This window comes from Sphingomonas sp. EU05-FHT14C10, assembly GCF_058790595.1.
In genome coordinates this window covers 1-55,192 of sequence record NZ_JBYTEN010000005.1, presented here as the reverse complement: position 1 = coordinate 55,192, position 55,192 = coordinate 1, and the positions used below count along the sequence as shown (strand labels likewise).

The window sequence follows — 55,192 nt, the reverse complement described above, 5'->3', positions numbered from 1 at the left end:
GCCGACCGGCAGCGGATAGAGCGTGCCGTCGGCCAGCGGTACGCGCAACGCCTCTGCCTGTGCTCCGCCGGCTGCGCCGCCATTGCCGAAGAAGCCGCCGTGCATGCACGCCGTCTGCAGGCCTTCGTCGCAGAACAGGCAGGAGCCGTCCGAGTAGGCGAAGGGCATGATGACGACTTGCCCAGGCTTGATGCGATGGACATCGCCGCCCACGGCCTCGACCACGCCAATCGCCTCGTGACCCATCTGCTGGCGTTCGACATTCGGGCCGCCATTGAACGGCCAGAGATCGCTGCCGCAGATGCAGGCGCGGGTGATGCGGATGACCGCGTCGGTGGGGTGAAGGATGGCGGCGTCGGGAACCGTTTCGATCCTGACGTCATGGGCCTTGTGCATGACGGTTGCGCGCATGGGACTGTCTTCCTGTTCGGCTGGATCAGGCGTTCTGGTCGACGGGCGGGGCTTCGCGGCCGACCATCGCCATTTGCGCCGGGGCATAGCGATCGCCCTCGGCCTGGATGCCGGCGGCGGCGCTGTTGATTTCGGCCAGATCGGCCTCGGTCAGCACCACATCGGCGGCGCCCAGATTCTCCTCGAGGCGGTGGAGCTTGGTGGTGCCGGGGATCGGCACGACATAGGGGCGCTGGGCGAGTAGCCAGGCAAGCGCGACCTGCGCTGGCGTGGCGCCCTTGGCAGCCGCGACGCGCTTCAGCAGTGCGACGAAGGCCTGGTTCTTCTCCAGCGAGGCGGGGGCGAAGCGCGGGACGCTGGCACGGAAATCGCCTGCGTCGATCTTGGTCGAGCCGGACATCGTGCCGGTCAGGAAGCCCTTGCCGAGCGGGCTGTAAGGGACGAAGCCGATGCCGAGTTCGTCGCAGGCATCGAGGATGCCATTGGTCTCGGGCGCGCGCCACCACAGCGAATATTCGTTCTGGAGCGCGGTGACGGGCTGGATGGCGTGGGCGCGGCGCAGCGTCTGCACGCCGGGCTCGGACATGCCGAAATGGCGGGCCTTGCCCTCGGCGATCAGATCGCGGACCGTGCCGGCGACATCCTCGATCGGCACCTGCGGATCGACGCGGTGCTGGTAGAGCAGGTCGATCGTCTCGATGCCCAGACGCTGCAGCGAACCTTCGACCGCCTTGCGGATATTTTCGGGCCGGCTGCTTATGCCGCGCGTCTCGCGCTTTTCATGATCGATGTCGAAGCCGAACTTGGTCGCGATCACCACCTGGTCGCGGAAGGGGCGAAGCGCCTCGCCCACGATCTCCTCGTTGAGGAAGGGGCCGTAGACTTCGGCGGTGTCGAAGAAGGTCACGCCGCGTTCGACGGCGGCGCGGATCAGCGCGATGCCTTCTTCCTTCGTCAGCTTCGCCGCATAGCCGAAATTGATGCCCATGCAGCCGAGGCCGATGGCCGAAACCTTGAGGCCGCTGCGGCCGAGTTCGCGCATTTGCATGTTCGTTCCTTTCACTTGTCCTGATCAGGTCCGGCGTCGGCGAAGACCTTTCGCGCGATGCCGATGGCGGTGGCGGCGGTCGGCCACCCCGAATAGAAAGCGAGATGGGTGATGACCTCGACGATCTCGTCGCGGGTCACGCCGTTTTCGAGCGCCTTGCCGATGTGGAAGGGCAGTTCGTTGGCGCGGTAGAGCGCGGTGAGCGCGGCGACGGTGACGAGACTGCGATCGCGGGGGCCGAGTTCCGGGCGCTGCCAGATATCGTCGAACAGCACTTCGTCCGAAATAGCGGCGAGCTTGGGTGCGATATCGCCCCAGGGCGCGCGCATCGGGGTTTGTCCATCGGCCATCGGCTGCTCTCCTGCTGGATGCGTGCGGCCTATCTAGGGTAGCGACCACATCGCGATTAGAACGTGCAATCGGCATGAGTTTATGAAAATAACTCAGTAATGCCACGCCAGATCATCAACGACCTGCATGCCTTCCGCACGGTGGCGCGCGAGCGCAGCTTCACGCGTGCCGCCGCCCAGATCGGCGTTTCTCCTTCCGCGCTCAGCCATGCCGTGCGCACGCTGGAGGAGCGCATCGGCATCCGCCTGCTGACACGGACGACGCGCAGCGTCGCACCCACGCAGGCCGGCGAGCGGCTGCTGGCGGCGATCATACCGCATCTCGACGGGATCGAGGAGGAGCTTGCCGCGATCGGCGAGCTGCGCGACAAGCCGGCGGGGACGATCCGCATCACCACCGGCATCCATGCGGCGCAGACGGTGCTGTGGCCGGCGCTGGCGCCGTTCCTCGCCAGCTATCCCGATATCGAGGTCGAGCTGAGCGTCCATTCGGGCTTTGTCGACATCGTCGCCGAGCGCTTCGACGCGGGCGTGCGGCTGGGCGAGACGATCGAGCAGGACATGATCGCGGTGCGGATCGCGCCCGACATGCGCATGGCAGCGGTCGCGTCGCCCGCCTATCTGGCCGATCGCGCGCCGCCGCTGACGCCGCATGACCTGTCGGCGCACAAATGCATCAACCTGCGTTTCCCGACCTATGGCGGGCTTTATGTCTGGGAATTCGAGCAGGAGGGCCGTGCGCTCAACGTGCGCGTCGAGGGGCAGGTGATCGTCAACGACATCGTGCTGGCGCGGGCGGCGGCGATCGACGGCGCGGGGATCGCCTATCTGCCCGAGGATTATGTGATCGGCGATGTCGAGGCGGGGCGGCTCGTCCGCGTACTCGGCAACTGGTGCCCGCCCTTTCCGGGCTATCACCTCTATTATGCCAGCCGGCGCCAGATGTCGCCGGCGCTGGGGTTGCTGATCGAGGCGTTGCGTTACCGGGCCTGAGGCTCAGCGCTCGTTGAGGCGGGGCATCAGCTCGACGAAGTTGCAGGGCAGGAAGCGGCTGTCGAGCTGGGTGGCGAGGATGCCGTCCCAGCCGTCCTTCACCGCGCCGGTCGAGCCGGGCAGCGCGAAGACATAGGTGCCGTTGGTCACGCAGGCGCAGGCGCGCGACTGGATCGTCGAACTGCCGATCTTGGCGTAGCTCAGCCAGCGGAACAGCTCGCCGAAGCCGGGGATGTCCTTGCCGCCCAGCCGCGCCAGCGCCTCGGGCGTGACATCGCGGCCGGTGACGCCGGTGCCGCCCGTGGTGATGATGCAGTCTATCTCGGGATCGTCGACCCAGCCCTGCAGGCGCGCGGCGAGGCGATCGACATCGTCGGGCTCGATCGCGCGGGCGGCGAGGATGTGGCCGGCAGCGGTCAGCCGCTGGACGAGCGCGTCGCCCGAGCGGTCGGTCTCGGGCCCGCGCGTGTCGGAGACGGTGAGGACGGCGATCCGGACGGGGACGGGCACCGGCCCATCGCCGGGCTTGTCGCTGGCCATGGCGGGTTACTGGGCGCTGGCGGCGCGCATCGCCGTCGCGGCGGCGACGGCGGGGCCGGTCGGCCTTTCCATGCGCACGGCGGTCGCGCCCGGAAGGCCGGGGAAGCGCGGCCACAGACCCTGCGCCAGCGCCTTGCGGCTGGGCGAGTCATCGCCGGCATTTTGCTGGTACATCCAGTAGTTGCGCATGACGATCGTCACATAGCCGCGCGTTTCCCAATAGGGAATGCTCTCGATGTAAAGCAGGGGATCGCCCTTGTCGAAGCCGCGGGCGTTCCATTCGCCCACCGGCTGCGGGCCGCAATTATAGGCGGCGATGACCTTGGGCAGCAGCCCGCCGGTCGCGCCATAATCGCGAAGCTGTTCCAGATAGGCCTGGCCGAATTCGATATTGGTCTGCGGATTGGCGAGCGCGGCGCGGTCCACCGTCTCGCCGCGCCGGCGCGCGATGAGCTGCGCCGTGGTCGGCAGCACCTGCATCACGCCATAGGCGCCGGCGGGGCTCACGACATCGGGGCGGAAGCGCGATTCCTGCAGCGCGTGCGCGAAGACCAGCGACTTGTCGACGCGCCAGCCGCCCGCAGGCGTCCAGTCCGGCGCGGGATAGCGCGCGCTGGCCTGAAGCCGGGTGCCAGCGGGGCCGTTATGCGCGAGCCAGATCTGCAGATCGGGCATGTTCATGCGGCCGACGAGGCGGACGAGCATCTCATGCTCGCGTGCGTCGCCGATCCTGGCCTGATGGCGGATCGCGTCGGCCGAAAGGTTGCGCTCGCCGATCTCCGACAGCGCGACGGCGGCGCGCACGCTGGGATGCGTCGACAGCTTTTCCCAGTCGGCGGCGAGAATATCGGGCTGGAGCGCGGGGGCGGCGGTGATGCCGAGCGTCTGCTGGGCCAGCTGGCCGTAGAAGGTCTCGGGATTGCGCGCGGCGGCGCGCAGGCGGTTCTCGATCCGCTCGGGATGCCCGCCCGCCATGTCGGCGCGCGCGGCCCAGTAATTGCCGGCGGCCTGCATCTCCTCATCCTCGCCGCGGCGCGAGACCGCTTCGAAGGCGCCGAGCGCGGCGACGAAATCCTGCTGGCGCCAGGCGGCGAGGCCCGAGATCCAGTCGGCATGGACGGCCCATTCGCCGATGCCGGCACGTGCCTTGTCGGCAAGGCGGCGGGCGTCGGCATCGTTGCCGGTGATGTAGTAGGACCAGGCGACGCGCTGCTGCCATTCGGTCAGCGCCTCGGGCGACAGCGCGGGGGCGGCGTCGTCGATCAGCTTCTCGGCATCGGCGGGGGCGTCGGCCTTGATCAGCGGCAGGATCCTGGCGGACAGCGCGACGCCGACCGGATCGACCTTGATCGTCGCGGCGCGGCCACGCAGCGGCTGGCTGCCCAGCCATTGCAGGCGCTGCTCGGTCGGGATGACGGGAAGATCGGCCGCGCCGCGCCGCGTGGCGAGCGCCGCGATCTGCTGCGCCTCGGGCAGTTCGGGCGACTTGGCGAGCCAGGCAAGGAGCGGATCGAGCGCGACCCTGGGCGAACCCTTGGACGTGTAAAGCTCGCCGAGTGCGGTCTGGTGCAGCACGCCTTCGGGCATGGCGGCGAGGAGCGATTGCGCCTCGGCCCAGCGGCCGGCGCGGATCGCCGTGAAAATGGCGCGGTAGGAAGCGCGATCGGCGTCGTTCAGGACGACGGGCGCTTTCTTGTGCGCGGGCGTGAAGGCATCGGGCACGCTTTGCACCGCGCCCGTGCTGGCGGCGAATGCGGGCATGGCGCAGCCGGCCAGCGCAAGCGCTACAAGCAGCCTCATTTCGCCAAATCCCCCACGAACAGTCTCAAATCCTTCCAGGCTTCCGCCTTTGCTGCCGGCTGCTGAAGCAACAGGCGTGGCGCATAGGTCGCCACCGCCTCGACCTTGCCGACAGGGGTGTTAATCTGCCGTATCGCGCCGCGCGCGTCGCGCAGGTCCATCCCGCACAGCGCACGGCTCGCCGCATTCCCCATCAAAAGGAGGCGCTTGGGCGCCGCGAGGCCGATGTGATGGCGCATGATTTCGGCAAGTCGCGCGCCGCTTTCGGGATCGACGAGTCCGCCGGGCGCGCGCACCGCAGCGAGCGAGGCGAGGTAGATGGATGCGCGGTCGCGCCCGATCGCGGCGAGCATGCGATCGAACAGGCGGCCGACATCGCCGGAGAAGAGCTGATCGGCATCGCCCGGTTCGGGCTGGTCGACGACGATCATCAATCCCGATGCCGGATCACCCGCCGGCGCGATGCGGCGCGGTCCCCAGCGCGTATCGGGCAGGTCCACGCCCGCAGCGAGCCAGGCCTGGAAGGCGTCGAGCGTGGCAGGGAGCGCCGCCGGGGAGGGTGCTGCAGGCGTCGCCGCACGGGCGACGGCAGGCGCCTCACGCGCCAGCCAGTCGAACGGTTCGTCGCCGACCAGCGAATCGACTCCAGCCTCGCGCCACCAGGCGACGAGGCTTTCCGCCTCGATTTTCGTTATTTCTTCGACCCGCATGGTGCGCCATAGGCACAGTAGTTGACGTGAAGGTCAATCTGTTGGCACGGGTCGCAGGGACGGGGCGTTGTCCCGATGCGACAAGAAGGACCGGGGACGGATCATGAGTGAACGCGAATCGATGCCCTACGACGTGGTGATCGTCGGCGGCGGCCCGGCCGGGCTGGCTGCGGCGATCAGGCTGAAGCAGATCGCGGCGGAGAAGGGCGGCGAAATCTCGGTCTGCATCCTCGAGAAGGGATCGGAGATCGGCGCGCACATCCTGTCGGGCGCGGTCGTCGACCCGAAGGCGCTCGACGAGCTGCTTCCCGACTGGCGCGAAAGCTGCCCGCTGGCCGAGACGCCGGTGACCGAGAATCACCACTGGGTGCTGAGCGCAGGCAAGAAGTTCGAGTTCCCGCACATCTTCATGCCCTCCTTCATGAACAACAAGGGCACCTACACCGGGTCGCTCGGCAATCTCTGCCGCTGGCTGGCCGAGCAGGCCGAGGGGCTGGGCGTCGAGATCTTCCCGGGCTTCGCAGCGGCGGAGATCCTGTTCAACGACGATGGATCGGTGAAAGGCGTCGCGACCGGCGACATGGGCGTGGCGCGCGACGGCACGCACAAGCCCGACTATCAGCCGGGGCTGGAACTCCACGCCAAATATACGTTCTTCGCCGAAGGCGCGCGCGGCCACCTGACCAAGGAACTGAAGCGCATCTTCGAGCTGGAAGCGGATAGCGAGCCGCAAGTCTATGGTATCGGCCTGAAAGAATTGTGGGACATCGATCCGGCCAAGCATGTGCCGGGGCGCGTGATCCATACGCAGGGTTGGCCGCTGGACGATGCGTGGGGCGGCGGCTTCCTCTATCATCAGGCGAACGGGCAGGTCGCGCTCGGCTTCGTCGTCGCGCTCAACTACAAGAATCCGCACCTTTCGCCCTTCATGGAATTCCAGCGCTGGAAGACGCATCCGGAAATCCGCGCGATCCTGGAAGGCGGCCGCCGCGTTTCCTATGGCGCGCGCGCGATCAACGAGGGCGGCTGGCAGTCGGTGCCCAAGCTGACCTTCCCCGGCGGCGCGCTGATCGGCTGTTCGGCGGGCTTCGTGAACGTGCCGCGCATCAAGGGCAGCCATACCGCGATGAAGAGCGGGATGCTGGCGGCCGAGGCGGCATGGGACGCGATCGCCGCCGAACGCGCGGGCGACGAACTGACCGCCTATCCCGAGACGCTCGACCAGAGCTGGATCGCGACCGAGCTGAAGAAGGTCCGCAACGTCGAGCCCGCCGTCGCCAAGTTCGGCGGCACGCTGGGTACGCTGGTGGCCGGCGTTGACATGTGGATGCGCCAGCTGGGTATCGGGCTGCCCTTCACCTTCAAGCACAAGGCCGATCACACCAAGCTGTGGCGCGCCGACCAGTGCAAGAAGATCGACTATCCCAAGCCCGACGGCGTCATCAGCTTCGATCGCCTCTCGTCGGTGTTCCTGTCGAACACCAACCATGAGGAGGATCAGCCCTGTCACCTGACGCTAAAGGATGCCGACGTTCCGATCAGCTACAACCTGCCGCTCTACGACGAACCCGCCCAGCGTTACTGCCCGGCGGGGGTTTATGAGATTGTGGGGCTTGAAGAGGGTGATCCGCGCTTCCAGATCAACGCCCAGAATTGCGTGCACTGCAAGACTTGTGACATCAAGGATCCGACCCAGAACATCAACTGGGTCGTGCCCGAGGGCGGTGGAGGACCGAATTATCCGAACATGTAACGCCCTGCTGACGGCTCTCGCGGCCGTCGCCGCACCGCTTGCCGCCGCTGCTCCGGCGCAGGCGATGCGGCCTTCGGACCGCGAGATGATGGGGCAATATGTAACCGCGCGGCTGGCCGATTCGATCGGCGCAGACGCCGTCGCCAGCCGCAACTATTCGGCCTTGCTCGGCGCCCTGCCCGACGAAGTCGGCGTGGCGACGCGCGCTTACCGGCGGGCGATGATCTCGGGCGATTTCGAGCTTGCGGTCAAATCGGCGGTGGTGCTCGACAAGGCCGGGATCCTGCCTGCCGACGGTCGCCTGCTCTTCTTCGTGAAGGCCGTGCAGGATCGCGACTGGGGCGGGGCCGACCGCGCCGTCGACCGCGTGATGAGCGACGGCAATTTCGATTTCCTCGGGCCGATCCTTCGCGCCTGGGTCGCGCTGGGCGCGAATGGCGGGGGCGCCAAATCGAACGATCCGGTGGCGCTGCTCGATGCCGCGCCTTCCAGCGCGCTGGCATCGGCCTTCCGGCCCGAGCAGCGCGCCTTGCTGTTGCTGGCGGTGGGGCGGCTCGACGAAGGACTGGCCGCATCGCAGGCGGTGGCCACTGCCGGCGGGGCGCGGACCTTCGCCTTCCGGCTGAGCGCGGCGTCGACGCTGCTCGCCAAGGGGCGCAAGGATGCGGCCGAAACGCTGCTGGCGGGCGATGAGCCGCCACTGGTCGCGGCGCGCGCGATGATCGCATCGGGCAATCCACCGGCGACGCCGGTGCTGGGCCCCGCCGAGGGCGTGGCGCGGCTGTTCGGACGGCTGGCGATCGATCTTGGCGCGCAGAAGCCATCGCCCCTGTCGCTGTCCTTCGGCTGGCTGTCGCTGGCGCTCGATCCCAGGGACGACGCGGTGCGGCTGGCGACGGGACGCGCGCTTGCCGCCGCCAATGACGGCGCGGACGAGGCGCTGGCCGTGATCGATCCGGTCAACGGCGCGGGGCCGTTCGCGCCGCTGAAGGACGAATTCAGCGTCGCATTGCTCGCGCGCGACGGCCAGCGGGACAAAGCGCTGGAAGTGGCGCGCGCGCTGGCCGACAAGCCCGATGCCAGCCTGCCGGACGTCGTGCGGCTGGGCGACACCTATGCCTCGCTCGATCGCTATGCCGAGGCCGCCGACAGCTATGGCCGCGCGATCCGGCAGGCCGAGCGCGATCCGGACTCGAAAGGCGCGCTGGGATCGCTCTACATGCTGCGCGGCGGCGCGCTCGAACGCTCGGGCGCGTGGAAGAAGGCGCTGCCGGCGCTATCCAAGGCCGTGGCGCTTTCACCCGACGATCCCACCGCGCTCAACTATCTCGGCTATGCCCAGCTCGAGCGCGGGCAGAATATCGCCAAGGCTGCGGCGCTGGTGACGCGCGCGGCCGAGCTGAAGCCCGACGATCCCGCCATCGCCGACTCGCTCGGCTATGCGCTGCTACTGCGCGGCGATGTGGCAGGCGCGATCGTGGCGCTCGAGCGTGCGGTGGCGGGGCAGCCCGACGATCCGACGATCAACGAGCATCTCGGCGACGCCTATTGGGCGGCGGGACGGCGTTTCGAGGCGCGCTATGCCTGGCGCGCGGCGGCGGTGCTCGCCGACGAGAAGAGCGCGCCGCGAATTGCGGAGAAGCTGGAGCGCGGGCTCGACCAGGTCGGCCGCATCCGCTGATGGAAGCCGCACCTGCGAAGATCAATCTCGCGCTCCACGTGCGCGCGCGCGAGCCCGACGGCTATCACCGCATCGAGACGCTTTTCGCCTTCGCCGAGGATGGCGACGGCGTGACGGCGGAGGCGGGCGAAGGCGTGTCGCTGACGATCGGCGGGCCGTTCGGCGCGGGGCTGGACGCCGGGCCGGACAATCTCGTCCACCGCGCGGCGACGGCGCTGCGCGACGCGCTGGGCGTGCGCGAAGGCGTGGCGCTGCACCTCGACAAGCGGCTGCCCGTCGCATCGGGGATCGGTGGGGGATCGGCGGATGCGGCGGCGACGCTGCGCCTGCTCGCGCGGCGCTGGGGCGTGGCGGCGGGGGATCCGCGCCTCCACGACATCGCGAAGCGGCTGGGGGCGGACGTGCCCGCCTGCCTCGTCAGCCGCACGGTGCGCGGCGACGCGCGCGGCGACGAACTGCGCCCCGTTGCGGCAGAGGCGCTGAGCGGATTGCCGTTGCTGCTCGTCAATCCGGGCGTCGCGGTCTCGACGGCGGCGGTGTTCAAGGCGTGGGACGGCGTCGATCGCGGGGCGCTGGGCGAGGCGATCGACCTGCAAAGCATCGGCGCGGCGCGCAACGACCTGGAGCCGCCGGCGATCGCGATCGCGCCGACGATCGCGACGCTGATTGGCTGGCTGCGCGAGCAGGCGGGGGTGACGCTGGCGCGCATGTCCGGATCGGGGGCGACCTGCTTCGCGCTGTTCGAAAGCGACGCCGCGCGCGACGCGGCGGCGGAGGCCGCGCGTGCGCGCTTCCCCGATGCCTGGTGTCTTGTTACGAGACTCGCATGACGTTTCTGTCCTCCTCCGGGACGATTTCCGGTGCGGCCGGCGCGATGAAGCGCGCAAATCGGCGGCTGGCCCGATTCGTGCCTGTTGCGGCGCGAACGGATCGGCCCGCAGGGTGGCGGCGCCCGTCCGCTTGTGGTCCGCGTGCCCAGGGGGCGTGTGCATCGCACGGGGCGGCGGGGGGCCTTGGCCTCCCGTCCGCCTGTCCGCGACAGCCATGGGGGCTTGCACGATGAGCAGCGAAGGAAGTGCCTCGCTGACCGGCCTTGTCGCCTCGATGCGCGGCAGCGCCCGCGCGACGGCGATGTTCGAGCTGACGATCGACGAGAGGGTCGCGCGGCTGACGCTGGCGCACGCCGCGACGCGCAACGCGCTGTCGACCGACGACTGGCGCGCGCTGCCTGCGCTGATCGAGCAGGCGGCGCGGCTGAAGGCGCGGGCGATCATCCTGTCCTCGCGCGTCGAGGGCGCCTTTTGCGCCGGGGCCGACCTGCGCGAGCTGGCAACGCTGCACGACGATCCGGGCGCGCGTTTGCCGTTCCGCAACGTGATGCGCGCCGCGCTCGACGCCGTTCGCAACAGCATCGTGCCGGTGATCGCGCATGTCGACGGCGACTGTTTCGGCGCGGGCGTGGCGCTGGCCATCGCCTGCGACCTGCGCGTGGTGGGGCCGGCGGCGCGCTTTGCGGTGACGCCGGCCAAGCTGGGCATCGGCTATCCGCTGGAGGACATGGCGCGGCTCGCGGCGCTGGTCGGCGACGGGCAGGCGGCGCGGATGATGCTGGCGGCCGAGATCGTGGGCGCGGACGAGGCGCTGCGCATCGGGCTGGGCGAAGTGGCAGGCGGCGAGGCCGAGGCGCGGCGGCTGGCACGCGCGATCGCCGCCAATGCGCCGTCGAGCATCGCGATGCTCAAGCGCGGGCTGGCGCTCGCGGCGAGCGGGCGGGGCAGCGACGAAGGCCATGACCGCGCCTTCGACTCGGCCTTTGGCGGCGGTGATTTCGCCGAAGGGATCGCGGCCTTTCGCGCGCGCAGGACGCCCGACTTCGAGGGATGAGCGCGGCGGCCGAGCATATTGCGGGAGCGGGCGACAGCGACATCCTGCTGATCGTCGATCATGCCTCCAACGCCGTGCCGGCGGATATCGCGCTTGGCGTGGGGCAGGACGCGCTCGACGATCATATCGGTTACGACATCGGCGCGGCGGCGCTGGCGCGGGCTCTGGCGGCGCGGCTGGGCAGCGACGCGATCCTGGGGACGGTTTCGCGCCTCGTCATCGATCTGCACCGCGAGCGCGATCATCCGCGCCTCATCCCGGCGACGAGCGACGGACAGGCGGTCCCCGGCAACGAAAACCTGGACGATGCGGCGCGGCAGGCGCGGATCGCGCGTTTCTGGACGCCCTATCACGATGCCATCGCCGATCGCATCGCGGCGCGGCGGCCGGCCTTCCTCGTCGCGGTGCACAGCTTCACCCCGGCGCTGGCGACGACGGGCGAGGCGCGGCCCTGGCCGGTCGGGATTCTCTACAATGAGGATGAGCGCGCCGCGCGGATCGCGATCGACCTGCTGCGCGCGGCGGGTTTCGAGACGGGCGACAACGAGCCTTATTCGGGCAAGCTGCTCAACGCGACGCTCAACCGCCACGGCGAGGCGAACGGCATCGCCTATATCTCGATCGAGGTGCGCAACGACGAGCTGCGCGATGCGGCGGGCATCGCGCGCTGGACGGACATTTTGACGCCGATCATCACGGAAGTGCGTAACAGACTTGCGTAAATGACCCTTGCCGGGACATAGGCGTGCGCGATGACCCAGCGCTTCGACAAATCGCGGCTGCCCAGCCGCCATGTATCGGTCGGCCCCGAACGGGCCCCGCACCGCAGCTATTATTATGCCATGGGGCTGGACGAGGAGGCGATCGCGCGCCCCTTCGTCGGCATCGCCTCTGCCGGCAACGACAGCGCGCCGTGCAACACCACGCTCGACGCGCAGGCCGATTTCGCACGCGCGGGCGTCGAGGCGAATGGCGGCATGCCGCGCCGCTTCAACACGATCACGGTGACCGACGGCATCGCGATGGGGCATCAGGGGATGAAATCCTCGCTGGTCAGCCGTGAGGTGATCGCCGACTCAGTCGAGCTTTCGATGCGCGGCCATTGCTATGACGCGCTCGTCGCCTTTGCGGGGTGTGACAAATCGCTGCCCGGCATGATGATGGCGATGCTGCGCCTCAACGTGCCGTCGATCTTCGTCTACGGCGGATCGATCCTGCCCGGCCGCTTCCACGATCATGACGTGACCGTGGTCGACGTGTTCGAGGCCGTGGGCCAGCACGCGGCGGGCAATTGCCCGCTGCAGGAGCTGATCGAGCTCGAGAAGGTCGCCTGCCCCGGTCACGGCGCGTGCGGCGGCCAGTTCACCGCCAACACCATGGCCTGTGTCGCCGAGGCGATCGGCCTGTCGCTGCCCAACAGCAACATGATGCCCGCGCCCTATCGCGGCCGCGACGAAGTGGCGCGCGCGGCGGGGCATCAGGTGATGAACCTGCTGGAGAAGAATATCCGCCCGCGCGACATCTGCACGCGCGCGGCCTTCGAGAATGCGGCGCGCGTGGTGGCGGCGACCGGCGGATCGACCAACGGCGCGCTCCACCTGCCGGCTATGGCCAGCGAAGCGGGGATCGAATTCTCGCTGTTCGACGTTGCCGAGATATTCAAATCAACGCCTTATATCGCGGACCTCAAGCCTGGCGGTAAATATGTCGCCAAGGATATGTATGAGGCCGGCGGCGTCTACATGCTGATGAAGACGCTGCTCGCGGGCGGCTATCTCGACGGCGAATGCCTGACGGTGACCGGCAAGACGCTGGGCGAGAATATCGACGAGATCACGTGGAACCCCGACCAGAAGGTCATCTACAGCGTCGATACGCCGATCACGCCCACGGGCGGCGTCGTGGGGCTGCGCGGCACGCTCGCCCCCGACGGCGCGATCGTGAAGGTGGCAGGAATGAAGCGTCATCAGTTCGAGGGGCCGGCGCGCGTCTTCGATTGCGAGGAGGATGCCTTCGCGGCGGTCGAGGCGCGCGACATCGTCGAGGGATCGGTGATCATCATCCGCTACGAAGGCCCCAAGGGCGGGCCGGGGATGCGCGAGATGCTCGCGACCACAGCCGCACTCTACGGCCTCGGCATGGGCGAGAAGGTGGCGCTGATCACCGACGGGCGCTTCTCGGGCGCGACGCGCGGATTCTGCATCGGCCATGTCGGGCCGGAGGCCGCCGAGGGCGGACCGATCGCGCTGGTCGAGAATGGCGACATCATCCGCATCGATGCCGATGCGGGGACGATCGACCTCGACGTGGCGGACGATGTGCTCGCCGAACGGCGTGCGCGCTGGACGCCGCGCGTGAACGACTATCAGTCAGGCGCGCTGTGGCGCTATGCGCGGACGGTCGGACCGGCCTATATGGGTGCCGTCACCCATCCGGGAGCCCGGTCCGAAACGCATGTCTACGCGGATATCTGAACGCAGCGGCGCGATCCTCGCCATCGCCCTGCTGGCGCTCGCCGCGTGCGGGAAGCAGGATGACGAACCCCGCCGCGCGGCGTTCGACGACCGTATCGTCTGCGCGACGGCGGGATCGGACGATTTCACGCGCGCCTGCACGCTGGAGCGCGACCTCAGCGCGCGCGGGCTGGAACTGACGCTGGGCAATCCCGACGGCGGTTTCCACCGGCTGCTCGTCACCAAGGACGGGCGCGGCGTGGTCGCGGCCGACGGCGCCGAGCAGGCGGTGGTGAGTATTGCCGGCGACAGGGAAATACAGGTCGCGCTCGGCGGCGATCGCTATGTGCTGCCCGCAACGATCAAGGCCCAATAACGGGGCATGAGCGACAGCCCGATCCTGACCGCGGCGGCGATGCGCGCGGCCGAACAGGCCGTGATGGACGGCGGCGTGAGCGTCGGCGAGCTGATGGAACGCGCGGGGCGTGCAGTGGCCGATCTGGTCTGGCGCGTGGGCGGGCGGCATCCCGCGCTGATCCTCTGCGGCCCCGGCAATAATGGCGGCGACGGCTATGTCGCGGCGCGGCTGCTGGCGGCACGCGGCGTGCCCGTGCGGGTCGCGGCGACCGGAGAACCGAAGACCGAAGTGGCGCGCGAGGCGCGGGCGCGCTGGGAGGGGCCGGTGGGCACGCTGGCGGGGGCGACGCCTGCGCATATACTGGTCGATGCGCTGTTCGGCACGGGGCTGACGCGGCCGCTGGACGAAGCGGTGCAGGCCGATCTGGCGCGGCTGGTGGCGGGAGCGGCACACCGCATCGCCGTCGACCTGCCGAGCGGGGTCGCGACCGATGACGGCGCGGTGCTGGGGCGTGTGCCTGCCTTCCACCAGACGATCGCACTCGGCGCGCTCAAGCCCGCGCATCTGCTCCAGCCGGCGGCGGCCTGTTGCGGGCATGTCGTGGTTGGCGCGATCGGCGTGGCGGCCGCTTCACCGATCAGGCTGATCGGCAAGCCGCGGCTCGCACGGCCCCTGTCCGTCGATCATAAATATACGCGCGGGTTGGTCGCGGTCGTGGGCGGCGCGATGCCGGGCGCGGCGCGGCTGGCGGCAGGCGCGGCGGCGCATGCCGGCGCGGGCTATGTGATGCTGGTCGGCGAAGGCGGTGGGCGACTGCCCGACGCGGTGGTGGTGCGGGGCGGCGATGCGCTGCCAGGCGTGCTGGGCGATGCGCGGCTGGGCGCGCTGCTGATCGGGCCGGGGCTGGGACGCGAGGGGCGAGGCGTGCTCGACAGCGCGCTTGCGATCGAGGCCCCGCTCGTGCTTGACGGCGACGCGCTGCGGCTGGTGACGCCCGAGGTGCTGGCCGCGCGGCGCGCGTCGACGATCCTGACGCCGCACGAAGGCGAGTTTCAGGCGCTGTTCGGGACGCTTCCGGGCAGCAAGATCGATCGGGCGCTGGCGGCGGCCCGGAACAGCGGAGCGGTAGTGATCTACAAAGGTGCGGATACGGTGATTGCGACGCCGGGCGGCGAGGCGGCGGTTTCGGGTGGGGCGTCGCCCTGGCTGTCGACGGCGGGGACGGGCGACGTACTCGCCGGGATCGTCGCGGCGATGGCGGCGCGCGGGCTCGATCGCTTCGCGGCGGCGCGCGCCGGCGTGTGGCTGCACGGCGAGGCGGCGCGGCGCGCGGGGCCGGCCTTCGTGGCCGACGATCTGGCGCAGCATCTGCCCGCAGCGATCGGATCGGCGCTGTGAGCGATGCCGACCTGATCGTGCGCATCGCCGCGCGGGGCGATGGCGTGACCGCCGATGGCCGGCACGCGGCCTTCGCGGCGCCGGGCGACTGGCTGGCCCCCGATGGCGGCGTGATCGCCGGGCCGCATCATGCGACGCCCGTCTGTCGCCATTTTCCGGGCTGCGGCGGCTGCCAGCTCCAGCATGTCGACGATACGGCCTATGCGCGCTTCGTCGCCGATCGCGTGGCGGGGGCGCTGGCGGCGCAAGGCGTCGAGATTCCGCCTTTTGCGCCGACGCACGTCTCGCCGCCGCGCACGCGCCGCCGCGCCAGCCTGCGCGCGGAGAAGAAGGGGCGGCGGACGCTGATCGGCTTCAACGAGGCGGCGAGCCACCGCATCGTCGATCTGGCCGAATGCCACATCCTCGCGCCCGAAATCTTCGCGCTGATTGATCCGTTGCGCGCGCTGCTCGGGCCGCTGCTCGGCGAACGCAAGGGCGCGGACATCATGATGACCCTGGTCGACCAGGGCGTGGACCTGCAGATCGGCAAGGTCGTGTTCGACGGGCTTGCCGCCGCCGAGGCGCTGACCGATTTCGCGCGGGCGCAGGGGCTGGCGCGGCTGACGATCGACGACGGCTATGGCCCGCAGACGCGCTGGGAGCCCGAGCCGGTGACGATCACGCTGGGCGGCGTTGCCGTCGCTTTCCCGTCGGGTAATTTCCTGCAGGCGACACAGGATGGCGAGACGGCGCTGGTCGCGGCGGTCCGCGAGGCGGTGGCGGGGGCCACGCGCATCGCCGATCTGTTCGCCGGGCTTGGCACCTTTGCGCTGTCCGTGCCGGGCAAGGTCTATGCGGCCGAGGCGGGGCGCGATCCGGTGCTGGCGCTCAAGGCCGCCGCGCCGCGTGCCGGGCGGACGATGCTCGTCGAGCATCGCGACCTTTATCGCCGCCCCGTGACCGCCGCCGATCTCGATCGGTTCGAGGCGGTGATCCTCGATCCGCCGCGCGCGGGCGCGGCCGAGCAGGTGGCGCAGATCGCGCAGTCCGGCGTGCCGCGTATCGCCTATGTCTCGTGCAATCCCAGCAGCTTCGCGCGCGATGCGAAGCTGCTGTGCGAAGCGGGCTACCGGATCGCGCGGATCACGCCCGTCGGCCAGTTTCGCTGGTCGACGCATGTCGAGCTATGTGCGGCCTTCGTGCGCTGAAAGCCGCTTCGTCCGTCATTGCGAGGCCATGGGCCGACGCAATCCAGATCAATATCCGGCATCTTCCTAGAGTGCTTCGTCGGCTTCGACTCCTCGCAATGACGGCAGGGTTCAGAACAACGCAAACAGCGCGTGGACGGTGAGCGCCAGCACGCACAGCGTCGACAGCACGAAGACCGAGAAGCGCAGCATGATGGCGTTCACCGTCGCCTGAACGAAGCTGTGGATCACGCGCAGCGCGACATAGGCCCAGGCGATCCAGGCGTTGAGCCCATCGCCCTGCCCGATAATCGCGAGCAGCAGCGCGATCGCATAGAAGATCGTCGGCTGCTCCATCAGGTGATTGTAATTGTCCGCCTTCCAGCGGACGTGCGGGGGGAGGACGGAGGTCAGCTCGCCCGGCGGCAGGGTGGGGTCGAGCTTGACCTTGGCCTTCTGCATCGCGGGGATGCGCGTCCAGTACATCCACAGCCACATGACCAGCGACCATGCGACGAGGATCGCGACGGGCTTCAAAATCTCGGCGTGCATATGTTCCTCCCTTGCCTGTTATCGGTGTTGTGCGTCTCCCGTGGCCGGCGCGGCGGCCGGCTTCTTCAACGTGGTATCGATCTGTTCGATGATCGCGAGCGCGGAGCGGCTGGCGTCGGACGGATGCGGATCATAGGCGATCGGTTCAAGCAAGGCGCGCGCCTCGGTCGGCTTGTCGTCGTTCAGATATTGGTGGGCGAGCAGCATGCGGACCTCGCCATCCTGCGGCGCGAGTATCTGTGCGCTGGCCAGGCCGGTGACGGCGTTCTTCGTCGGCGCGATCCCTTCGTCGAGAAAGCTGTTGTAGAAGCCGATGAGCGGGCGAGGATCGTCCGGATCGACGCGGTTGGCGGCGATGAAGGCGGAGCGCACAGCCTTCCATGCCGCAGGATCATGCTGTTGGGATCGGGCGCGCTCCTTCAGCACCCTTGCCTTGTAGAGCAGCCCGTCCATCGATTTGGGATCGGCGGCGATGGCGCGCTCGGCAGCGGCGAGCGCTTCGTCGAAATGATCGGTGTCATACTCGGCTTCGGCGAGCACGGTCTGCGCGAAGGGGTCGTTGGGAAAGGCGGCGGCACCCGTGCGGGCGAGCTGGAGAACCTCCTCGGCTTCCTTCTTGTCGACGCCGTTGCGGGAGCGGATGCGCAGCGGCATCAGCGACTGTTCGGCAAGGCCCAGATCGCGAATCTCGACCGGACCCGGATTGATCGCCCTGGCGGCCATATTGACGTAATTCAGCCGCGGCCGTTTGAGATAGGCGGCGACATTGGCGTTGAGCCCGGCGAGATCGCCGAAGGCGGCGCGCGCGGCCTCGATATTCGACTTTCCCTGCCCGATCGCGGCCAGATAGGCGGAAAGCTGACCTTTGCGCGAGGGCTCGAAAGTCAGGTAATGCATCAGCAGCCAGGACCGGCCGTAAAAGGCGTCGACCTGCTCCGACGTCATCTTCTCCGGCGGGTCGAGCAATTGTTCGACCGGGATGGCGGGCATGTTGAGCAGGCCGTAGGCGCGGAAGAGCGGCGCCTTGCCCATGCCGACCGATCCGTCCTTTCCGAAATCGGCGGTGGCGTGGAACTCGGCATAACCCTCGACGAACCAGCGCGGCCATGAGCCGGCATAGGTCGCGAACATGAAGTGATGCGTATATTCGTGGAGAAGCACCGTTTCGGCATCGAGATCGAAGCGGCTGCCGTTGCCCGAGTGACGCGGGACGATGCTGAACGACGTTCCCGCGCCGCTGCGATAATAGCCGGCGACGCTCCGGCTCTTGTCGCCGGCCAGCTTCTGGACCTGATTGATGTTCGAGACGACATAGACGGTGACGCGATTGGCCTTGCCGGGATCGGCCGGCGGCACGTTGCGCAGATAGCGGATCGCGGAATCGAATCGCTCCAATTCGGTTGCAAATTCGCGCAGCCGCGCCGGATTATCCTCCGAATAGATCAGGAAGTGAGTCGAACTCGCCTCGCGCCAGGTGGCGGCGGCAGGCGCCGAAAGCGTCAACATGGCGGCAATGGCCGCCTTCCCGAACAGCGACATAGGCCCCCGAATTTTTATCCCCTCGCCGTAACGATATCCCTCGACGAGGCGGTAGGAAAGAGGGATCAGACGAAGCTGTAGGGATCGACGTCGACGCTGACGCGCACGCTCGATGGCCAGTCGAGCGCGCCCAGCCAGTCGCGGATGACAGTCTGCACATCGAGCGCGCGGCTTGCGTGGACGAGCAGGCGCTGGCGGTGGCGGCCGCGCAGCATCGCGAGGGGGGCGGGGGCCGGGCCATAGACCTGCATGCCATCGACCTTCGGTGCGCTGCGGCCGATGAGGCGCGCGATCTCGGCCGCCGCCTCGGCCTTTTCGGACGAGACGACGATGCCCGCGAAGCGGCCGAAGGGCGGCGCGCCGGCATCGCGCCGCGACGCCGTTTCCGCCGCGTAGAAGCTGTCGGCGTCGCCCGTCACCAGCGCCTGGATGACGGGGGCGAGCGGCTCATGCGTCTGGACGAAGACGCGCCCCGGCTTCTCGCCGCGCCCGGCGCGGCCCGAGACCTGCGCGATCTGCTGGAAGCTGCGTTCGGCGGCGCGCAGATCGCCGCCCTGCAGGCCGAGATCAGCATCGATCACCCCGACCAGAGTCAGGTTGGGGAAATGATAGCCCTTGGTGACGAGCTGGGTGCCGACGACGATGTCGATCTCGTTCGCCTCCATCCGCGCGACGAACTCGGCGGCCTTGGCGGGCGACCAGATGGTGTCGGACGTGACGATCACCGATCGCGCCTCGGGGAAGAGCAGCTTCACTTCGTCGGCGATGCGCTCGACGCCCGGGCCGCAGGCGACGAGGCTGTCCTCCTCGCCACATTCGGGGCAGGCGCGCGGCGGCGGCATCACATGGCCGCAATGGTGGCATTGCAGGCGGCGGATCAGCCGGTGCTCGACCATCCACGCCGTGCAATTGGGGCATTGGAAGCGATGCCCGCAAGCGCGGCACAAGGTGAGCGGGGCATAGCCGCGCCGGTTGAGGAAGAGCAGGCTCTGCTCGCCTTTCTCCAGCGTTTCCTCGATCGCGCGGACGAGCGTGGGGGCAAGCCAGCGGCCGCGTTCCGGCGGGTCGGCGATCAGATCGATCGCCGCGATCTCGGGCATTTCGGCGCCGCCATAGCGCGCGGGGAGCTTCAACTCGCGGTAGCGGCCGATCTCGACCTGGTGGCGCGTCTCGATCGCGGGCGTGGCGGAGGCGAGGATAACGGGGATGCTTTCGAGCATCGCGCGCATCACCGCCACGTCGCGGGCGTGATATTGCACGCCTTCTTCCTGCTTGAAGCTCGTCTCATGCGCTTCGTCGACGACGATCAGGCCGAGATTTGGATAGGGCAGGAACAGGGCCGATCGCGCGCCGACGATCACGCGCGCCTCGCCGCCGGCGATCGCGCGCCAGGCGCGCCGGCGCTGCGACTGGCGCAGGTCCGAATGCCAGGCGACGGGCGCGACGCCGAAGCGCGCCTCGAAACGGCGAAGGAAAGGCTCGGTCAGCGCGATCTCCGGCAGCAGGACGAGCACCTGTCGCCCCGCCTTCACCGCCGCCGCCACCGCCTCGAAATAGACTTCGGTCTTGCCCGATCCGGTGACGCCGTCGAGCAGGAAGGGCTGGAAGGCCTTCGCATCGACCGCGCCGACCAGCGTCGCCGCGACATCGGCCTGCGCGGGCGACAGATCGGGCGGGGCGTGATCGGGATCGGGGACGGCGAAGGGCGTATCGAGACTGACCTCGACAGCCTCGATCGCGCCGGCCTTGATCAGCCCGCGAATGATCGCATCGGTGACGCCGCCGATCAGCGCCAGTTCGCGCACCAGCCCCTGCCGGTCGCCGATCCGCTCAAGCGCCTGCTCGCGCTGCGGCGTGAGGCGGGCGGGGACGAGGCCGGTCGCGCGATATTCGGTGATCGTCCGCCCGCCTTCGAGCGCCGAGGCCGAGGCGAGCGCCATGCGCAGCACGGCGGCGGGCGGCGCCAGATAATAGTCGGCCGTCCATTCGATCAGCCGGCGCAGCGGGGCGGGAAGGGGCGGCACATCGTGCACGCCGATCAGGTTGCGCAGCCGATTGTCGCCGACCTCGCCGGCGGACGGCATATGATCCTCCTCCCACACCACGCCCGAAAGCTGGCGTGGGCCGAGCGGGGCGAGCACGACCGAGCCCGGCTCGACCGCCATGCCGTGCGGCACGCGATAATCGAGCGGGCCGAGCGCCGGATTGAGGAGAAGGACGCGCGCGCGGGTCATCGGCCGCCGAGATAGGGTGGCGGGGCCGCGAAGGAAACCTGTCTCATTCCGGGACGAAGTTGAGAAAGTTGAGAGGCTGGCGCGTCGATCTCAACTTCCCGTCCCGTCCTTCCATGGCGACACCGCCGACCGGGCCGCGCCGCGCATCCGAATCTAGCGTGCCGGAGCGCTGTAGGACAGGCAAAGAAAAGCCCGCCGGATCGGAACCCGGCGGGCTATTTCGGCGATGACTGATCGTCAGGCGATCGCGACGCGCTTTGCGCGGCGGCGCATGGCGAAGCCGGTGAGGCCGAAGCCGGCGACCAGCATGGCCCAGGTCGCGGGTTCGGGCACGCCGGCTGCGTCACCGAAGAACATGATGTGCGACACGTCTGCCGGGTTGCGGTTGTAGGGGATGTCGAACGTATTCCAGCTGCCCGAGCTGGCAGGCGCCGCCAGCTTGTAGAGCACGAAATAGTTCGCCGCCTTCACCGCGATATAGCTGACGTTGAAACCGGCGAGGTTCCACGTGCCCGACGAGCCGCCGGCGCCGGTGAAGGTGCCGAAGCTGGAGAAATTGGCGTCGTCGGTCGAAACCGCGAAGCCGAGGGCATCGAGGAAAATGTCCGGATTGGCCGACGGATGGCTGTTGTTGTATGTGTTGTAGGCCGTCTGTGCGGCGACATAGCCGTTGGGGCTTGCCGCATTCGAGTTGATGTTGCCGCTGAACAGGCAACCGTTGGCCGACGTGACCGACGTGCAGCTGCCATCGACCACGGACGCGGCGCTGGCCGGAGTCGCGACGAAGGCCGCGGCGGCCCCGAGCGCCGACAAGGTTATGAGCTTACGCATGAATCTACCCCTCAATTCCGAATTACGCGCCCGGATTATCGGTGGAGAATAGCAGAGTGCGTCACTCGTTTCACGTGCGTTTACCTTTTTGCATTCGTCCCGAATTGGTACGATGTGAAGCGATTCCGAACGTCGTTGCCGCCCGCTGCGCGGCGCTTTATGCCCTTGGCGCATGAGCACGCCCGTTTCCGTCGACATTCCCCATCAGCTTGGCCGCGAGGCCGCGCGCGCGCGGATCACCGGCGGGGTGGGGCGGCTGGGCGAATGGATCCCCGGCGGGGTCGCCGCGATGAAGAATGAATGGTCGGGAGACCGGATGCTGATCGAGGTCAGCGCGATGGGGCAGACGGTGAGCGGGCATGTCGATGTCGCCGACGATGTCGTGCGGCTGGAACTGCAATTGCCGGGGATGCTGGGGCTGTTCGCCGATACGATCCGCGAGAAGCTGACCAGGGATGGTCCGAAACTGCTGCGATAGTCGGCCGGACGGTCCGTTTCGGAGTCGTCGGGCTTAGGGTGCGCGACCGAAATTGGTTAATGTCGCAGGCAGGAAAGGGGGCTTTCCATCATGCGACACATGCATTTCGCGGCTCTTGCCGCCCTGATCGCGTCACCTGTATCCGCCGAGCCTTCGATCGACGACCAGCAGGCGGCGGTCGATCTCGCCAAGGCCAAGACCGAGCAGCTCGACGCCGAGCTCAAGCTCATCCGAGAGAGCGCCGCCGCCGCGACCAGCGCGAGCACCGCGGAAGGGCTTGAGGGCGCGGCGGAATCCGATGTCATCACGCGTGCGCTCTACGACGCCATGGCAGGCAAGATCGCCGCAAAGGTCGGGAATGCGGCCGCCGGCAACGGCCAGGTCATCATCATCTTCGACAATCAGCCGCCCAGCGTGGCGGCCTGGCTCGCGTTCGACAAGCTCGAGCCGATAATCCGCCAGCGCCTTTCCACCGCGGTCGAGGCATGGGACAGCGCGCAGCCGCCAGCGCAGCTCCCGACGAGGCCGCGCCCGCGCTCCCCGGTCCACATGATGACATTCAGTTCGCGTGCGCCCGCCGCGCTGCAGGCAGACGAACAGGATGATGTCGCGGAGGCGCTCCTGCAGGCCGCGCCTCTCGCCGGCAGCGCATTGGGGCCGGCGGGGGCGGCGGTAGGCGTCGCATTGACCGTTGCCTCGCTTGCGCGCACCGATTTCACGGTGAAGGGAGCGTTATTGAAGCCGACCGACCGGATGCTCGATGCGGCGTTGCGCGTCCGGCTCGGCATCGCATCGGACGTCAGCGGCTTCACCATCGCCGCAGGGATCGACGAGAGCGCCGACACGCCCGGCGGACGTTTGAATGAGCTCGGCGCTATTTATGAGGAGGCGCTGCGCAAATATCGCGTCGACTATCTCTCCTGGCTCGCGACCAAGGCTCCGGAAGGCAAGCCGGCGGGCGCACCGGGGGAGGCGGGGCGGCTGCTCGCCGCGGCGATCGCCGACTATGATCTCTTCATCGCCGGCCTCTACACCCCGATCGACGGCCAATTGCCGCTGACCGCCGTCGAACGGCAGCGCAAGCTGATCGCGGCGCGCGAGGACAAACCGATCCTCTACATCCGCGATCATGGGGCGGCGCTGACCACGATCACGCGCAAGGGATTGCTCCACAGCTTCGGCGGGCCGCCGACCACGCTGACAGTCGCGGCGAGCGCGGATTATATGCTCGTCAAGGGCGATGCATGGCTGGCAGGCGGCGGCGTGACCTGCCTGCTGCCGCAGGTAAAGATCGCGGCGACCGCAGCGACGGTCAAGGCGAGCTTCAAGGGCGGTATCGCGACGGCGCCTGCGGATTGCACCGACCGGCCGGCGCCGCACTGATCCTCCCCGCGCTTTCCCTTCGCGTGCGCATGCGATAGTCGGCCGGGCGACTCCCGCCGATTCCGAAAAGGCCTGCGCACATGAAATTCTTCGCCGATACCGCCGACACCAAGGATATTGCCGATCTCGCCTCGACCGGGTTGCTCGATGGCGTGACGACCAATCCCTCGCTGATTCACAAGGCGGGGCGCGACTTCATCGAGGTGGTGACCGAGATCGCCGGGATCGTCGACGGGCCGGTGTCGGCCGAGGTCGTCGCGCTCGACCATGAAGGCATGATGCGCGAGGCGGAAATTCTGCGGAAGATCGCCGACAATATCGCGATCAAGGTGCCGCTGACGATCGACGGGCTGAAGACCTGCAAGGCGCTGACCAGCGACGGCACGATGGTCAACGTCACGCTCTGCTTCTCGGCCAATCAGGCGCTGCTCGCCGCCAAGGCCGGCGCGACCTTCATCTCGCCCTTCGTCGGCCGGCATGACGACAATGGCTTCGACGGAATGCAACTGATCGCCGACATCCGGCTGATCTACGACAATTACGGCTTCGACACCGAAATCCTCGTCGCCAGCGTGCGCCACCCGATCCATGTACTGGAAGCCGCCAAGATCGGCGCCGACGTCATGACCGCGCCGCCCGCGGTGATCCGCCAGCTCGTCAAGCATGTGCTGACCGACAAGGGAATCGAGGGCTTCCTCGCCGACTGGGCGAAGACGGGCCAGAAGATCGGCTGATTCGCCGGTCCGCGCGTGCGCCGTCATTGCGAACGCAGCGAAGCAATCCAGCCGATGCCCCGGCGTCGGTCTGGATTGCCGCGCCGGCTGCGCCGCCTCGCAATGACGGAGGGCTTGGCCTAGGGTCTCGCGCGTGGAGACGCTGCCTCATCCTCTCGCCGTCCGCTGGGGTGATCATCTGCGGCGCGACCGGCGGCGTTCGGCGCATACGGTGCGCGCCTATGTCGCGACGGCGGAGCGGCTGCTTGCTTTCCTCTCCGGGCATCAGGGCGGGCCGGCCGATCTGAACGCGGTCGGCGCGGCCGATCTGCGCGCTTTCCTCGCGCGGCGCAGGATGGACGGGATCGGCAATGCATCGGCGGCGCGCGAGCTGTCGGCAGTGCGCGGGTTCCTGGCCTTTGCCGGCGTCGAGGCGCCGCGCCTGAAGGGGCCGCGCGTCAAGAAGGGCGTGCCGCGCCCGATCTCGCCCGACGAGGCGATCGCGCTGGCCGAGGCGGTGGAGGAGGACGCTTCCGCCCCGTGGATCGGCGCGCGCGACTGGGCGGTGCTGCTGCTGCTCTATGGCGCGGGGCTGCGCGTCGGCGAGGCGATGGGGCTGACCGGCGCGGCGCTGCCGCTGGGCGAGGCGATGCTCGTCACCGGCAAGCGCGACAAGACGCGGCTGGTGCCGATCCTGCCGCAGGTGCGCGCGGCGATCGAGGCCTATGCCGCCGCCTGCCCCTGGCCGATCGCGAAGGACGGGCCGTTGTTTATCGGCGCGCGGGGCGGGCCGCTGTCGGCGGCGCTCATCCGGCGCGCGGTGCGCAAGGCGCGGGTCGGGCTGGGGCTGTCGGACCGGACGACGCCGCATGCGCTGCGCCACAGTTTCGCGACGCATCTGCTGGGGCGCGGGGCCGATCTGCGCCAGCTTCAGGAACTGCTGGGCCACGCGAGCCTCAGCTCGACGCAAATCTATACGGCGGTGGATGCGGCGCATCTGATGGACGTCTATCGCAACGCGCATCCGCGCGCGTAGGCACCGTCTTTAGGCCGACTTCTATTCGGCGGCGGCCGAGACCCTGGCCTGCGCTAGCGCGGCTTCGACCGCGCGTGTCAGGCGGCCCATGGTGAAGGGCTTGCGCAGCACCGCATGGCCGCCGAACGCCTTGTCCTCGACTTCGCCGGCATAGCCGGTGACGAACAGCACCCCCACGTCGGGATGGGCGTCGTGCAACTGCGCGACCAGTTCGGGGCCGGTCAGCCCAGGCATCACGACGTCGGTGACGATCAGCGCGATATCGGGGTTGGCGGCCATCATCCCGGCCGCCAGTGCGGGATCGGGACAGGGCAGCGGCAGGTAGCCAAGCTCGCTCAGCGCCTCGGTGGTCGAGACGAGGACGCGGGGGTCATCCTCGACGACGAGGATGCGGTGCGCGCCGCTCGGCTCCGTCGGCTGCGCATCGGCGGAGGCCGAGCCGGCGTCGCGGGCCTCGTCCGCATCATGGCGCGGCAGCAGGATGGCGACCGTGGTGCCTTCCCCGGGGGTCGACGCGATCTCGATCTCGCCGCGCGACTGGCGGACGAAGCCGAAAATCTGGCTGAGGCCGAGGCCGGTGCCCTTGCCCACGGGCTTGGTGGTGAAGAAGGGCTCGAACACGCGCTCGAGCACCTCGGGCGTCATGCCGCAGCCGTCGTCGGTGACCGCGATCGTCGCATAGTCGCCCGCATCGGCGCCGTCGATCTCGCCGGGCCTGAGCGTCCGCCGCCCGGTGCGGATGACGAGCGTGCCTTCGCCCTCCATCGCATCGCGCGCGTTGACCGCGAGGTTGAGCAGCGCATTTTCCAACTGGTGGCGATCGACCCAGATGCGCCAGCCTTCCTCCTCGCAGATCGTCTCGACCCTGATCCGCTCGCCCAGCGTCCGGTCCAGCAGGTCGGACATGCCATGGATCAGTTCGCCCGGCGCGACGGCGGCGGGGAGGAGAGGCTCGGAGCGCGCGAAGGCGAGCAGGCGGCGCGTGAGCGCGGCGGCGCGCTTCGCCCCGTCCATCGCGTTGTCGACATGGCGCAGCGCATCGCCCCCGCCATCGACGATGCGGCGGCGGGCCAGCTCCAGCCCGCCGACGACCACGGCCAGCATGTTGTTGAAATCATGCGCGATGCCGCCGGTGAGCTGGCCGACGGCTTCCATCTTCTGGACCTGGCGGAGCTGCGCCTCGGCATGGGCGCGCTCGATCCCTTCGGTGCGGAGCTTCTCATTGGCGTCGACCAGTGCGACCGTCCGGTCGCGCACGGCCTCTTCCAGTTCGGCGGCGCGGCGCGAGGCCTGCGCCATGTCGCGCCGTGCCAGCGCCTGCTGCGCCAGCGCCTGAAGCATCGACCAGCCGAGCACGAGCGCGCCGAGGATCACGACGATGCCGAACACGGCAAGCACGCGCGCCAGCCGGTTCGATCGTTCGACCGACATGGCGGCGACGCTGGTGCGTTCGTTGAGCACCTTGGTTTCGTTGGCGATGATCCGGTCGAGCGTGCTCGCCAGTTGCTCGAGGCTGCGCGACTGGCCGGCCTGATAATATTTGGACAGCGCGTTCCAGCCCTGGCCGTAATTGGTGCGCAGCGCGGTTTCCGAAAGCTGTTCCCCGCGCGTCCTGTAGATCTGGCGTAGCGTGCCGATCAGCGCGGTATGCTCGGCATTGTCGCGCGTCACTTCGTCGAGCCGGTCGATCAGTTGCCCTGCGCGCCGCCATTGCTCGTAATAATAGCGCCCGACCTGCTGGTCGCCGCTGATCACATAGCGGCCGAGCGCCGCTTCCGACCGCGTCATCGTGCTTTCGAGCGTGCGGGCGAGGATCATCACCTCGAAGCTGTGGCGCTGCGCCGCCAGCGCCACGTCGCGCTGCTTGTTGGACAGCGAGACCATCGAGATGAGGATGATCAGCCCCAGCGCGGCAAGGATGCCCAGCCCCAGCACCGCCATGCGCCGCCAGCCGATCGACCCGGTCATGTCCGCTTCGACGCGCGGATCCTGATCGTCCATAATTCGCCACCCCGGCCTTAAGGGCCAAGGCTATTCCTAGCACTCAGGCGGGGATGACGCCAACCGCGCGGCCGGCGGCTGCGAACATGCCGAGAATCTGTTCGACCTGTTCGGCGCTATGTTCGGCGCAAAGCGAGCAGCGCAGCAGATACATGCCCGCCGGCGTCGCGGGCGGACGCGCCATGTTCACATAGAGGCCGAGTTCGAGCAGCGCCTGCCACATGCCGACGGCCTGCTCCTGATCGGGCAGGATGACGGCGATGATCGCCGACTGCGGCGTCTCGGTCCCCAGCGTGAAGCCCAGCTCGCGCAGGCCGCCGTGCAGGCGGCGGCTGTTTTCCCACAGATGCGCGCGCTTGTTGCCCGCATGCATCAGCTTGCGGATCGACGTCGCGGCGGTCGCGACGACCGACGGCGGCAGCGACGCGGTGAAGACATAGGGGCGGCAGACGAGGCGCAGCACCTCGAACTTGGGATGGTTCGAGACGCAGAAGCCGCCGACCGTGCCGACCGACTTGGAGAAGGTGCCGACGACGAAATCGATCTGCCCGTCCAGCCCCTGCTCCTCATAGACGCCGCGGCCATGCTCGCCGAAGAAGCCCATGCCGTGCGCTTCGTCGACCAGCACCATCGCGCCATGCTTCTTGGCGACGGCGACCATCTCGGGCAGCGGCGCGATGTCGCCGAGCATCGAATAGACGCCTTCGAGGACGACCAGCTTGCCGGCTTCGGCCGGAAGGCGGCCGAGGCGCTTGTCGAGATCCTCGACGCTGTTGTGGCGGAAGCGGACGATCTCGGCGCTGCCGAGCGCGCAGCCGTCATAGATGGAGGCGTGGCTGTCGGCGTCGAGGATGATATATTCGCCCTTGCCGGCGAGCGTGGAAATCATGCCGAGATTGGCCTGATATCCGGTCGAGAAGACCATGGCATGCTCGGTGCCGTAAAACTCCTTCAGCGCTTCCTCGCACTCCTTGTGGCCCTGATAGGTGCCGTTGAGCACGCGGCTGCCGGTGGTGCCGGCGCCGAAAGCGTCGAGCGCGTCCTTGCCCGCCTGCACCACATCGGGATCGAAAGTCATCCCCATATAATTGTAGGTGCCGAGCAGGATGGTTTCCTTGCCCTTGATGATGGCGAGGGTCGGCGACTTCACTTCGTCCATCACGATGGCGAAGGGATCGCGCACGCCGGTGGCGAGCAGCGCCTCGCGCTCGGCGATCAGCGGGTCGAACTTGGAAAAAAGGTCGGTCATGGCGCCTGGATCAGCCCTTCAGCTTGGCGACGGCGTCGACGAGCTGGCCGACGGTCTCGATTTCGGCCTGCATGTTCATCGTGATGATGATGTCGAATTCGTCCTCGATCGCGGCGACGAAATCCATGACGGTCAGGCTGTCCCATTCAAGGTCGCCGGCGAAGGTGGTCGCCTCGGTCAGCGCGACGCCCTTCTTGTTGAAGGGCTCGATCTGGGTGGAGACGATTTCGAATATCTGGGCGCGGTCGGTCATGCTTCGTCCTTAACGATGTGGCGCCGGGCTTGCCAAGCGAATGCGGCGGGGTTTGGGCGCTTTGGTGACGGTGCCGTCCCGCTGAAAAAAACGCCGCTCATAACAAACCGGCGGCGCGGTAGGCGACGGCAGTCGCCTTCAATCCCACGTGCGTCTCGATATGCGGCTGCCATATTTCCGTCGGCGGGCGCTTCGTCGCGTCGACCACCCAGTCTTCGTGGCTCATATAGGCCGCGCGATCGAGCGTGAGCTTGGCGCGACCGCGACGGACGAGGCGGTCGATCCGCGCGCCCATGCGCAGCATGCGCGGCGACGTGTGGACGATGGCGGCACGCCTGCCGACGGCCTCGGCGATCGCCTGCGCGAATTCGCGGTATGTCCAGCCGCCTTCGCGCCCGTCGTCGGCCTCGTAAATCTCGGCGAGCGTCTCCTCGGCGGGAATGAGCGAGAGGAGGAGGCGCGAAAGATCGCTGACCTCGATCAGCGAGAGCCGGCCCGGCGGCGGCATGAACATGATCCCGCGCTTCGCCCAGCGAAACAGGTCCAGTATCTCCATGTCGCCGGGGCCGTAGATGGCGGGCGGGCGCACCGCCGTCCAGTCGAGCCCGCTCGCGCCGACGATCTGTTCGGCGCGCGCCTTGGACCAGCCATAGATGGACAGCTCCGGCTCGCGCGCGGCGAGCGACGAGACGTGGACGAAGCGGCGGACGCCGGCGGCCTTCGCGGCCTCGACCATCGCCAGCGTGCCTTCGACATTGCCGGCGACGAAGCCGTTGCGGTCGCGCGCGTTGACCACGCCGGCGACGTGGATGACCGCATCCGCGCCTTCGGCGAGGCGGGCGAGGCTGTCGGCATCGTCGAGCGCTCCGTTCATCCAGCGCACGCCCCTGATGTCGGCCTGCGGCCGGCGGGTGAGCGCACGGACGGGGTGGCCGCGCCGTGCGGCGTGGCGGACGAGAGTCGAACCGACGAAACCGGTTCCGCCGGTGATGGCGAGAGTCGGGCGATTGGGTTTCAGAGCAGCACCATATGATCGCGGTGGACGAGCGCCGGGCGCGGCGCATAGCCGAGCAGCGCGGCGAGGGCGTCGCTGCGCTTGCCGGCGATGAAGCCCGCCTCGTCGGCGGGATATTCGCTGAGGCCGCGGGCGACGGTGACGCCTTCGGGCGAGACGATGTCGATCACGTCGCCGCGATCGAAGCGGCCCTCGACCGAGACGGCGCCGGCGGCGAGCAGGCTTTTGCCCGCACGCAGCGCCGCGACCGCGCCGGCATCGACATGGATGCGCCCGCGCGCGGTCAGCCGGCCCGAAAGCCAGCTCTTGCGGGCGCGCGCCGGGCCGGCGGCGGCGAACAGGGTGCCGCGCCCGTCGGCGGCGAAGGCGGACAGCGGATGATCGCGCTTGCCCGAGGCGATGGCGAGCGCGATCCCCGCGCCCGTCGCGATCCGCGCGGCCTGCAGCTTGGAAGTCATGCCCCCCGAACCCATGCCCGATCCGCTCGTCCCCTCGGCCATGGCGAGGATCGTCTCGTCGATCGTCTCGACGCGTTCGATCAACCGTGCGGCAGGATTGCCGTTGGGGTTCGAATCGAACAGCCCGTCGACGTCGGAGAGCAGCACGACGCCCTGCGCGCCCGCCGCCTGCGCGACGCGCGCGGCCAGCCGGTCATTATCGCCGAAACGGATCTCGGCGGTGGCGACACTGTCATTCTCGTTGATGATCGGCACGACGCCGAGGCTGGCGAGCCGGTCGAGCGTCGCGCTGGCGTTGAGATAGCGGCGGCGATCCTCGAGGTCGTCGAGCGTGACCAGCATCTGCGCGGCGTTGAGCCCGCGTTCGCGCAGCAGTTCCGCCCACACCTGCGACAGCGCGATCTGCCCGACGGCGGCGGCGGCCTGTGCATCGTCGAGGCTCGCGCGGCCGCCCTTGGTCAGCGCCAGCCTGCGTGCGCCGAGCGCGATCGCGCCCGACGACACGACAATCGGGCGCTGGCCCGCGGCATGGCGATCGGCGAGATCGGCGACGAGCGAGGCCAGCCAGTCGCGCCGCACCTCGCCCGCGCCATCGACGAGCAGCGACGATCCGACCTTGACCACCAGTCGCGGGCAGGCGGCAGGCGCGAAGGGCAGGGCGGCGGTCATTGGTCTCCGCTCCCAGCGAGGGAGAGGCATGCGACCGCAGTCAATCCCCTCACAGCGGCGACCATTCGGCCGGGCCGTCTTCCTCTTCGTCGGGGGTCTCCGTCGGCTTGATCGCGTCGATCAGGCGATCGAGCACCTTGTCAATGCCCATGCCCGTCGCGCCCGACATCGGCAGCACTTCGGCGCCGCTCGCTTCCTCAAGCTCGGCGGTAAGCGCCGCGGTCAGTTCCTCGTCGAGCAGGTCGGCCTTGTTGAGCGCGATGATCTCGGGCTTTTCGACAAGCCCGGCGCCATATTGCTCGAGCTCGTGGCGGACGATGCGATAGGCCTCGACCGGATCCTCGCCATGCGCATCGACGAGGTGGAGCAGCACCTGGCAGCGCTCGATATGGCCCAGGAAACGGTCGCCGATCCCGGCGCCGTCGGCCGCGCCCTCGATCAATCCGGGGATGTCGGCGATCACGAACTCGCGGTCGCGGTGGCTGACCACGCCGAGCTGCGGGCGCGTGGTGGTGAAGGCATAGTCGCCGACCTTGGCGTTGGCGTTGGTCACGGCGTTGATGAAGGTCGACTTGCCGGCGTTGGGCAGGCCGACGAGTCCGGCGTCGGCGAGCAGCTTCAGCCGCAGCCACACCCAGGCTTCCTCGTTGGGCCAGCCGGTGCCGTGCTGGCGCGGCGCGCGATTGGTCGACGTCTTGTAGCTGGCGTTGCCGCGCCCACCGTCGCCGCCCTTGAGGAAGACGACGCGCTGGCCGGCGCGCGTGAAGTCGGCCAGCACATGCTCCTTGTCCTCGCTCAGCACCTGCGTGCCGACGGGCACCTTGATGACGAGATCGGGGCCGCCCGCACCGGTGCGGTTCGATCCCGATCCGCCGCTGCCGCGCCGCGCGCGGAAATGCTGGGTGTAGCGGAAGTCTATCAGCGTATTGAGCCCGGCGACCGCCTCGAACACGATGTCGCCGCCCTTGCCGCCGTTGCCGCCGTCGGGGCCGCCATATTCGATGAACTTCTCGCGCCGGAAGCTGACGGCCCCCGGGCCGCCCGCGCCCGAACGGACGAAGATTTTTGCCTGATCCAGAAAATGCATGGCGCGCGCCTAGGCCACAACGTCTTCGGTGCCTAGCCCTGGCGCGCCGTCCTCGAGCTGGCGCAGCGCCAGCCCGCGCGCCGTTTCGCGCTTCAGCCCGAGCGCGCGGGCCATCGGCGCGCCGAGCAGGGCGTCGCCCAGTGCCATCAGCACCAGCGACAGGGTCTTTTCCGCAACGTCGTCGTGGCTGCGCTGGCGATCGCGCGCCAGGTCGTCGACCAGCCGGTGAATGGCGTCGAGGATCGGATCGAGCGCGTCATGGCTGCCTGACAGGATCATCCACGAGGCGAGGGCGCCCGCGCCGCCCTTGTCGAAGGCGTCGAAGGTCATGTCGACGATCTCGCGCGGGTCTTCCTCGCCGGCGCGCTGGCGCATCACGGCCGCGCCGATCGTCATCGTCACCGTTTCGGCCAGATGCTCGGCCAGCGCGCGCTGGAGCCCCGCTGCCGAGCCGAAATGATGCAGGAGATTGGCGTGCGTCCGCCCGATCCGCGCGGCGACGGCCTTCAGCGTCACGGCCTGTGGGCCGGCCTCGATCAGCAGCGCGCGCGCAGCCTCAAGCGCAGTGGCGCGGCTTTCCTCGGGGGACAGGCGTTTGCGAATTGTTGACATTGATGTAAGTAACAATCATTCTGTGTCCAACGAATCGGAGCGGATAGCATGTCACAGGCAAAAACTCCCGCAGACTTGACGATTACTCCGCGCGACCGTCGTTTCGGACGCGGTCTGGCGCAAAAGCGCTGGTGGTTGAATGGCGATCCCATAGGGTCGGCATTTCACAACGCGCTTTCGGTTACTTTCCCGCGCGGCGAGGCTTTCTTCATCGAATCGGTGAAGGCCTTCCGCGACGGCGCGCCCGACAAGCTCGATCGCGAGATCAAGGCGTTCGTCATGCAGGAAGTGATGCACAGTCGCGAGCATGTCGCCTTCAACAAGCGCGTGTCGGACGCGGGCTACGACATCAGCGACCTCGAGCGCCATGTCGCCGAGACGCTGGAGATGACCAAGGATCGCCCGCAGATCCTCAACCTCGCCGTCACCATGGCGCTGGAGCATTATACGGCGATGATGGCGTCGATGATGCTCAAGGGCGATCTGTTCAAGGGCGCCGATCCCGAGATCGCCAATATGTGGAAATGGCACGCGATCGAGGAGATCGAGCATAAGGGCGTCGCGTTCGACACCTGGATGCACGCCACGCGTGACTGGAGCCGGTGGAAGCGGTGGAAGGTCAAGTCGATCATGATGCTGCTCGTCAGCCGCAATTTCTGGGTCCACCGCATCCAGGGCACGCTCGAACTGCTGCGGCAGGACGGGATCACCGGCGCGAAGGCGAAGTGGGGGCTGGCCTGGTATCTGCTCGGCAATCCGGGCGTGGTGCGGCGGATGATCCCGGCCTGGCTGTCCTACTTCATGCCGGGCTTCCACCCATGGAACCATGACGATCGCAAGCTGATCAGGCTTGCAGACAGCGCCTATAGCGACGCGGTGATGCCGCAGGCGGCCTGATCGCGCCAGGGCTTTGCCGTAAAGGAAGTAAAGGAAGGGGGCGGCCGTCGCAGGACGGCCGCCCCTTTTCGCTGGGTCTCAGGCTGCCGCGCGCGGGCGCATCGAATCGCCGTCGTCGTCCGCGCCGCCGGCGTCGTTGGCCTCGCGGTAGAGCGCGCATGCCGACGCGCCGCCGCGCCCGATGCTGTGGCGTTCGGCGACCTTGCCCGTCGCCTCGAAGCCCAGCTTGCGGAGCACGCGGCCCGAGGCGGGGTTGTCGATGAAGTGCCAGGCGCCGACCGGGGAGAGGCGCAGCGTATGGCGCGCGGCGGCGAGCAGCGCGCTTGCTCCCTCGGTCGCATAGCCCAGCCCCCAATAGGGGCGCGCCACCCAATAGCCGAGCGCGGGGTTGCCGTCCTCGTCGGCATGAAGCCCGACGCCGCCGACAAGGCGCGGCGACCCCGCCGTGCGCGCGAACATCAGGCAGGCAGGAAAGCGCGGATCATGGTCGATCGCGAGGAAATCCTCGGCATCGGTGACGCGATAGGGCCAGGGCGCGCGGGCGAGGTTGCGGACGATGGCCTCGTCGGCGATCGCCCGGAACAGCGCCGGGGCATCCTCGGCCCAGCCGGGCCGCAACAGCAATCTGTCGGTACGCGCGAACATATCTCTCTCCATTTTTGCGCGGCCATTGCCCGAGGGCGATGACAGCGACGCGACAGGGCGTGAGGGAGATATGAAAAAAGGGAGCCGGGGCTACCCGTCTCCCTCGTCACCTGCCGCAGCAGGCTTTCGGGTCGCCCCAGAGGCGACCCGATCAAGGACGCCTTATTCGGCCGCTTCGGCCATAATATCCACGGACACATATTTGCGGCCGAGCTTGCCGTCGTGGAACGTCACGCGGCCTTCGGTAAGCGCAAACAGGGTGTGGTCCTTGCCGATGCCGACATTGCGGCCCGGATAGACGCGGGTGCCGCGCTGACGGACGATGATGTTGCCGCCGACAACTTCCTGGCCGCCGAACTTCTTCACGCCAAGGCGACGACCGGCCGAGTCACGACCGTTGCGCGACGAACCGCCTGCTTTCTTATGTGCCATTGTTCGTTACTCCTTGTCGGCGGCCGGCGCTTCGACGGGCGCGGCTTCGGCCTTCTTGGGCGCAGCCTTCTTCTTGGCTTCGCCGCCGATGGTGAGGATCTTCAGGATCGTGTGCTGCTGGCGGTGGCCGTTGCGACGACGATAGTTGTGACGACGGCGCTTCTTGAAGACGATGACCTTCTCGCCCTTCGCCTGCGCGATGATCTCGGCCGACACGGTCAGCCCGGCGGTCGGCTTCAGCTCACCGCCTTCGCCCGCGAGCAGAACGTCGCCCAGCGCGACGGTATCGCCTGCCTCACCGGCAAGCTTCTCAACGACGATCTTGTCTCCTGCGGCAACGCGATACTGCTTGCCGCCCGTGCGCACGACTGCGAACATGGCCCTCATCACTTCTTCAAAGCTGGTCGCCGCGCCGGGATGCCCAGCGCGGAAAGCAGGTCCGCTACGGGAGTCGCTGGCTGTTGTCAACCAAAAGCCGACTGCGAAACGGCTGTTAACGGGATAAAGTTGGGGATGCCGCGTGCCTGCTGCAACCCCATGCGCGGCGCCGCGAAAGGCTCAACTTTCGGGAAAGGTGTGGATCAGCTCGCTGTCGGTTGCGGGGCAGCGCTTGCGCGCGAGCACGCGGTCGCGAAAGGCGAGGCGTTCGTTGATCGTCGAGCGCGGCGCGTAGAGCGCATAGCGATTGATGAAGCGCTTCATCGACGCGATTCGGGCTTCGTCGCTGGGCAGGCTGGCGGGACAGGCGACGTCGCGCTCGAGCACCCGGCGTTGCGCGGGCGACAACGGGATGGCCGGCTGGGCGGCCTGAGCGAGAAGGGCGATCAGGATCAGCATGGAACCGCCAGCATAGGGGTGAAAGGGCGCCGCCGGCAATGATGCCGGCGGCGCCCCGTCGTTCGATCAGGCGAAGGCGACCGTGGAGCGGCGACGGCGCATCGCGCCGCCGACCATGCCGAAGCCCGCGATGAGCATCGCCCAGGTCGCCGGTTCGGGAACCGACGCGCGGAAGCGATCCATCATCTGCGAGGTCGACATCTGATAGTCGAGATTGTTGAGGACATCGACGTTGAGCGTCCAGCCCATCGCGTCGAAGATCGCGAGATCCTGCGCCGTCACGATGCCTTCCTGGCAAATGCCGCCCGTGGGATCGAGGATGCCGACCTGCGGTTCGGTAAGCTGGGTGCAGCTCACGCCGTCATGGATACGGCCGCCCTCGCGCCAGTGTGAGGTCTGGAAGCCGTCCGGGCCCGACGAGAAGCCGGCGTTGTTCATGAACTCGGTCGCGCCGCCGTCGATCGAGAAATAGGCGTAACCGCCCCAGGTGATGTTCCAGGCGCCGTCCTTGTAGCGGAACATGTCGGTGTTGGTCGGCGTCGAGTTGTTGGTGGTGCTCTGCGAGACGGCGCTGGTGAAGCCGAGCGCGTGGCCCATTTCATGGACCGCGACGCTGACGAAATCCGACGCCGGGTTGCTGGCGTCGAAGCCGTCACGCGTGTCGAAATCGAACGCGCGCGCCGCGTTGAAGGTGATCGTCGCATCGACGGTGTTGGCGTTGCCCGTGTAGAGGCCGAGTGCCTTCTGGACGGTGTTGTTGAGGCGCACGTTGGTGGCGTTCATCGTCGGCAGGTTGGCGACGACGCTGTCGTCCAGCGCCGAGGTCGCGCCTGCGTTCAGCGCGTTGCGCCAGGCGGTCTGCGTCTTGGTGCCCGAGGCGCTCGATGCCTGGCCGAGAACGGTCGGCGACGAGAAGCCCGAGGTGGTGAAGCCGACGCGGAAGTTGAGCGTCACATCGTTGGTGATCACCGATTCCCAATATTTCGCGGCAACCATGAAACCGAAATAGGCGTCGGTTCCCACTTCGACGCCGCCGGTGTTGATCAGGTTGATGGTCAGCGCGTTGGCGCTGCTGGCCGAACAGAGGCCGAGCGCCGCCGCCGATACCATGGTCGTGAGTTTGAGCAGTTTCATCTTATTCTCCCCGTTAGGATTTCAGGCCGGTCAGCCATTCTCTCCCGACGATGGACGGTTAATTAAAAATTATTCATTTTCAATGCAGTGAGTTGTCCTTTTTTGGGATTTCAGATAGTTGCGAGAGATTGCGCGACTGGCGACATTTTGTGTCCGAATCGGATGCAGTCGAGTAACGATCCTCGCCGGTTTTACGATTGACCCCGATCGCGGCTGTCCGGGCCATTGGTTAACATTCGTTCTGTCGGCGGGATTCACATCCGATTTGGTCCGAATCGCCCGCTATTGACGCCGCGCAGGCCGCGCCGCAAAGCGACGCCATGGCACGCTTCAAGGCAAGGCCGGGCGGCCCGGCCGGCGCGCAGTCCGAAACGCGGCGCTTCATCCTCTTTCTCGTCAAGCTCGCGCTCTTCGTCTTCGTCGTGCGCAGCTTCGTCGTCGCGCCCTATTCGATCCCGTCGGAATCGATGCAGCCGCGCCTGCTGGTCGGGGATTCGCTGCTCGCCGCCAAATGGCCCTATGGCTGGTCGCACTACAGCCTGCCGTTCGGCTGGCCGCCCTTTCCGGGGCGCTATTTCGCGCGATCGCCTGCACGGGGTGACGTCGTCATCTTCCGCGCGCCGCCGGGAAACAGCATCAACTATATCAAGCGCGTGATCGGCCTGCCCGGGGACCGTGTGGAAGTGCGGGGCGGGGCGCTGTGGCTCAACGGCCGGGCCGTGCCGCGCGCACGCGTCGCCGACCTTGTCGTGCCCGAAACGTCCAACAGCCCCTGCCTGTCGCGCCTTCATACCGAAGCGGCGCCGGGCGGGACGGCCTGCCGCTATCCGCGCTATCGCGAGACGCTGCCCGGCGGACGGAGCTATGAGACGCTCGACATCGCCGCCACCGCCGCCGACGATTTCGGGCCGGTCATCGTGCCCGCCGGTCACCTCTTCATGATGGGCGACAATCGTGACCGAAGCGAGGATAGCCGGTATCCGGCACGCGAGGGCGGTGGCGTGGGCATGGTGCCCGAGGCGAACCTCGTCGGCCGCGCGTTCGTCGTCATCTGGTCGACCGATGGCTCGGCGCTGCTCTACAAGCCATGGACCTGGTTCGGCACGGTGCGCTGGAACCGGATCGGAGGAGGTTTTTGATGATGCCCGATCTCGCGCCATGGGTGGAAGCGGCGCTTGGCCATGCCCCCGGCGATCTCGCGCTCTATGAGCGCGCGCTGACGCATGGCAGCCGCGAGGCGGAGGATTATCAGCGGCTGGAGTTTCTGGGCGATCGCGTGCTCGGGCTGATCGTCGCGCGCTGGCTCTACGAACGCTTTCCCGACGAGCCCGAGGGCAAGCTCTCGCGCCGCCTCAACGCGCTGGTCTCGGGCGACACCTGCGCGGCGGTGGCGCGCGCGGCGGGCGTCGCCCCGCATCTGCGCCTCGGCAAGCAGGCGCGCGACGACGGCGCGGCCGACAGCGACAATGTGCTGGGCGACGTGGTCGAGGCGCTGATCGGCGCGCTTTATCTCGACGCGGGTTTCGATGCCGCGGACGCCTTCGTGCGCAGGGCATGGGCGGATCGGATCGCCGAGGCGCGCGCGCCCCAGCATCCGAAATCGGCGCTGCAGGAATGGGCGGCCGCCAACCGCCGCAAGCCGCCCGTCTATGAAATGACCGGCCGCGCCGGGCCGCATCACTCGCCGCGCTTCACCGTCACCGTCTCGATCAAGGGCGCGGGCGAGGCGAGCGCCGAGGGAAGCTCGAAGCAGGAAGCCGAAACGCTGGCCGCGCGCGCATTGCTGGCGGTGCTGGGCTAGGCGCTTTTCGGCGTATTTTCCGTCATTGCGAGCGCAGCGAAGCAATCCAGCCCGGCCTCGAACATCGTCTGGATTGCGTCGCTGCGCTCGCAATGACGGAGGCGGGCACGTCGCCGTCGCCCCTTGCGCAGCCCCCGATTTAGGCGGATGGCCGCTTCGATGACCGAAATCGAATCCCAGTCCTGCGGCCTCGTCGCCGTGGTCGGCGCGCCCAATGCGGGCAAGTCGACGCTCGTCAACGCGCTCGTCGGGCAGAAAGTCGCGATCGTCAGCCCAAAGGCGCAGACGACGCGCACCCGCCTGCTCGGCGTGGCGATCGAAGGCACGGCGCAGATCATGCTCGTTGATACGCCCGGCATCTTCGAGCCGCGCCGCCGGCTCGACCGCGCGATGGTCGCGGCCGCGTGGGGCGGAGCCGAGGATGCCGATCTCATCGCGCTGGTCGTCGATTCGCGCGCCGGGCTTGGCCCCAAGGTGATGACGATCGTCGAGGCGCTGAAGAAGCGGCGCGAGCCGAAGATCCTCATCCTCAACAAGGTCGACATCTCGGCGAAGGACAAGCTGCTGGTCCACGCCGCGCGGCTGAGCGAGGCGCTGGCCTTCGAGGACGTGTTCATGGTCAGTGCGGCGACCGGCGACGGGCTTGGCGAGCTGAAGGCCGCGCTCGCCGCACGCATGCCCAGGGGACCCTGGCATTTCCCCGAGGATCAGGTCTCCGACGCGACCGACCGGATGCTCGCCGCCGAAGTGACGCGCGAGCAGCTCTATCTCCAGCTCCATGCCGAGCTGCCCTATGCGAGCGCGGTCGAGACCGAGCAGTATCGCGAGCAGGATGACGGATCGGTCGAGATCCACCAGCAGATCCTTGTCGCGCGGCCGACGCAGCGTGCGATCATCCTCGGCAAGGGCGGGCAGCAGATCAAGGAGATCGGCGCCCGGTCGCGCGCCGAGCTGGCGCAGCTGCTTGGCCGCAAGGTCCATCTCTACCTTCATGTGAAGGTGAAGGAGGATTGGGACGAGGATCGCGGCGTCTATCGCGACATCGGGCTCGATTGGGTCGACTGAAAAATCCAATGCGCCAACCGCCTGCCGTGTCGGCCGGGCGCTTCGTCAATTTAACAATGCGTTAGTCATAGGTTTTCATCGTCGTATCGCCTGCGCAGGCGATAGTGCCGCCGGTACGAGTTGCGTCGCGTGCTTTGGGGGCTGGAATGACGATCGGGGGCGCGAAGCGCGGCTTCGCCTTGGGTTTTGCTGCGTCGGCCTTGCTGGCGCTCGGCGCGTGCGGCGGCGGTGGCGGCGACGGTTCGTCGCCGACACCCTCGTCATCCGCACCTACGCCGACGCCGACGGTCGCCACGCTCGACGCGGCCGATGCCGCGCGGCTCGCCAAGCAGGCGAGCTTCGGCGCCACCCAGCCGCTGATCGACCGGATGGTCCAGCTTGGCGTCGACGGCTGGATCACCGAGCAGTTCAACCAGTCGCAGAGCAGCTATGCCGATCTCGCCGCGCTTGCGGTGCCGCGCGACTATTGCTCGTCGACGGGGGCCGGGGCCACCGAGGTCGGGTGCAGCCGCCGCTATTTCTCGCGCGAGCAGGTGGCGATGCGCTTCTACGCCGATGCGATCGCCAATCAGGACCAGCTGCGCCAGCGCGTCGCCTTCGCGCTTTCGCAGCTTTTCGTCGCGTCGGATGTCGAGGTCAGCGTCACTGCGGGGCTCGCCTCGTTCAACCAGATCTTCCTGACCGGCGCGTTCGGCAATTTCCGCGATCTGCTCCGTCAGGTCGCGCTGCATCCCTATATGGGCGACTATCTCGACATGGCCGACAGCAACAAGTCGTCGCCCAACGAGAATTTCGCGCGCGAATTCCTCCAGCTCTTCTCGATGGGGCCGGACCAGCTCAACATGGACGGCACGCTGAAGCGCGACGGCAGCGGCGCGATCGTCGCCAACTACACGCCCGACGACATCAAGGCCGTCGCCCGCGCGCTGACCGGCTGGACCTATGCGCGGCTCAACAACGGCGCCGCGACCGACTATAATCTGCGCGATTACAAGACGCCGATGATCCCGGCGCCGACGCGCTACGACAATACGGTCAAGACCTTCCTCGGCGTGACGGTGGCGGCGGGCGCGACGCAGGACCAGAGCGTCGATGCGGTGGTCGATGCCGCGTTCAACAATCCCTCGACCCCGCCGCATTTCGCCAAGTTCCTGATCCAGAACCTCGTCACCTCCAACCCCTCGGGCGCCTATGTGCAGCGCGTGGCGAACGTCTTCGTCAACAACGGGCAGAATGTGCGCGGCGACATGAAGGCGGTGATCCGCGCGGTGCTGACCGATCCCGAAGCGCGCGGCGTCGCGAAGACGGGGGCGACCGACGGCAAGGTCAAGGAACCGGTGCTGCTGATGACGGGCATCATGCGCGCGGTGGGCTTCGTGACCGACGGCTATGCCTTCACCACGCGCGACACGGGCATGGGGCAGGCGGTGTTCCGGTCGCCCTCGGTCTTCAACTTCTATCCGCCCGATTATCCGCTGCCCAATAACGAAGTGCTGGTCAGCCCGCCGTCGAAGCTGATGACGACGGGGTCGTCTCTGGCGCGGCACAATTTCATCTATGACTGGACGGTCAGCGGCGATCAGTCGCGCGGCGAGTTCGGCATCCAGACGCAGGTCGCGGGATCGACGGGCAGCCGCACCGACTGGTCGGGCTGGGAAGGCTTCGGCACCAATATCGACGGCATGATCGACCGTATCGACCTGCTGCTGCTCAACCGCACGATGACGGCGACGCAGCGCGACAAGCTCAAGACCGCGATGAACGCGATCACCAACGCCGATCCCGCGCTCCAGGCGCGGCGGCGCGCGCAGATGGCGCTCTACATCGTCGGCAGCTCGCCTTTGTTCCAGATCGACCGGTGAGGCAGGGGGAAATGGACATGCACCTCAACCGTCGCGAATTCGCCCAGCTGCTTGCCGGCGCGGGCGCGTGCGCTTCCTTCGTCCAGCTCGGCCGCTCCGCCGCGATGGCCGCCGCCGTCCCCGGCTACAAGGCGATGGTCGGCGTCTTCCTGTTCGGCGGCAATGACGGCTGGAACATGGTCGTGCCCGCCGACAACACGCGCTACCCGCTTTACGCCGCCGCGCGCGGATCGGGGCTGGCGCTGCCACAGGCCTCGCTCGTCCCGCTCGCCGGTGCCGATGTCGGGCTTCATCCGGCGATGGCGGCGCTGAAGGCGGTGTGGGACGATGGCGGGCTCAACATCGTCCAGAATGTCGGCACCCTCTATGCGCCGCTCACCAAGGCGCAATATCAGTCGAGCCCCAATCTCCGCCCGATCAACCTGATGAGCCATAGCGACGAACAGGCGCACTGGCAGGGGCTGCGCGCGCGCGACGTCAATTATGACGGCTTCATGGGGCGGCTGACCGATCGCGCGGGGGCATCGATGCTGCCTTCGCTCATGTCCTTCGGCGGATCCAACCTCGTGCTGCTCGGCAAGACGAGCGCGCCGCTGATCATGCCCTCGACGGGGACTGTCAACCGCAACGGCTTCACCGGCGACCAGTCGAGCCCCGCGACGATGGCGCCCAACGACGCGGTCAACGCCTTCGCCGACACGACGGGGCTCGGCACCGTCACCGATACGACGGGCAAGGGGATCAGTTCGGCCTATGCGCAGAACGTCACCGCCAACACGGTGCTGACGAGCAATGCGAGCACGACCGACCAGTATTTCATCAATCCGACGACCGGGGCGGCGCTGACCGGCGACGTTTCGCGCCAGCTCGCCCGCGTGGCGCGGATGATCGAGGCGCGGGGCACGCTCGGCCATGCGCGCCAGACCTTCTTCGTGACGCAGGGTGGTTATGACACGCACTCTGCGCAGGTGGCGGGGGACAATACGACCGGCGGCCATGCCGGGCTGCTCGGCGAACTCGCGATGGCGCTGGCGGGCTTCTACAATGCGATGAAGGCGCTCGGTCTGTCGGAGAATGTCACTGCCTTCACGATGAGCGACTTCGGCCGCGTCTATAAGGCCAATGCGCAGCGCGGCACCGATCATGCCTGGGGCAGCAATCACCTGATCGTCGGCAAGGCGCTGCGCCCGCGCACGCTCCACGGCGCCTATCCGCAGCCCGTGCTCGGCGGCCCCGACGACATCAACAGCGACGGCCGCTGGCTGCCGACGATCGCGCAGGAGGAATATATCGGCGCGATCGCCCAGTGGCACGGCGTCGCGGCGGCGGACATGCCCTATGTCTTCCCCAACTGGACGACATGGAGCACCGCCGGGCGCGGGCCGCTGGGACTGTTCAGCTAGGCACTCTTCCCGTCATTGCGAGCAGAGCGAAGCAATCCAGAGAGCCCGGTATCTGACTGGATTGCTTCGCTCTGCTCGCAATGACGGATAAGGGAGCCTTACCACCCGCCGCCAAGCGCGAGGAAGATTGCGATCTGGTCCTGCAGCAATTGCGTCTTCGCGCTGGCGCTCAGCGCTTCGGCCGAGGCGTAGCTGCGCTGGGCGTCGAGCAGCGACAGGAAATCGCCGCGCCCGAAGCGGAACAGGCGGCCCGCCTGATCGGATGACAGCGAGGCGCTGTCGCGCGCGCGGTCGAGTGCTGCGGCCTGCTCGGCATCGCGGCGATAGGTTTCCAGCGCGCTTTCGGTCTGGCGCAGCGCTTCGAGCACCTTGCCGTCGAAATTGGCGAGATCGCCCTGCACGCGCGCATCGGCCTGCGCGATCTGCGCGCGGACGACGGGGCGGTTGGGGAAGCTCCAGCTGAGCAGCGGACCGACGCTGAAGCCGAAGCTGCTGCCGCTGGCGAAGCTCTTGAGCGGGCCGGAAAGCCCCAGCGATCCGCCGATGCTGACCTGCGGATAGAGATCGGCGGTCGCCACGCCGACGCGCGCGGTGTCGGCGGCGATTGCGCGCTCGGCCTCGCGGATGTCGGGGCGGCGACGGATCAGCGCCGTGCCGTCGCCTGTCGGGATCGGGCGATCGAGCGTGGGCAGGGCCGCGCAATCGGCGACCTCCTTCGGATAGTCGGCGGGCGGCTTGCCGAGCAATGTCGCCAGCAGATAGAGGCCGGTCTGGCGCTGGCCCTCGAAGGCCGGGAGATTGGCCTCGCTGCTTTCGACCGCCGCCTGTGCGCGGCTGACGTCGAAGGCGGTGTTGCGCCCGCCGCGATAGAGCTTCCTCGTCGCCTCGAACGTGTCGCGCTGGAGCGCCACGACCTTGCGGTTGACCCCCAGCAGATAATTGGCCGAGCAGACTTGCGCATAGGCGCGCGCGGTGGCGGCGGCGACGCTGATCCGCACGAAATCGCGCGCGGCGACGGCGGTCTCGGCATCGGCGCTGCTTGCCTCGATCGCGCGGCGGATGCGGCCCGAAAGGTCGAGCGGATAGGCGGCGGTCAGCCCCAGATCGTAGGAGACGGTGCCGGGCAGCGACTGGCCCGTGCCCGAAGGCCGCGCCAGCGTGCCGCCGCCGGTGAGATCGGTGGTGATCGCCCGCCCGGCGTGCGCCTCGCGCAATATGGCCTCGGCGGCCGCGACATTGGCGTCGGCGGCGCGCAGGTCGGTGTTGGCGGCCAGCGCCTGCTCGATCAGCGCATCGAGCTTCGGATCATTGTAGAGCCGCCACCAGCGATCGGGCAGCGGCGTGTCGCCGTCGATCATCGGCCCGGCGGCGGACTGGAAGCGCCCGCCGGCGGAGGGCGCGGTCGCCGCCGAATGTTCGGGCGGATGATAGTCCGGCCCCGCCACGCAGGCCGCTAGGCCGAGCGCGAGCAGGGGAGCCGAAAGCGCAGCGCGCGCCCTTGAAACAGCCCCGTTCGCTTCGAGCGCAGTCGAGAAGCCCCGGCGCGGGCGTGTCTCGACTGCGCTCGACACGAACGGGGCCGGGCGCGGATTCCCGGCTTTGGCGCGCGCCTTAGTCATGGCGGCAGCTTCCCTGCTTCTGCGTCTTGGCGTCCGCCGGCTCGACGGTGACGGTCGCGGTGCGCCCGGCGATCAGGCGGATGTCGGCCGGCACGTCGGACAGCTTGACGCGCACCGGGATGCGCTGGGCAAGGCGGACCCAGGAAAAGGTGGGGTCGACGGTCGGCAGCAGATTGCCCGAATCGCTGCGCGTCGCATCGTTGATGCCATAGGCGATGCTGTCGACGCGGCCCTTCAGCACGCGCTTTTCGCCCATCAGCTTCACCGTCACCGGCGCGCCGATGCAGACGAGGGGCAGCTTGGTCTCCTCGAAATAGCCTTCGACGCGCAGGCTGTCGGTGTCGATCAGCGCCATCGCCTGCGTGCCCGGGGCCAGATAGTCGCCAGGATGGAGATCGAGGTTGGTGACGACGCCGTTGACCGAGGCGACGACATTGGTGCGCCTGAGGTTGAGCGCGGCGGAATCACGTGCGTTGAGGGCAACGTCGAGCGCGGCCTCGGCGGTCGCCACGCGCGCGACATTCTGTTCATGCGCTTCGGCCGCGACGAGATTGCCGAGCGCGAGGTCGCGCTTCGCCTCGCGTCGCGCCTGGCCCAGTATCGCCCGCGCGCTCGCCACCTGCGCCTCGGCCTGCGCCAGCGCCAGCTCGTAGCGCGGGCGATCGATGATGAAGAGCAGCTGGCCGGCCTTCACCGGCTGGTTGTCCTGCACCGCGACGGTGGTGACGAGCCCGCCGATATCGGGGGTCACGCGCACCACGTCCGCACGCACGCGGCCGTCGCGCGTCCAGGGGCTGCGCTCATAATGCTTCCACATCCACACCGCGACGATGATGGCGAGGGTGACGATCACGATGGTGGCGGCGCTGCGCGTCAGCGCCGCGGCGAAGCGGTTCATAGTCGGATTCCCAGAAGCGGAACGAGATAGGCGAGCAGGCCGAGTACCAGCACGAACAGGCTGAGGTCGACGAGCGCGCGATAGGCGACGAAGCGATAGAGCGCGAAGGCGCCAGCGATGCGGGTGAGCAGCGCGGTGATGGCGACCGCGATCACCGCGAGCACCAGCAGCGTGGGGACGTAGATCCCGCCGATGAAGACTTCCCCCGTCATGCGGCCAGTCTCCTGTATGCGGGCGCTTCGGGGAAGAGGTTGCGACGCAGGCTGACGAGCGCGAGCGTGCCCGCGCGGCGCGCGACGAGGCTGGCGTTGCCCGACAATTCACCGATCGCGCCGTCTATGTCGTGGAGCAGCGCCGGGGTGGCGGGCTGGGGGCTGTCGGGATCGAGCTTGCCATAATAGCTGCTGACGCCCTGCAGCACCTCGGCCAGCGGCTCGGCCTGATCGCGCGGCAGGTCGAGGCGGAGCTGGCGCAGCTCGCCGACCGCGACGCCGGTGCGCAGGTCGCGCAGCGCATTGTAGAGCGGCAATCCGCTGTCGTTGCCGAGCGCGGCAAGGCGTGGCTCGAGCAGCGCGATCCGGTCGAGCATGCGGTTGATCCAGCCGCGCAGGTCGGGCGGGGTCATCTTGATGCTCCGCGTCGCGATGTCGCTCCACCCCGCGCGCACCGTGCGCCGGATCGCGCCCTGCGCGCCGGCCGACTGGAGCAGGCTGGCCATGGTGATCGCGAACCAGATGCCGACGAGCTGGGCGATCGCGGCGTTGGCGAAGGTCGCGAACTCATCGACATAATGGTCGGCGATCAGCGCCGGGCTTCCCAGCCCGAGCAGCGACGCCAGCGCCAGCCCGCCATAGCGGGGCGAGGCGAGCAGCGATCCGCCGATCAGGATCGCGGGCGCGAAGGCGGCGATGAACATCGCGAAGCCGTCGATGCGGGGCAGGATCGCGTATCCGTAGATCGCGCCGACGATCGAGGCGATCAGCGTGCCGAGCATGAAGGTCTTGAGCGGTACGACCGGATTGTCGCTGCCCGAGAAGAGCGCGAGGAAGAAGCCGCCGGTCATCACCGCCGTGCCGCCGTCATGCCATTCGCTGCCGATCCACAGCGCCGATCCGACGGCGATGGTGAGAAAGGCCGAGATCGCACCGCGCAGCGCGCCGGTGTGGTCGCGGTGTAGCTCGCGGTTGCGTCGCCCTTCGAGCAGCTCCGCCACGCGCGGCGTCACCGGCTGCCGGCTGTGCGTCACGATCTGGTCGAGCAGGTCGCGGCAGTCGCGGTGGACGGCCATCAACTCGGACAGGCGCGAGGCGAGGCTGAGCAGCAGCATGTCGCGCCACGCCATGTCGGGGCTGACGGCGGGCTCGATCGCCGCGCAGCGCTGCTGGAGCGCGGCGCAGCTGTCCGCGCGCGCGGTGCGGTCGGTGTCGTCCTTCGCCAGCCAGGCCCGGGCGTCGGCGATCAGTGCCGTCACCCCGCGCGGGATGCCGCCTTCCTGCCGCAGATTGGCGAGGCGGTCCTGCACCGCCGCGCCGAGCGGCAGGAGCAGCGAAAGCTGATCCTGCATCGCGCGGATCGTGCGGACGCGCGGGGCCAGGCGCGAAATGTCGAAGGGCAGGTGGATCGAAAGCTGGTGGAGCTCGGTCACGTCCTGCGCCAGCCGCAGCCGCTCGGCATCGAGATTGTCGACCGGCTCGATCGCGATGGCGTCACGCGACCAGCGCTCGGCATCGCGCAATATGCCGCGCACGCGCGACAGCAGCAGGCCGGTCACCGATCCGGGCAGGACGACGCCGTGGACCAGCGTGCCGCAGACGATGCCGATCGAGATTTCCTGCACGCGCAGGATCGCGATGTTGAAGATCTGATCGGGCATGTTCACGCTCGGCAGGCCGATGATGCAGGCGCTATAGCCCGCCAGCACGAACATATAGGCGCGCGGCGTGCGGTCGAGGATCGAGATATAGACGCACAGCCCCAGCCAGCTTGCGAAGGCCAGGGTCAGCAGCTCGGGCGCGTTGACCAGCGTCGGCACCATGATCACTGTCATCGTCGCGCCCGCGATCGTTCCGATGATCCGGAAGAAGGCCTTGGAGATCACCGCGCCGGCCAGCGGCTGGGCGACGATGAATGAGGTGAGGAAGGCCCAGTAGGGACGCTCCAGCCCGATGCGCAGCGACACGTAGAAGGCGAGCGCGGCCGCGGCCAGGCATTTGAGCGCGAACAGCGCCGCCGGCCAGCCATATCGCCGGGCTGCGTTCATGCCCGTTCGGCCGCGATGCGTGCGTTGATCTGGCGCAGCACGCGCAGCGTCGCGTCGATATCGGCGTCGCTCGCGCCGTCGAGCAGGATGCGGCGCAGCGTCTGCAGCTTGGCTTCGATCTCGCCGACCAGCGCCTTGCCCGCCTCGGTCAGCGCCAGCTGGTTGGATCGCCGGTCCTCGGGATGGGGAATGCGTTCGACGAGCCCTGCGGTCTCGAGCTGGTCGAGCGCGCGGACCAGCGAGGGCTGGCTGATGTCGATCTCGCGCGCCAGATCGATCTGGCGGACGTCGGGGCCGAGCCGGTCGAGATAGATGAGGCACCAGCCGGTGGTGTTCGACACACGCTGCTCGACCAGCGCGAGATCGGCCAGTTGCCGCCACGCCTTCGAGATCTGGACCATGCGTTGCGCGACTTCGCGCTCGAGATTGCTGCGCTGCACAGTAATTAGATAGCTAACTAATTCACCACAGACAAGATGATACGCCGGCGCATCGAGATGACAAATCGGTAATGGCGTGAAGCAGCCTCAGCCGCGCGCGGCGGCAAGCATCTCGTCGACCCAGACCGGCACCAGCCGGCTCGCCGCGCCCATGCGCGCCTCGTCGAACAAATAGCTGCCGGCGGAGGGATCGAGGTTCATCTCCAGCGTCCGTGCGCCCAGATGGCGCGCGGTCTGGACGAAGCCTGCGGCAGGATAGACCGCGCCGGAGGTGCCGATCGAAACGAACAGGTCGGCGCGGCGCAGCGCCGTTTCGATCCGGTCCATGTCGTAGGGGATCTCGCCGAAGAAGACGATGTCGGGGCGGAGCGCCGGCGCATCGCAGGCGGGGCACGCCGCGCCCGGCCCCATCGGGCCGTCCCAAGCCAGCCTGTCGCCGCAATCCGCGCACAGCGCCGATCGCAACTCGCCATGCATGTGGAGCATCCGTTTCGCCCCGGCGCGCTCGTGCAGGTCGTCGACATTCTGGGTGACGATCAGCAGCTCGCCCGGCCATGCAGCGTCGAGCCGCGCCAGCGCATCATGCGCTGCATTGGGCGAAACCGTATCCAGCGCCGCGCGCCGCATGTCATAGAAACGGTGCACCGTCTCCGGATCGCGCGCCAGCGCCTCGGGCGTGCAGACATCCTCGACGCGGTGGCCCTCCCACAGCCCGTCGGGTCCGCGAAAGGTGGCAAGCCCGCTCTCGGCCGAAATGCCGGCACCGGTCAGGATGACGATGTTGCGGGGTGGCTCCATGCCCGGCATCAGACAGCAGCCTCGGCACGCGCGCAAGGCAGCTCGATCCGACATGGGTCATTTGTGCAAGGCCCGCCGCTCTTGCCGGCAAACCGTGAAGCGGACACAGTCGCATCGTCTCACGGGGCTGGCGCAAAGGGGGCGGGCGATTGAGCGGATTTTCTCGGGAGGGCGGCCCCCGGCAGGGAAGGGGCGTCGTCCGCTTCATTCTCCTTCTGATGGGGCTGACGATCGCCCTGCTCGGCTGGGGGCTGGTTTATGCCTGGCTGGCGGGCAAGATCGGCTGGCCCGAGGCTTATGGCTTCCAGTGTCGCGGCCGGGGCTGTTTCTGGGTCGAACTGGCCGAGACTCCCAGGCTGCTCCGCGCCGCCACCCTATATGAGCTGCTGCTGTTCGCGTGGATCTGGTTTATGCCCGCCGCGACGGCCATCGCGATCATGTTCGTTCGGGCGACGAGGCGGGGGAGCCCGCATGGCTGAGCGGGATCGGAGCGCATCGGCTCGGGAGCTTGCGGTTGCCCCACGGTCCGTTCGGGTATGATCCGGATCAGGGAAGGCGGGCTCGACGATCCGCGCGTGATCGCGCTGCTCGCGCATCATCTCCGCAGCGCGCGGGCGGAAACTGCGCCGGGGAGTGCGCATGCGCTCGACATCGACGGGCTGCGCCGCGACGGCATCCGCTTCTGGTCGGGGTGGGAGGGGGATCGCCTGTTGTCGGTCGGCGCGCTCAAGCCGCTGCCCCATACCCATGGCCCCGATACGCAGGGCGAGGTGAAGTCGATGCATACGGCGGCCGATGCGCGGCGGACGGGCGCGGGAAGCGCGATGCTCCGGCACATCATCGCCGAGGCGCGGGCGGCGGGGATGAGTCGGCTCAGCCTCGAAACCGGATCGTGGGATTATTTCGCGCCGGCGCGCGCCTTCTATGCGCGCCATGGCTTTGTCCCCGCCGCGCCCTTCGGCGACTATCGCGCCGATCCCAACAGCATGTTCATGACGCTCGATCTTCAGGCATGAAAAGGGCCCGCGCGGACATGCCGCGCGAGCTCCATTCAATCACACGCCGCGATCAGGCGGTAACGAGCGTCTTGCGACGACGCGCCACGCGCATCGCGCTGCCCGCCATGCCGAAGCCGGCGATCAGCATCGCCCAGGTCGCCGGCTCGGGAACGCCGTTATTGGGCACGCCGTCGGCGGTGCCGGTGAGCAGGATATAATTGCCGCCGAATCGCAGGCCGTAGATCAGTTGATCATCGCTCACGATCCCGCGGAACTGGAACTGGTTGAATCCACCCGGCGTCGAGATCGGCGCGAGCGCGGTCAGGTCGAACGAGGCGAAGGCGTTGCCCGCCGCATCGAGCGCCCAGATCGTCGCGTTATCGCCAGCGCCCGGCGCATAGTTCATGAAGAAGCCCATCTGGCTGTAGCCGGTGGTGCCGAGAAGCTGGGCATAGCCCGTGCCCGAATCGACGCCGATATAGACCGCGTCGCCGCCGAAGGAGCCGTTGGCATTGAGCCCGTAGCTGCCCTGGCCGACAACCGATCCGTTGCCGCTGTTACCGCCGGCCGGATAGCCCCCCGAACCCCCGGGAGCGGCCGTGAAGGTGAAGCCATCGACGTTGATCGGGCCGAAGGTGAAATTGTAGCTGCCATTGGCGAAGGCCGACAGATTGAGGCCGCGGCCGGTATAGCCGGCATCGGTGGTGATCAACGATGTGGCTGCGTGTGCGCCGCTGGCCGCGAGCACGGTAGCGGTAAGCGCAAAAGCGAGTTTGAGGCGCATAATCTACTCCCTGTGAGCAAATAACTGGGGTCCGCTCAAGCGGATGCGACCTCGTTAACGGGCCTTTTACCAGCCTTTGCCTTTGGAGGCAATGTCTTGGCGGCGCGACCGTCCCGGAACGGAACAATGTTTCGAAAAGCGTCGACCCCTGTCTTGGCGTCGAGACATCTGCCAAGGAGACACAGGAATCTTGGGCGGAGCATATGATGGCGGGCATCGGCATATTGGGCGCTGGCGGACGGATGGGGCAGGCGATCGTCGTGGCGGCAGCCGAGCAGGGCGTCGCCATCGCCGGCGGGATCGATCGCGACGCCCCGGCGGTCGATCTTGCCGCACTCGCCACGGCGGCCGACGTGCTGATCGACTTCTCGACGCCCGCTGCGCTCCCCGCGCATCTCGACGCGGCGGTCGCGGCGGGAACGCCGATCGTCGTCGGCACCACGGGGCTTTCGCCAGAAGATCATGCGCTGATCGACGCGGGCGCCGCTAAGGTCGCGGTGCTCCAGTCGGCCAACACCTCGCTGGGCGTCAATCTGCTGCGCGGCCTGGTCGAGCAGGCGACGGCGCGGCTGGGGCCGGACTGGGATATCGAGATCCTCGAAATGCATCATCGCCACAAGGTCGATGCACCTTCGGGCACGGCCCTGCTGCTCGCTGCCTCGGCGGCGAAGGGCAGGGGCAGGACGCTGCAGGAACTGAGCCGCTTCGACCGGATCAGCGAGCATCCGCATGCCCGCGAGGAAGGAACGATCGGCTATGCCTCGCTGCGCGGCGGATCGGTGGCGGGCGACCATATGGTCGTGCTGGCGACCGAAGGCGAGCGGATCGAGCTCGGCCACCGCGCCGAGAGCCGCGCCATCTTCGCGCGCGGCGCGGTGAAGGCCGCCGACTGGCTGACCGGAAAGCCTGCCGGTCGCTACACGATGAACGACGTGCTCGGGCTGTGAGCGCTTCGTTTGCCCGCTTCGCTGGTTCGGCACCGGACCGCTCCCGCGCGGCCGCAAGCGGCTTCCACGCATGAATAAAACCCAGATTTTCGAATTTTTCCGCCGGCTCGCCGAGACCAATCCCTCGCCCGAGACCGAGCTCGAATTCGTCAACGACTATACGTTGCTGGTCGCGGTCGTGCTGTCTGCGCAGGCGACCGATGCCGGGGTGAACAAGGCGACGCGCGCGCTGTTCCGCGACGTCGATACGCCCGCGAAAATGGTCGCGCTCGGCGAGGACGCGCTGAAGCAGCACATCAAGACGATCGGCCTGTTCAACACCAAGGCGAAGAACGTCATCGCCTTGTCCGAAGCGCTCGTCGCCGAACATGGCGGCCGTGTGCCGGCCGATCGCGATGCGCTGGAAAAGCTCCCCGGCGTCGGGCGCAAGACCGCCAATGTCGTGATGAACACCGCTTTCGGGCAGGAGACTTTCGCCGTCGATACGCATATCTTCCGCGTCGGCAACCGCACCGGGCTGGCGCCGGGCAAGACGCCGCTGGCGGTGGAGAAGAAGCTGGAGGCGCGCGTGCCCCAGCCGTTCAGGCTGGGGGCGCATCACTGGCTGATCCTCCACGGCCGCTATGTCTGCAAGGCGCGGCGGCCCGAATGCTGGCGCTGCGTGGTCGGGGATCTGTGCCGCTACAAGCCCAAGACGCCGGCGCCGGCCGGTGCATGAGAGGAGAGGGTGATGCGCAATATCGTGGCTTTGATGACGGGGCTGACGCTGCTCGGCGGCTGCGCGGCGAGTTCGGGCGGCGGCGGCGCGTCGCAATCGAAGGGCGTCGATCCCGCCGCCTATGACGAGGCGAAGGCGCAATATGCCGACGGCGCGACGAAGGACGGCGCGCCGAAGGATTGCGTCCCGCTCCAGCAGATCAACGCGACGCACGTCCGTTCCGATCGCGTGATCGATTTCGAGATGTCCGGCCGCACCTACTATCGCAACGTCCTGCCCGCGCCGTGCCCGCAACTGGGGTTCGAGCAGCGCTTCGCCTATGCCACCTCGCTCAGCCAGCTCTGCTCGGTCGATACGATCACCGTGCTGATGTCGCCCGGCCTGATGCGCGGCGCGACCTGTGGTCTTGGCAGCTTCCAGCCGATCAAGCCTCCGGCTAAGGTCGATCGTTGAACCAGGGCGCTAAGCCAAGGACAAGTCAGGGGAAGGGGGTCGATGAGCGGAGCGGATAAGCGGCGGGCGGCGCGCGCATGAGCCGGGTGACGATCAAGGATGTGTCCGATGCGGCCGGCGTGTCGATCAAGACCGTGTCGCGCGTGCTCAACAAGGAACGCTATGTCAGCCCCGATACGCGCCGCCGCGTCGAGGAAGCCGTCGCGCGGCTGAACTATCATCCCAGCCTTGCGGCGCGCACCCTCGCCGGGCGGCGTTCCTTCCAGATCGGGCTGATCCACGACAATCCCAGCCCCTATTATATCTACAACATGCAGGCCGGCGTCGGTGCGCGCTGCCGCGAGGCGGGTTTCCGCATGATCGTCCAGCCCTGCGACGTGAACTCGCCGGGGTTGATCGACGATATCGGCGCGCTGATCGATCAGGCGCAGCTCGACGGGATCATCATGACGCCGCCGGTCACTGACGTCGGCACTGTGCTGGCCGAGCTCGAGCGACGGCGCATCCCGGTCGTCCGCATCCAGCCGGGTACCGATCTCACCGCCACCTCGGCCGCCTATATCGACAATGTGCAGGCCGCCGACGACATGACGGCCTATCTGGTCTCGCTCGGCCATCGCCGCATCGGGCTGGTCACCGGCCACAGCAATTATTTCGCGAGCGGCCAGCGCCTGACCGGCTATCGCCAGGCGCTCCAGCGCGCGGGGATCGGCTTCGACGCCGCCCTGGTCTTCCCCGGCCAATATGATTTCCAGTCGGGCGCGGCGGCGGCGGAGGAGCTGCTGGCGCTCGATAAGCCGCCCACCGCGATCTTCGCGAGCAGCGACGAGATTGCGGCGGGCGTCCTCGCGGCGGCGCACAGGAAAGGCATTGCGGTGCCCGATCAGCTCTCGGTCGCGGGCTTCGACGATACCGATCTGGCGCAGGTCGTCTGGCCCTCGCTCACCACCATCCGCCAGCCCATTTACGACCTGGGCTATGCCGCCGCCGATCTGCTGCTCGATTTCGAGGAGACGATCGAGCGCCGCCTGCTTGCGCACGAGCTGGTCGTGCGCGGTTCCACCGCGCCGCCGGGCGGCGGTTGAGCGATACGAAAAACCGCTGTCCCTTCGGGTATGACAGCGCTATCTCAATCCGCAAACATACGGAGAGGATTGTCGGATGAGTGAAGCGCAGCGGGCGGACCGGCGGCGATGGCTGATCATGGTGCTGGTCTTCGTCGCCATCGTGCTCAACTATGTCGACCGGCAGATATTGGCGCTGCTCAAGCCGACGCTGCAGGCTGAGTTCCACTGGACCGACCTCGAATATAGCCACATGGCCTCGGCCTTCCAGTTCGCCGCCGCCATCGCGTTCCTCGGCACTGGCTGGTTCATCGATCGCGTCGGGCTGCGGCGCGGTTTCGCGCTCGGCGTCGGCGTGTGGAGCCTTGCCGGCATGGCGCATGCGCTGGTCAGCACGGTCGGCGGGTTCGTCGCGGTGCGCGCGGTGCTCGGCGTCGCGGAATCGATCGGCACGCCCGCAGCGGTCAAGACCGCCGCCACGCATTTCAGCGGGCGCGAACGTTCGATCGCGATCGGGCTCGGCGGCATCGCGCCCAATGTCGGCGCGATCCTGACGCCGCTGCTCATTCCGCTGATGGCGATGATGTGGGGCTGGCAGGCGACCTTCCTGGTCGCCGGCGGGCTCGGGCTTGTCTGGGTCGTGGTCTGGCTCGCCGTGCGCCTGCCCGAACAGCCGGCGGCGGCCGCCGCCGACGCGGCCGAACCCGGGACGTCGTGGCGTTCGCTGCTCGCCGATCGCCGGCAATGGGCGATCATCCTCGGCAAGGCGCTGACCGATCAGGTCTGGTGGTTCCTGCTCTTCTTCATGCCCGATCTCTTCCACCGCGTGTTCGGCATGGGGCAGGCGACGCTCGGCCTGCCCGTCGCGCTCATCTATCTGCTCGCGGCGCTGGGCGGGATCACCGGCGGCTTCCTGCCGGCGCGGCTGATGTCGCGGGGGTGGAGCGTCAACGCGGCGCGCAAGAGCTCGATGCTCATCTACGCGCTGCTCATCCTGCCGGTGCCCTTGCTCGTCCATATAGAGAGCGCGTGGCTTGCCGCGCTGATGCTGGGCCTCGCGCTGTTCGCGCATCAGGGTTTCTCCACCAATTTGTTCGGACTCACGACCGACATATTTCCCGCGCGCATCGTCGGCACCGCGATTGGCATCGGCGCGTTCGCGGGTAATCTGTCGGGCATGGCGATGATCGAGTTCGCCGGCTGGTCGCTGACCAAGGGCCACGGCTATATGCCGATGCTGCTGATCTGCGCCTTCACTTATCTGGCCGCGCTGGCGGCGATCCAGATCCTGCTGCCGCGCTTCGTCGCGGTGGACGAGGATCCCGCGCATCCCGGGCCGATCATCGCGCATTGAGAGCTTTGCCATGAATGTGTTTGCAACACATTCCGGCGTTGCGGCGCCGGCCCGCTCCCCCGCCCGACCTCCCCCTCAGCATATCCTGGATGGGAGGCCGGGCGCTGTCTCTTCTCCACATCTCC

The 55,192-nt window shown here is 68.1% G+C and carries 56 protein-coding genes (1 of these 56 cut by a window edge); 27 read left to right on the top strand and 29 right to left on the bottom strand.

Translation table 11 applies throughout. The features are described from left to right. The 3 genes in view from AC3WT0_RS07340 to AC3WT0_RS07330 are tightly spaced (at most 25 nt apart) and all read right to left on the bottom strand, a layout consistent with a single transcriptional unit that may run on beyond the window. On the bottom strand, positions 1–411 hold the 5' end (the start) of the coding sequence (locus tag AC3WT0_RS07340) for a zinc-binding dehydrogenase (RefSeq protein ID WP_492752672.1). It extends 624 nt beyond the left edge of the window; the window shows 411 of its 1,035 coding nt (coding positions 1–411); it begins with the start codon at positions 409–411; its stop codon lies off the left edge, out of view. Positions 412–436: 25 nt separating this feature from the next. Further along, complete coding sequence (locus AC3WT0_RS07335) at positions 437–1,459, bottom strand: aldo/keto reductase (protein ID WP_492752671.1); 1,023 nt, start codon at positions 1,457–1,459, stop codon at positions 437–439. An 11-nt stretch (positions 1,460–1,470) separates the two neighbouring features. Then, a complete protein-coding gene (locus AC3WT0_RS07330; protein WP_492752669.1) occupies positions 1,471–1,809 on the bottom strand; it encodes a carboxymuconolactone decarboxylase family protein in 339 nt (112 codons plus the stop codon). 99 nt (positions 1,810–1,908) lie between these two features. On the opposite strand from AC3WT0_RS07330, the gene AC3WT0_RS07325 reads away from it, so the two are divergent. Further along, the gene (locus AC3WT0_RS07325) at positions 1,909–2,802 is read left to right on the top strand and encodes a LysR family transcriptional regulator (RefSeq protein WP_492752666.1); all 894 of its coding nucleotides are present in this window, start codon (positions 1,909–1,911) and stop codon (positions 2,800–2,802) included. 3 nt (positions 2,803–2,805) lie between these two features. On the opposite strand, the gene moaB is transcribed toward AC3WT0_RS07325, so the two are convergent. From moaB to AC3WT0_RS07310, 3 genes are read right to left on the bottom strand one after another with little or no spacing between them, the layout of a single operon-like run. Beyond that, complete coding sequence (moaB, locus tag AC3WT0_RS07320; RefSeq protein WP_492752663.1) at positions 2,806–3,342, bottom strand: molybdenum cofactor biosynthesis protein B; 537 nt, start codon at positions 3,340–3,342, stop codon at positions 2,806–2,808. Between the two features lie 6 nt (positions 3,343–3,348). Continuing rightward, entirely contained in the window at positions 3,349–5,142 is a 1,794-nt protein-coding gene (locus tag AC3WT0_RS07315) for a lytic transglycosylase domain-containing protein (protein ID WP_492752662.1), read from the bottom strand. Beyond that, positions 5,139–5,852: a uracil-DNA glycosylase family protein gene (locus AC3WT0_RS07310; RefSeq protein WP_492752660.1), complete on the bottom strand. Its 714-nt coding sequence runs from the start codon at positions 5,850–5,852 to the stop codon at positions 5,139–5,141. Before AC3WT0_RS07310 ends, AC3WT0_RS07315 begins: the two co-directional genes overlap by 4 nt. Positions 5,853–5,955: 103 nt before the next feature. Between AC3WT0_RS07310 and AC3WT0_RS07305 the strand changes: the two genes are divergently transcribed. From AC3WT0_RS07305 to AC3WT0_RS07265, 9 genes are all read left to right on the top strand, one after another. Continuing rightward, the gene (locus tag AC3WT0_RS07305) at positions 5,956–7,605 is read left to right on the top strand and encodes an electron transfer flavoprotein-ubiquinone oxidoreductase (protein WP_492752658.1); all 1,650 of its coding nucleotides are present in this window, start codon (positions 5,956–5,958) and stop codon (positions 7,603–7,605) included. A 64-nt stretch (positions 7,606–7,669) separates the two neighbouring features. Further along, complete coding sequence (locus tag AC3WT0_RS07300; RefSeq protein ID WP_492752655.1) at positions 7,670–9,286, top strand: tetratricopeptide repeat protein; 1,617 nt, start codon at positions 7,670–7,672, stop codon at positions 9,284–9,286. After that, entirely contained in the window at positions 9,286–10,116 is an 831-nt protein-coding gene (locus AC3WT0_RS07295) for a 4-(cytidine 5'-diphospho)-2-C-methyl-D-erythritol kinase (protein ID WP_492752652.1), read from the top strand. Before AC3WT0_RS07300 ends, AC3WT0_RS07295 begins: the two co-directional genes overlap by 1 nt. 229 nt (positions 10,117–10,345) lie before the next feature. Continuing rightward, positions 10,346–11,170, top strand: a complete 825-nt coding sequence (locus AC3WT0_RS07290) for an enoyl-CoA hydratase/isomerase family protein (RefSeq protein ID WP_492752650.1) — start codon at positions 10,346–10,348, stop codon at positions 11,168–11,170. Next, positions 11,167–11,892, top strand: a complete 726-nt coding sequence (locus AC3WT0_RS07285; RefSeq protein WP_492752648.1) for an N-formylglutamate amidohydrolase — start codon at positions 11,167–11,169, stop codon at positions 11,890–11,892. Before AC3WT0_RS07290 ends, AC3WT0_RS07285 begins: the two co-directional genes overlap by 4 nt. Before the next feature lie 30 nt (positions 11,893–11,922). Continuing rightward, positions 11,923–13,644, top strand: coding sequence for a dihydroxy-acid dehydratase (ilvD, locus tag AC3WT0_RS07280; RefSeq protein WP_492752646.1), 1,722 nt, complete (start codon positions 11,923–11,925; stop codon positions 13,642–13,644). Then, positions 13,625–13,999, top strand: a complete 375-nt coding sequence (locus AC3WT0_RS07275; RefSeq protein WP_492752642.1) for a hypothetical protein — start codon at positions 13,625–13,627, stop codon at positions 13,997–13,999. The genes ilvD and AC3WT0_RS07275 overlap by 20 nt, the downstream gene beginning before the upstream one ends. A 6-nt stretch (positions 14,000–14,005) precedes the next feature. Further along, the gene (locus AC3WT0_RS07270) at positions 14,006–15,379 is read left to right on the top strand and encodes an NAD(P)H-hydrate epimerase (RefSeq protein ID WP_492752640.1); all 1,374 of its coding nucleotides are present in this window, start codon (positions 14,006–14,008) and stop codon (positions 15,377–15,379) included. Continuing rightward, complete coding sequence (locus tag AC3WT0_RS07265; RefSeq protein ID WP_492752638.1) at positions 15,376–16,569, top strand: class I SAM-dependent RNA methyltransferase; 1,194 nt, start codon at positions 15,376–15,378, stop codon at positions 16,567–16,569. Before AC3WT0_RS07270 ends, AC3WT0_RS07265 begins: the two co-directional genes overlap by 4 nt. Positions 16,570–16,680: 111 nt before the next feature. Here the strand turns inward: AC3WT0_RS07265 and AC3WT0_RS07260 are convergent, their stop codons facing one another. The 4 genes from AC3WT0_RS07260 to AC3WT0_RS07245 all read right to left on the bottom strand — a co-directional run bounded on the left by AC3WT0_RS07260 (position 16,681) and on the right by AC3WT0_RS07245 (position 21,704). Continuing rightward, positions 16,681–17,100 carry an MAPEG family protein gene (locus AC3WT0_RS07260; protein ID WP_492752636.1) on the bottom strand — a complete coding sequence of 140 codons (420 nt, stop codon included), beginning with the start codon at positions 17,098–17,100 and terminating at the stop codon, positions 16,681–16,683. A gap of 18 nt (positions 17,101–17,118) precedes the next feature. After that, the gene (locus AC3WT0_RS07255; protein WP_492752633.1) at positions 17,119–18,606 is read right to left on the bottom strand and encodes a tetratricopeptide repeat protein; all 1,488 of its coding nucleotides are present in this window, start codon (positions 18,604–18,606) and stop codon (positions 17,119–17,121) included. A 98-nt stretch (positions 18,607–18,704) separates the two neighbouring features. Next, the gene (locus AC3WT0_RS07250) at positions 18,705–20,873 is read right to left on the bottom strand and encodes a primosomal protein N' (protein ID WP_492752632.1); all 2,169 of its coding nucleotides are present in this window, start codon (positions 20,871–20,873) and stop codon (positions 18,705–18,707) included. Positions 20,874–21,110: 237 nt separating this feature from the next. Next, positions 21,111–21,704, bottom strand: a complete 594-nt coding sequence (locus tag AC3WT0_RS07245; protein ID WP_492752631.1) for a PEPxxWA-CTERM sorting domain-containing protein — start codon at positions 21,702–21,704, stop codon at positions 21,111–21,113. A gap of 172 nt (positions 21,705–21,876) precedes the next feature. Here AC3WT0_RS07245 and AC3WT0_RS07240 point away from each other — a divergent pair, with 172 nt between their 5' ends. The 4 genes from AC3WT0_RS07240 (at position 21,877) to AC3WT0_RS07225 (ending at position 25,314) form a co-directional block, all read left to right on the top strand. After that, on the top strand, positions 21,877–22,182 hold the full coding sequence (locus AC3WT0_RS07240) for a polyhydroxyalkanoic acid system family protein (RefSeq protein ID WP_492752629.1): 306 nt from the start codon (positions 21,877–21,879) through the stop codon (positions 22,180–22,182). A 90-nt stretch (positions 22,183–22,272) separates the two neighbouring features. Continuing rightward, positions 22,273–23,565, top strand: a complete 1,293-nt coding sequence (locus AC3WT0_RS07235) for a hypothetical protein (RefSeq protein WP_492752628.1) — start codon at positions 22,273–22,275, stop codon at positions 23,563–23,565. Between the two features lie 80 nt (positions 23,566–23,645). After that, on the top strand, positions 23,646–24,299 hold the full coding sequence (gene fsa, locus AC3WT0_RS07230; protein ID WP_492752626.1) for a fructose-6-phosphate aldolase: 654 nt from the start codon (positions 23,646–23,648) through the stop codon (positions 24,297–24,299). 142 nt (positions 24,300–24,441) lie between these two features. Beyond that, the gene (locus AC3WT0_RS07225) at positions 24,442–25,314 is read left to right on the top strand and encodes a tyrosine recombinase XerC (protein WP_492752920.1); all 873 of its coding nucleotides are present in this window, start codon (positions 24,442–24,444) and stop codon (positions 25,312–25,314) included. Positions 25,315–25,335: 21 nt separating this feature from the next. Here the strand turns inward: AC3WT0_RS07225 and AC3WT0_RS07220 are convergent, their stop codons facing one another. From AC3WT0_RS07220 to AC3WT0_RS07190, 7 genes are all read right to left on the bottom strand, one after another. After that, positions 25,336–27,315 (bottom strand): ATP-binding protein, encoded by a 1,980-nt coding sequence (locus AC3WT0_RS07220; protein WP_492752625.1) that lies wholly within the window; start codon positions 27,313–27,315, stop codon positions 25,336–25,338. 43 nt (positions 27,316–27,358) lie between these two features. Then, complete coding sequence (gene spt / locus AC3WT0_RS07215; RefSeq protein ID WP_492752624.1) at positions 27,359–28,564, bottom strand: serine palmitoyltransferase; 1,206 nt, start codon at positions 28,562–28,564, stop codon at positions 27,359–27,361. 10 nt (positions 28,565–28,574) lie between these two features. Beyond that, positions 28,575–28,817, bottom strand: a complete 243-nt coding sequence (locus AC3WT0_RS07210) for an acyl carrier protein (protein WP_492752622.1) — start codon at positions 28,815–28,817, stop codon at positions 28,575–28,577. Positions 28,818–28,914: 97 nt separating this feature from the next. Then, complete coding sequence (locus tag AC3WT0_RS07205; RefSeq protein ID WP_492752918.1) at positions 28,915–29,835, bottom strand: NAD-dependent epimerase/dehydratase family protein; 921 nt, start codon at positions 29,833–29,835, stop codon at positions 28,915–28,917. Beyond that, positions 29,832–30,959, bottom strand: coding sequence for a glutamate 5-kinase (proB, locus tag AC3WT0_RS07200; protein WP_492752620.1), 1,128 nt, complete (start codon positions 30,957–30,959; stop codon positions 29,832–29,834). The genes AC3WT0_RS07205 and proB overlap by 4 nt, the downstream gene beginning before the upstream one ends. Before the next feature lie 49 nt (positions 30,960–31,008). Further along, positions 31,009–32,046 carry a GTPase ObgE gene (gene obgE, locus AC3WT0_RS07195; RefSeq protein WP_492752618.1) on the bottom strand — a complete coding sequence of 346 codons (1,038 nt, stop codon included), beginning with the start codon at positions 32,044–32,046 and terminating at the stop codon, positions 31,009–31,011. Between the two features lie 9 nt (positions 32,047–32,055). Further along, positions 32,056–32,658 (bottom strand): TetR/AcrR family transcriptional regulator, encoded by a 603-nt coding sequence (locus tag AC3WT0_RS07190; RefSeq protein WP_492752616.1) that lies wholly within the window; start codon positions 32,656–32,658, stop codon positions 32,056–32,058. 48 nt (positions 32,659–32,706) lie between these two features. Between AC3WT0_RS07190 and AC3WT0_RS07185 the strand changes: the two genes are divergently transcribed. After that, positions 32,707–33,555: a metal-dependent hydrolase gene (locus AC3WT0_RS07185; protein ID WP_492752614.1), complete on the top strand. Its 849-nt coding sequence runs from the start codon at positions 32,707–32,709 to the stop codon at positions 33,553–33,555. 78 nt (positions 33,556–33,633) lie between these two features. On the opposite strand, the gene AC3WT0_RS07180 is transcribed toward AC3WT0_RS07185, so the two are convergent. The 5 genes from AC3WT0_RS07180 to AC3WT0_RS07160 form a co-directional block, all read right to left on the bottom strand. Then, positions 33,634–34,200 carry a GNAT family N-acetyltransferase gene (locus tag AC3WT0_RS07180; RefSeq protein WP_492752613.1) on the bottom strand — a complete coding sequence of 189 codons (567 nt, stop codon included), beginning with the start codon at positions 34,198–34,200 and terminating at the stop codon, positions 33,634–33,636. 162 nt (positions 34,201–34,362) lie between these two features. Further along, positions 34,363–34,632, bottom strand: a complete 270-nt coding sequence (gene rpmA / locus AC3WT0_RS07175) for a 50S ribosomal protein L27 (protein ID WP_492752611.1) — start codon at positions 34,630–34,632, stop codon at positions 34,363–34,365. A 6-nt stretch (positions 34,633–34,638) separates the two neighbouring features. Then, positions 34,639–35,010 carry a 50S ribosomal protein L21 gene (gene rplU / locus AC3WT0_RS07170; RefSeq protein ID WP_492752609.1) on the bottom strand — a complete coding sequence of 124 codons (372 nt, stop codon included), beginning with the start codon at positions 35,008–35,010 and terminating at the stop codon, positions 34,639–34,641. 180 nt (positions 35,011–35,190) lie between these two features. After that, positions 35,191–35,469 (bottom strand): hypothetical protein, encoded by a 279-nt coding sequence (locus tag AC3WT0_RS07165; RefSeq protein WP_492752608.1) that lies wholly within the window; start codon positions 35,467–35,469, stop codon positions 35,191–35,193. Positions 35,470–35,535: 66 nt separating this feature from the next. Beyond that, positions 35,536–36,603, bottom strand: a complete 1,068-nt coding sequence (locus AC3WT0_RS07160) for an NF038122 family metalloprotease (protein WP_492752607.1) — start codon at positions 36,601–36,603, stop codon at positions 35,536–35,538. A gap of 320 nt (positions 36,604–36,923) precedes the next feature. On the opposite strand from AC3WT0_RS07160, the gene lepB reads away from it, so the two are divergent. The 5 genes from lepB (at position 36,924) to AC3WT0_RS07135 (ending at position 42,734) form a co-directional block, all read left to right on the top strand. Continuing rightward, the gene (gene lepB, locus AC3WT0_RS07155) at positions 36,924–37,742 is read left to right on the top strand and encodes a signal peptidase I (RefSeq protein ID WP_492752605.1); all 819 of its coding nucleotides are present in this window, start codon (positions 36,924–36,926) and stop codon (positions 37,740–37,742) included. 2 nt (positions 37,743–37,744) lie between these two features. Continuing rightward, positions 37,745–38,404 (top strand): ribonuclease III, encoded by a 660-nt coding sequence (gene rnc, locus AC3WT0_RS07150; protein WP_492752917.1) that lies wholly within the window; start codon positions 37,745–37,747, stop codon positions 38,402–38,404. Positions 38,405–38,563: 159 nt separating this feature from the next. Further along, the gene (gene era / locus AC3WT0_RS07145) at positions 38,564–39,469 is read left to right on the top strand and encodes a GTPase Era (RefSeq protein ID WP_492752602.1); all 906 of its coding nucleotides are present in this window, start codon (positions 38,564–38,566) and stop codon (positions 39,467–39,469) included. A gap of 146 nt (positions 39,470–39,615) precedes the next feature. Further along, the gene (locus tag AC3WT0_RS07140) at positions 39,616–41,331 is read left to right on the top strand and encodes a DUF1800 domain-containing protein (RefSeq protein ID WP_492752599.1); all 1,716 of its coding nucleotides are present in this window, start codon (positions 39,616–39,618) and stop codon (positions 41,329–41,331) included. Positions 41,332–41,348: 17 nt separating this feature from the next. Next, complete coding sequence (locus AC3WT0_RS07135) at positions 41,349–42,734, top strand: DUF1501 domain-containing protein (protein ID WP_492752597.1); 1,386 nt, start codon at positions 41,349–41,351, stop codon at positions 42,732–42,734. A 98-nt stretch (positions 42,735–42,832) separates the two neighbouring features. On the opposite strand, the gene AC3WT0_RS07130 is transcribed toward AC3WT0_RS07135, so the two are convergent. The 6 genes from AC3WT0_RS07130 to AC3WT0_RS07105 all read right to left on the bottom strand — a co-directional run bounded on the left by AC3WT0_RS07130 (position 42,833) and on the right by AC3WT0_RS07105 (position 48,749). After that, on the bottom strand, positions 42,833–44,353 hold the full coding sequence (locus AC3WT0_RS07130) for an efflux transporter outer membrane subunit (RefSeq protein WP_492752593.1): 1,521 nt from the start codon (positions 44,351–44,353) through the stop codon (positions 42,833–42,835). Next, complete coding sequence (locus AC3WT0_RS07125) at positions 44,346–45,251, bottom strand: efflux RND transporter periplasmic adaptor subunit (RefSeq protein ID WP_492752591.1); 906 nt, start codon at positions 45,249–45,251, stop codon at positions 44,346–44,348. Before AC3WT0_RS07125 ends, AC3WT0_RS07130 begins: the two co-directional genes overlap by 8 nt. Further along, positions 45,248–45,463 (bottom strand): DUF1656 domain-containing protein, encoded by a 216-nt coding sequence (locus tag AC3WT0_RS07120; protein ID WP_492752590.1) that lies wholly within the window; start codon positions 45,461–45,463, stop codon positions 45,248–45,250. Before AC3WT0_RS07120 ends, AC3WT0_RS07125 begins: the two co-directional genes overlap by 4 nt. Then, positions 45,460–47,511: an FUSC family protein gene (locus AC3WT0_RS07115; RefSeq protein ID WP_492752589.1), complete on the bottom strand. Its 2,052-nt coding sequence runs from the start codon at positions 47,509–47,511 to the stop codon at positions 45,460–45,462. The genes AC3WT0_RS07120 and AC3WT0_RS07115 overlap by 4 nt, the downstream gene beginning before the upstream one ends. After that, a complete protein-coding gene (locus AC3WT0_RS07110) occupies positions 47,508–47,912 on the bottom strand; it encodes a MarR family winged helix-turn-helix transcriptional regulator (RefSeq protein ID WP_492752587.1) in 405 nt (134 codons plus the stop codon). Before AC3WT0_RS07110 ends, AC3WT0_RS07115 begins: the two co-directional genes overlap by 4 nt. Before the next feature lie 126 nt (positions 47,913–48,038). Then, the gene (locus AC3WT0_RS07105; RefSeq protein ID WP_492752586.1) at positions 48,039–48,749 is read right to left on the bottom strand and encodes an NAD-dependent deacylase; all 711 of its coding nucleotides are present in this window, start codon (positions 48,747–48,749) and stop codon (positions 48,039–48,041) included. A gap of 149 nt (positions 48,750–48,898) precedes the next feature. Between AC3WT0_RS07105 and AC3WT0_RS07100 the strand changes: the two genes are divergently transcribed. Continuing rightward, positions 48,899–49,228 (top strand): hypothetical protein, encoded by a 330-nt coding sequence (locus AC3WT0_RS07100; protein ID WP_492752584.1) that lies wholly within the window; start codon positions 48,899–48,901, stop codon positions 49,226–49,228. A 57-nt stretch (positions 49,229–49,285) separates the two neighbouring features. Further along, positions 49,286–49,765 (top strand): GNAT family N-acetyltransferase, encoded by a 480-nt coding sequence (locus AC3WT0_RS07095; RefSeq protein ID WP_492752582.1) that lies wholly within the window; start codon positions 49,286–49,288, stop codon positions 49,763–49,765. Between the two features lie 52 nt (positions 49,766–49,817). On the opposite strand, the gene AC3WT0_RS07090 is transcribed toward AC3WT0_RS07095, so the two are convergent. Next, positions 49,818–50,531, bottom strand: a complete 714-nt coding sequence (locus AC3WT0_RS07090; RefSeq protein WP_492752581.1) for a PEPxxWA-CTERM sorting domain-containing protein — start codon at positions 50,529–50,531, stop codon at positions 49,818–49,820. A 206-nt stretch (positions 50,532–50,737) separates the two neighbouring features. Between AC3WT0_RS07090 and dapB the strand changes: the two genes are divergently transcribed. From dapB to AC3WT0_RS07065, 5 genes are all read left to right on the top strand, one after another. After that, the gene (dapB, locus tag AC3WT0_RS07085) at positions 50,738–51,478 is read left to right on the top strand and encodes a 4-hydroxy-tetrahydrodipicolinate reductase (RefSeq protein WP_492752578.1); all 741 of its coding nucleotides are present in this window, start codon (positions 50,738–50,740) and stop codon (positions 51,476–51,478) included. Positions 51,479–51,548: 70 nt separating this feature from the next. Further along, on the top strand, positions 51,549–52,196 hold the full coding sequence (gene nth / locus AC3WT0_RS07080) for an endonuclease III (protein ID WP_492752576.1): 648 nt from the start codon (positions 51,549–51,551) through the stop codon (positions 52,194–52,196). 12 nt (positions 52,197–52,208) lie between these two features. Further along, positions 52,209–52,649 (top strand): hypothetical protein, encoded by a 441-nt coding sequence (locus AC3WT0_RS07075; protein ID WP_492752575.1) that lies wholly within the window; start codon positions 52,209–52,211, stop codon positions 52,647–52,649. Positions 52,650–52,726: 77 nt separating this feature from the next. Further along, positions 52,727–53,734 carry a LacI family DNA-binding transcriptional regulator gene (locus AC3WT0_RS07070; protein WP_492752573.1) on the top strand — a complete coding sequence of 336 codons (1,008 nt, stop codon included), beginning with the start codon at positions 52,727–52,729 and terminating at the stop codon, positions 53,732–53,734. Positions 53,735–53,810: 76 nt separating this feature from the next. After that, the gene (locus AC3WT0_RS07065; RefSeq protein WP_492752570.1) at positions 53,811–55,067 is read left to right on the top strand and encodes an MFS transporter; all 1,257 of its coding nucleotides are present in this window, start codon (positions 53,811–53,813) and stop codon (positions 55,065–55,067) included. The last annotated feature ends 125 nt before the right edge of the window (positions 55,068–55,192 follow it).

Coding starts and splice junctions, on each gene's coding strand:
- AC3WT0_RS07335 (WP_492752671.1), bottom strand. CDS start 1,459: ATGCAAATGCGCGAACTCGGCCGCAGCGGCCTCAAGGTTTCGGCCATC.
- AC3WT0_RS07330 (WP_492752669.1), bottom strand. CDS start 1,809: ATGGCCGATGGACAAACCCCGATGCGCGCGCCCTGGGGCGATATCGCA.
- AC3WT0_RS07325 (WP_492752666.1), top strand. CDS start 1,909: ATGCCACGCCAGATCATCAACGACCTGCATGCCTTCCGCACGGTGGCG.
- moaB (WP_492752663.1), bottom strand. CDS start 3,342: ATGGCCAGCGACAAGCCCGGCGATGGGCCGGTGCCCGTCCCCGTCCGG.
- AC3WT0_RS07315 (WP_492752662.1), bottom strand. CDS start 5,142: ATGAGGCTGCTTGTAGCGCTTGCGCTGGCCGGCTGCGCCATGCCCGCA.
- AC3WT0_RS07310 (WP_492752660.1), bottom strand. CDS start 5,852: ATGCGGGTCGAAGAAATAACGAAAATCGAGGCGGAAAGCCTCGTCGCC.
- AC3WT0_RS07305 (WP_492752658.1), top strand. CDS start 5,956: ATGAGTGAACGCGAATCGATGCCCTACGACGTGGTGATCGTCGGCGGC.
- AC3WT0_RS07300 (WP_492752655.1), top strand. CDS start 7,670: ATGCGGCCTTCGGACCGCGAGATGATGGGGCAATATGTAACCGCGCGG.
- AC3WT0_RS07295 (WP_492752652.1), top strand. CDS start 9,286: ATGGAAGCCGCACCTGCGAAGATCAATCTCGCGCTCCACGTGCGCGCG.
- AC3WT0_RS07290 (WP_492752650.1), top strand. CDS start 10,346: ATGAGCAGCGAAGGAAGTGCCTCGCTGACCGGCCTTGTCGCCTCGATG.
- AC3WT0_RS07285 (WP_492752648.1), top strand. CDS start 11,167: ATGAGCGCGGCGGCCGAGCATATTGCGGGAGCGGGCGACAGCGACATC.
- ilvD (WP_492752646.1), top strand. CDS start 11,923: ATGACCCAGCGCTTCGACAAATCGCGGCTGCCCAGCCGCCATGTATCG.
- AC3WT0_RS07275 (WP_492752642.1), top strand. CDS start 13,625: ATGTCTACGCGGATATCTGAACGCAGCGGCGCGATCCTCGCCATCGCC.
- AC3WT0_RS07270 (WP_492752640.1), top strand. CDS start 14,006: ATGAGCGACAGCCCGATCCTGACCGCGGCGGCGATGCGCGCGGCCGAA.
- AC3WT0_RS07260 (WP_492752636.1), bottom strand. CDS start 17,100: ATGCACGCCGAGATTTTGAAGCCCGTCGCGATCCTCGTCGCATGGTCG.
- AC3WT0_RS07255 (WP_492752633.1), bottom strand. CDS start 18,606: ATGTTGACGCTTTCGGCGCCTGCCGCCGCCACCTGGCGCGAGGCGAGT.
- AC3WT0_RS07250 (WP_492752632.1), bottom strand. CDS start 20,873: ATGACCCGCGCGCGCGTCCTTCTCCTCAATCCGGCGCTCGGCCCGCTC.
- AC3WT0_RS07245 (WP_492752631.1), bottom strand. CDS start 21,704: ATGCGTAAGCTCATAACCTTGTCGGCGCTCGGGGCCGCCGCGGCCTTC.
- AC3WT0_RS07240 (WP_492752629.1), top strand. CDS start 21,877: ATGAGCACGCCCGTTTCCGTCGACATTCCCCATCAGCTTGGCCGCGAG.
- AC3WT0_RS07235 (WP_492752628.1), top strand. CDS start 22,273: ATGCGACACATGCATTTCGCGGCTCTTGCCGCCCTGATCGCGTCACCT.
- fsa (WP_492752626.1), top strand. CDS start 23,646: ATGAAATTCTTCGCCGATACCGCCGACACCAAGGATATTGCCGATCTC.
- AC3WT0_RS07220 (WP_492752625.1), bottom strand. CDS start 27,315: ATGGACGATCAGGATCCGCGCGTCGAAGCGGACATGACCGGGTCGATC.
- spt (WP_492752624.1), bottom strand. CDS start 28,564: ATGACCGACCTTTTTTCCAAGTTCGACCCGCTGATCGCCGAGCGCGAG.
- AC3WT0_RS07210 (WP_492752622.1), bottom strand. CDS start 28,817: ATGACCGACCGCGCCCAGATATTCGAAATCGTCTCCACCCAGATCGAG.
- proB (WP_492752620.1), bottom strand. CDS start 30,959: ATGACCGCCGCCCTGCCCTTCGCGCCTGCCGCCTGCCCGCGACTGGTG.
- obgE (WP_492752618.1), bottom strand. CDS start 32,046: ATGCATTTTCTGGATCAGGCAAAAATCTTCGTCCGTTCGGGCGCGGGC.
- AC3WT0_RS07190 (WP_492752616.1), bottom strand. CDS start 32,658: ATGTCAACAATTCGCAAACGCCTGTCCCCCGAGGAAAGCCGCGCCACT.
- AC3WT0_RS07185 (WP_492752614.1), top strand. CDS start 32,707: ATGTCACAGGCAAAAACTCCCGCAGACTTGACGATTACTCCGCGCGAC.
- AC3WT0_RS07180 (WP_492752613.1), bottom strand. CDS start 34,200: ATGTTCGCGCGTACCGACAGATTGCTGTTGCGGCCCGGCTGGGCCGAG.
- rpmA (WP_492752611.1), bottom strand. CDS start 34,632: ATGGCACATAAGAAAGCAGGCGGTTCGTCGCGCAACGGTCGTGACTCG.
- rplU (WP_492752609.1), bottom strand. CDS start 35,010: ATGTTCGCAGTCGTGCGCACGGGCGGCAAGCAGTATCGCGTTGCCGCA.
- AC3WT0_RS07165 (WP_492752608.1), bottom strand. CDS start 35,469: ATGCTGATCCTGATCGCCCTTCTCGCTCAGGCCGCCCAGCCGGCCATC.
- AC3WT0_RS07160 (WP_492752607.1), bottom strand. CDS start 36,603: ATGAAACTGCTCAAACTCACGACCATGGTATCGGCGGCGGCGCTCGGC.
- lepB (WP_492752605.1), top strand. CDS start 36,924: ATGGCACGCTTCAAGGCAAGGCCGGGCGGCCCGGCCGGCGCGCAGTCC.
- rnc (WP_492752917.1), top strand. CDS start 37,745: ATGCCCGATCTCGCGCCATGGGTGGAAGCGGCGCTTGGCCATGCCCCC.
- era (WP_492752602.1), top strand. CDS start 38,564: ATGACCGAAATCGAATCCCAGTCCTGCGGCCTCGTCGCCGTGGTCGGC.
- AC3WT0_RS07140 (WP_492752599.1), top strand. CDS start 39,616: ATGACGATCGGGGGCGCGAAGCGCGGCTTCGCCTTGGGTTTTGCTGCG.
- AC3WT0_RS07135 (WP_492752597.1), top strand. CDS start 41,349: ATGCACCTCAACCGTCGCGAATTCGCCCAGCTGCTTGCCGGCGCGGGC.
- AC3WT0_RS07130 (WP_492752593.1), bottom strand. CDS start 44,353: ATGACTAAGGCGCGCGCCAAAGCCGGGAATCCGCGCCCGGCCCCGTTC.
- AC3WT0_RS07125 (WP_492752591.1), bottom strand. CDS start 45,251: ATGAACCGCTTCGCCGCGGCGCTGACGCGCAGCGCCGCCACCATCGTG.
- AC3WT0_RS07120 (WP_492752590.1), bottom strand. CDS start 45,463: ATGACGGGGGAAGTCTTCATCGGCGGGATCTACGTCCCCACGCTGCTG.
- AC3WT0_RS07115 (WP_492752589.1), bottom strand. CDS start 47,511: ATGAACGCAGCCCGGCGATATGGCTGGCCGGCGGCGCTGTTCGCGCTC.
- AC3WT0_RS07110 (WP_492752587.1), bottom strand. CDS start 47,912: ATGGTCCAGATCTCGAAGGCGTGGCGGCAACTGGCCGATCTCGCGCTG.
- AC3WT0_RS07105 (WP_492752586.1), bottom strand. CDS start 48,749: ATGGAGCCACCCCGCAACATCGTCATCCTGACCGGTGCCGGCATTTCG.
- AC3WT0_RS07095 (WP_492752582.1), top strand. CDS start 49,286: ATGATCCGGATCAGGGAAGGCGGGCTCGACGATCCGCGCGTGATCGCG.
- AC3WT0_RS07090 (WP_492752581.1), bottom strand. CDS start 50,531: ATGCGCCTCAAACTCGCTTTTGCGCTTACCGCTACCGTGCTCGCGGCC.
- dapB (WP_492752578.1), top strand. CDS start 50,738: ATGGCGGGCATCGGCATATTGGGCGCTGGCGGACGGATGGGGCAGGCG.
- nth (WP_492752576.1), top strand. CDS start 51,549: ATGAATAAAACCCAGATTTTCGAATTTTTCCGCCGGCTCGCCGAGACC.
- AC3WT0_RS07075 (WP_492752575.1), top strand. CDS start 52,209: ATGCGCAATATCGTGGCTTTGATGACGGGGCTGACGCTGCTCGGCGGC.
- AC3WT0_RS07070 (WP_492752573.1), top strand. CDS start 52,727: ATGAGCCGGGTGACGATCAAGGATGTGTCCGATGCGGCCGGCGTGTCG.
- AC3WT0_RS07065 (WP_492752570.1), top strand. CDS start 53,811: ATGAGTGAAGCGCAGCGGGCGGACCGGCGGCGATGGCTGATCATGGTG.